This is a genomic window from Paenibacillus sp. OK076, from assembly GCF_900110055.1.
GTDB lineage: Bacteria > Bacillota > Bacilli > Paenibacillales > Paenibacillaceae > Paenibacillus.
The window spans coordinates 1,153,429-1,211,099 of the sequence record NZ_FOCH01000001.1 but is presented as its reverse complement, the minus strand read 5'-3'; the positions used below and the strand labels follow the sequence as shown (position 1 = coordinate 1,211,099).

The window sequence follows — 57,671 nt, the reverse complement described above, 5'->3', positions numbered from 1 at the left end:
TCCCTCCTTGTACACCGTGTCGATTCTCCGCTTTTGCAATACTACACTCTATGTCTAGGACAGGTTTTGTGCACCGCCCATTAATGAAGTCAAAACACCATGCATCATTTTGGTTTAGGTCGTAATCATTAACCGAGTCATAACGGTTTTTAATTATTTATTTATTGATTGATTGATTAATTACAAAGCTACAAGATATTTATTTCTTTTGCAGCTCACCTATCGTCTGTGTAATCCCCTCTTCAAAAGAAGTCATCTTCACTGGCCCAATGCTGGCCTCATATTTCTTTTTACTCAACACCAGCGGTTCTTCTGTCAAATATAACATTTCAACAATTTCTTTCAAGACCGGCACGCCCAATCCAAGCAGCGAAAGTCCTGTTTTGCCGAGGGCTATCACCGGTTTCGCTTCACCCGCGGCCTGTTGTGCAATACATACGATTTCCTTACCCGATATTACGCCAGCACCAGGGATATTCCAATTCTGCAGATAGGCATCATCTCTGCTCGCCAACTCCACTACCATGACCGCTGCATCTGGCAAATAGATATACTCTCGTGGCATTTTCATAGTTCCGATAAAAAAAGCCATTTTCCCTTCCGCTATTGCTTCAAGCGTGGACCCCAGGTAAGAAGCCTGATTGGCGGTAGGACCATAATAATCAGGCAAGCGAACAATCATCACTTGCGCTTTGCGCCATTTGCTGCTAAATAACATTTGCTCAAAGGCAAGCCGAGTCTTTCCTTTTCGTGTATGCGGCTGCTTTGGATGTTCTTCGGTCACTTCTTTCATTTGTCTTCTGCCATAAGGATAAATCCCGTCAATGACAACTACCTTCAGTCCCAATTGTTCTGCCGCCTCCATAACCGATTCACCCAGAGGGATCAGCTTGCTTTCCATTTCGTTGTAAGGCACATTCGCACAATGAAACATTACATCAGCCTCTAGTGAAGCAGCTATAATATCATCAGGTCGGAACGCATCTCCCACAGCGATCTGTAGGTGATCAGGAGAACCCAGTTTTACCGCAAGTTGCTCCAGCTTTTGAGGTGAGCGGCCAAAAATAATGGTAGAAATGCCACGTTTGATCAATTCCTCTGTAATTGCTGCGCCCGTTCCACCTGTTGCCCCAACTACGATTGCTCTTTTCATTTCATCTCAACCTCTTTCTCTCGTTTTATTATTGATCAATTACTTACTTAAACATAATTTAACGCATATTTAGTAATTGATCAATAACTGAATTGCAAAAAGGGACTTATCCCTTTCTATCTATCCATAAGCTCTGGCATATCCAATGATTTTGATATATTACATAACATGCCAATTGCCAGGAATATCAACGTTTTTTGCTTGGGATTGGCAATGCCTGCCGCTGTAAAAGCTTCCAATACCATATCTCGCACCTCAGTGAATCCTTTTTGCATTGCTTGACGGATGTCTTCTTCCTTAATGGTCTGCGCCTGCATCTGCAGCAGGATTTCATTTTTGTGAGATTCTAGAATTTCTTCATAGGCTTCAATTAATTCGTTCTCCAATTGATCTGCAGTAGCAGTTTCTACCACAATCCGGAAAGAATCAATCAATCGTGTCCAGGAAACTTCCAGTGCACATAACAATAAAGCTTCCTTCGTTTTGAAAAAACGAAAAATATACGGTTGGGAAATCTGCGCTCTTTCAGCGACTTGAGCTGTCGTTGCACGGTAATAGCCTATTTCCGCAAATACATCAATAGCTGCGGAGATAATATCGTTACGACGATTGACGGAAGCGGATGTATCTTTAGCCATCATAGTACCCTCCATACGATAGTAATTAATTAATCAATAGCTTGAAGTATATCGGAAAGCCCGAACGATTGCAAAAACATATGTCACCTCTTATTTCTTGAGCTTGCTTGGGTCGTAACCGAATGTTTGCCTGAATCGGCAGATGAAATAACTTCAATTGGCGTCCCCCACCTGATGCGCAGCTTCCGTTACACTGCATTGCCCATTTTTTAGCATCTCGCGTGATTTCTCCATTCGTTTGTGAATGACAATACCTATTACGTTGCATTGTAGTTTTCATATATCCAGAGAGAGCCTTAAAGCATATCAGGAGTACCTTCGCACACATGTTATTCCGACATACGAAAGTACCATGAGTCAGACCATCGCTGACTATCGCATAAACATCCATAAATTCACGACTGAAAAACAGGGGTATTTCCCGCTGTGGAACAGTTTACACGTAATTCAACTCCAGAATCAGCAATAGGCAAAAGCTTTTATGGCTGAACTGAAGCGACTTCCCCCCCTCAGTCACAACAAACCCGCAAGCGGTGGCTCAAGCCGCTGCAGGTTGTTGAACATGTCAATGTTCATGAGGGTCAGTTGAATGAGTTCCGTAATATCATGATGCACCGAAATGGACCGGCAATGAACTTTGTTTTGAGTGAAAGAAAATGGTGCCACAGTTTTTACGCCCTGGAGACTGAAGAGGTCTGGCTCCATAGCATCCTATTCTTTGGCTTCGACCATGATATTCACAATCGTGTCCAACTGCAATTCCAATGAGAATGGGTCTTCCATTACGAACTCATCCCCTTTGTCTCCAAAGGAACCGTATGGATAGACCTGTCCTTTTTGCACGGCGGGCAAGAGTTTCCATACCTCACTGTTCAACACTTCATTGGCTCCCTCATCCCATGAACCGTACACAAAGATATGATCGCCCATGTACTCAGGCAACACTTCAAGCGAAATATTGACAAATCCCTCTTCCATATTGAGCGCTTGCTCAGTCGGCGGCAGCTTCAGCATCTCATAGATGGTTGAGCTCCCATAGTTCCCCCCTTCAGCAGCCAGTACATACAGAGATTTGTTTGCCACTTGAACAATAGACACAGTCTCTCCTTCTTTTACCACGCCAGCAATCTGTTTCTTGGCTTCTTCTACTTTCTGTTCATAGCTGGAAATCCATTCCTCAGCTTCTTTCTCTTTTCCAAAAACCTCACTGATCCGACGCAGTTTTGCCAAAGGCCCCGAGGTAGATTCCCCTTCCCAATACGGTAAAAATACCGTTGTCGCAATTTTCTCATAATCCTCAATATTTTTATCAATAGAACCAATAATCAGATCCGGCTCAAGCGCAACCAATTTCTCAAGATTCATCGGAAATTCTCCACCTAGGTCTTCGATTCCGGATATGACGTCAGCGGGTATCCCTGACTTCTCGATCCAGGCCTCGTTCAGCATGAAACTTCTCACCCCTACCGGGATAACCCCCAGCTTCAACAGATAGCCCATATACTGATCTGAAGCAACCCGTTGCGGATTGGCTGAAATAACAACGTCTCCTCTTATTGTGGATACCGTTCGAGTCTCTGCTTGTACAGAGGATTTTCCTTCTTCGGTTGTACTGTTACTTGTCTGCACTGCCGCGGGTTTCGTCTCTGATTGTGAACCACTTGTGGATTGTGATGGACTTGAACAAGCCCCTAACAATAGTGATAGACACAGCATCATGGTCAGTGCTGTCATGTTGAATTTTCCTTGCATAAATAATTCCCCTCCATCAACCTTATGATATTGATAATCAATATCATTATATAATTGAGGATATAGTGGTTGAAGGGCAATTTCGCGCGTGAAACCGGGCAAATCTTGATCATGGTTTACACCGGAGGCATATTTTTGTTCTTTCTGGCCTCGGTTCTGGTTTTTTTTGTACCGAATAGGTGAGCATCCCTTTATTTTTTTGAAGCTGCGACTGAGTGAATGTGCATCCGGATAGCCTACCTGTTCCGCGATTTGTTGTAACGTAGCACCCGTGTATATCAGGAGATGTGCAGCCCTCTCAACTCGCCTCTGTCCAAGATATTGGATGGGACTGATGTTCATTTTTTGTTTGAACAATCTGGATATGTGCCCTGCACTACATTCCAATTCCTTTGCCATAACGTCTAGCGCAACGGGCTCATGCAAATGCTTACTCATATACTCGATTGCCCTAGTAACCACATCCGGCTTATACGGCTGAATGGATTGACCGTACAGATCGGATAATAAAGCATACACCCACTGATGGAATAAAGTTTTTGCGTGTAACTTTGCCAGTTTCGTGGACTGCTCCCACTCTCCCTCCAGTGTCCTGATATATTGATACATAACCAATGGGTTGGTCGGTATAAGCGAATATTGATCTTGGAATGGACGTTCATTTTCCATCAAATGCTGAATATCCATCCGACAGGGAAGCGCCAGAATGGCTTTGTACAGAATCATATAATAAACCAAACCCGAATCCGTCTTGATGTTTACGTTAGCCAACTTTCCCCCATGAACAATATGAAACCCTTCTACGATATACCTTTGTTGATCCATACCTACTACAGCAGTTCCATCAACCATATATAGATAGGCACTAGCTGGAAGCAGATAGTTCCTAATCCTTTCACCAGGAGCCAAAGAGTTTTTGCGAACATCCAGTATTTTGATAAAAACATGATTCCATAACAAGATATGATCATTCAAATTCATGATATTTGCACTCATCCTCCAATCTAATCACCGTTTAAAAGCTCTTTTAAAAATCTCTGTTACTACAATTTCGTCCATATGTACATTACCTTTCATTATAGTGATAACCATTCTCAATTACAATATAAATTGATATAACATTACTTGAATGGATAACCTACACCTACGGTCCCAAGAAGACAATCGCTTTGGAATAGTTGGATTTATCTTCTCATGACTATCTTGTTGCAAAATCAAAAAAGGCATGATATATTAATTGAGCCATCAATGATTGATGCATCAAATATTGATACGTCAAATATTAACTTAGCAGATATTACTGACTAAGCAATGGCACTGTATAATGGCAACTTTATGTATTTTGTTCACATAAGCCGTTGTTCATGTCCAGATTCACCCGGGAGGTCTAGTCATGACACGTATTGTTTCCAAAGAAGAACAGATTATCAATCTGCTGAACGTACTGGGGAATAAAATCAGTCCCAAATTCGAACGCTGTACGGGGATCAGTTCCTCTCGCTTTGAGATTTTGCATGAGTTGGATCAGGTGGACGAGATTAATCAGTCCATGCTCCAGAAAATCATCAACATCGATAGTGCTGCAATTACACGCCACTTGAAACAGCTTGAGGCGGACCTGATGGTCACAAGACGTAAAAATCCCGAAGATAACCGGGTAACATTTGTTCGTCTGACGGACCATGGTCGGAAGCAGATTGAAGGCTACAAGGTAGAGAAAACCAATTATATTAACCAGATTTTACAGGGGTTCAACGAAGATGAAGTCTACGCTCTCGCTGATTTCCTGGAACGAATGCAAAACAATTTCTAAACCCATATACAGAGGAGAGAATCCACACATGAGTACATTCCAAAGCACTTTTCAAAAGACAAATGATTTCAACGAGATTACTTACGGCCGCCGGTCTGTAAAACTATACGATCCTGAAGTCAAAATCAGCCGTGAAGAAATGACAGAGATTTTGGCTGAAGCTTCTCGTGCCCCATCGTCCATCAACTTACAACCTTGGCGTTTTCTCGTTGTAGATACGGCTGAAGGTAAAGAAAAGCTTGCTCCTCTCGCCAGATTCAATCAAAATCAGGTCTTGACTTCGGCAGCAGTAATTGGCGTATTTATTGATATGAACAATGTCGAGTACATGGACGAAATTTTTGGTAAAGCTGTCGAACTTGGTTATATGCCACAGGAAGTCAAAGATATGCAGCTCAAAACTGTAATGCCTTATTACGAAAATATGCCCGCTTCCGCTCTTCGTGATGTCAATCTGATTGACGCAGGTCTGGCTTCCATGCAATTGATGCTCGCTGCACGTGCTCATGGGTATGATACCAATCCAATCGGCGGTTATGAGAAAGATCAAATTGCTGAAACATTCGGTATGGATAAAGATCGTTACCAACCCGTTATGCTGATCTCGATCGGTAAATCGGCCAAAGAAGGTCACCCTTCCTACCGCCTTCCTGTTGAGAAAATTACGACTTGGGCATAATATCAGGCAATGTTTTACATGTAAAGCACCGTTAACATTCAGAAACAATAACAACATTCTAACTACACTAATGGAGGTTGAATATTATGATTATCATTCACGCTCACTTGCAAGTTAAACCAGACCAGGAACAAGCTTTCTTGGAAGCAACAAAAGTACTGATCGCTGCAACACGCAATGAAGAAGGCAACATCAGCTATGATCTCGCCAAAAGTACTGAACGCGAACATCATTACACGATGATTGAACTGTGGAAAGACGAAGCCGCTACAGCTTCCCACAACACTAGCGCCCATTTCCAGGCTTTCGTTCAGCAAGCAGCAGCATTCATGGCCGCTCCAATGAAAGTTGAAGTATTCGCTGGAGAAGCAGTTAAACACTAAAATATGAGCCCTACATTTATATTCATTAAGCAGACCAACGAAATCGTCGGCTTGTGAACAAGAAGCCGCTCCTCGTCATGCTGACGGGTGAGCGGCTTTTTTGATATACCTTCCAAGTGAAGCTAATTGATCTATATCTGACAGGGTGATTCCACATGCTCTCTTCTAGAATCGTTTTAAACTGTGCCTTTTTATCTTACACACGAATCAAGTCATACTGGCTAACCTAAGCTTTATCTTCTGCCCGTCAAAATTATAAACAGAGGCTATCCCTCGTCTTAACGACAAAAGATAGCCTGTTTAGCTAAGTGTTCAATTCGTCTAAAACTTTTTGGATTATTTCTTCAATAATAAATAGACAAAATAAGGCACACCGATAAGGGATACCATAATTCCTGCGGCAATTCCATCAGGATCAACCAGGTTGCGCCCAACCGTATCGGCAATTAATAGAAGCCAACCTCCAAGCAGAACGGCAACAGGAATAAATAACGAGTTACGTGGACCGACCAGCGCTTTGGCGATGTGTGGAGCCATCAAACCGATAAACGCGATCCCTCCCGTAACCGATACAGCAGATGCGGCTGCTGCAACAGCAATCACCATGAGTACCAAGCGTTCCCGTTCCAGCTTCAACCCCACTCCGATCGCTGTTTCTTCGTTCAGCCCCATCAGATCAAACTGTCTGGTTCTGAACAACGTAAGCGGGATTAACACAATCAGCCAAGGCAGCAAAGCCCATATGAATGGCCAGTCTGCCCCCCAGATGTTTCCGGATATCCACTTGGCAATAAAGTCGACCTTGGAACGTTCCGCCGAAGATATGATGACGATCATGATGCCTGACAGCGCCATCGAGAATCCAACCCCGACCAGTACCATTTTTATGGGATCAAGTCCCTTGGTCCGGCTATAGGAGAACAGATAGATGAGCGCCGCAGTCAGCAATGCACCGATAAAAGCAGCTAATGGCAACATATAAACGAACGTGCCCGCTTCAATCGGGAAATACAGAAAGAAGATCGCAACGGCAACACCTGCACCGGAATTGATTCCGATGATGCCTGGATCGGCCAAGTCATTACGCGTAATACTCTGCAAAATGGAGCCTGACAGCGCAAGCGCCATACCAGCGAGTAATGTAATAAAAATCCGAGGTAATCGGACCGAAAACAGAACAAAGTCCTCTTTAAATGTGCCTTGGCCAAATAACACCGGGATTACCCTTTTGAAAGACAACGAGGAATACCCCCAGCTCATACCTACCACAGCCGTAATGAGGATCAGCAGCAAACACACGAGCAGAATCACTCGTTGCTTGCGAATGCGCGAAGACATTGTCATGAGAACGCTTTGCCCCCTCTACGCACAACGAACAGGAAAAAAGGTAAACCAAGCATGGAAGCAATGGCGACAACAGGTGTTTCGTAAGGTGCATTTATCGTTCGACCCAGTGTTTCGGCAAGAAGCATAAACGATGCTCCGGCAAAAATGGATACGGGTATAATATACCGATAGTCCGTGCCTACCAATTTACGGACAATATGGGGGATCATTAAGCCGACAAAAGCCATATTCCCAATTAATGCAACCGACGCTCCGGTAAGCACTATGACCAGCAGGAACAGAACAGTTTTGACGAGTACCAGCTTCTGCCCCAGTCCAGTCGCCACCTCGTCGCTCAGGCTAAGAATGTTGATCTGGTTGGAAAGGAACGGAACTACAGCAAGACCAACCAGTATGACAGGCGCAATCGCTTGAATCTGGCCCCATGTCGTTCCGATGAGTCCTCCCGAAGTCCACATGGATACATCCTTGGAAATTTTAAAAAAGATACTGATGCCATCCGAGATGGCATACATAAAAGCGGATACCGCTGCCCCGGCCAGCACTACCCGGATAGGGGATAAGCTCCCTCTCCGTATCGAGCCAAGCACAATAACCAATGCGGCTCCAAGTGCAGCACCAACAAAACAAGCAACCATAATCCCAAAATATCCGAGTGATGGCATGAAGACAAAAGCCAGGGCCAGTGCCATATTGGCACCTGAAGTCAGACCGAGCAGTCCAGGATCAGCCAGCGGATTGCGAGTAATTCCCTGCATGATGCCACCGGAGACGGCAAGAGCCGCTCCGATCAGCATGGCAGCGAGTTCCCGTGGAAGCCTGATCTCACGCAGAATAAGAATATTATCGTTCTTTGTCGCAGAGGTCAGGGTCAGCCACAGATTCCGGAATGTCGTTTCTTCTGCGCCAAACATCATGGCGATGATGAAGCACACGATAAGTACGAGTACACTACCCAGCAGCTTGGTTGCAAACCGAAAAGGAAGTCGTTTATTTTTCATCGCGCTCAAGGTTTACTTGCCAAGAAAATGTTCGATAAAGAATTCCAGCTGGTATTCCATGCTGAGTGGATCATTGAAGTAAAATGCCTTGGCATCCGCTTCGAATACTCGATTATTTTTCACCGCATCAATATTTTTGTAGGTTTCGGTATTTTGGAACGAATTGTCCTCGTCGGCATTTTTACTGAATATTACATAGTCACCCATGTAGTCTTTCAGTACTTCGTTCGATACAGCAAAGAATCCGTCTTTCTTGGTCGCTTCCTTGACCTTGTCTGGCATACCTAAACCGAATTGATCATACAGTATTTCCGTTCCACGTCCGAATTTCTCGCCATATACATAAAGCTGTTTATTGAACGTTTCAATAACGGATACAGTCGCATTCGCGCCAATTTTGGCTTTGATTTCTTCCCCAACTTTTTTGCTTCGAGCGTCAAAATCGTCAACCCAGGCTTGTGCTTCTTTTTCTTTGTTCACAAGCTTTCCGATCTCCAGTTGCTGCTTGAGAAAGTCTACCTTACCATATGTATAGGTGACTGTTGGCGCAATTTGCTTCAACTTATCGACGTTCTTGATATCAGACAGGCCGATAATCAGATCCGGGTTCAATTCAATAATTTTCTCCAGACTTTCATCGGTAACCGCCTCTGTATTCGCCAGTTTTTCTTTGAAATTCGGGTTCTCTTTGGACATTTCATCCACGCCAACCAGCGGCACATCCAGTGCCATCACGTTTCCTGTCAGGAATCGGGTCAGTACAACCACACGTTGCGGGTGGGAAGGAACTTCCACAGGGCCTGACTCCGATTGATAAGTGAACGTGCCCGATTCTGACTCGGATGAAGCACCTGCTGAATCCGTGTTCGAAGAAGTGGATTCGTTGGATGCCGTTGCATCCCCCGTTGTATCTTTGGTTGAATTGGTTCCACAAGCGCTGAGCAATAAAACCAGAACGAATATAAATGGAACAAAAAGCTTTCTCATGTGATGACTCTCTCCCTTTTCTCTTTGAATATGAAAATCATTCTCATTACAATAGCTAATTATAGGCATGCAGGAAGAACCTAACCATGCCTTTTTGTTTGAGAAAACCTTTGGATTATTGGATGCCAGTCCATAAGGATACCGCCCGTCCAAGCTGCAAACGAATGGAAACCGGATTGTAGGGTATCCACTCTTCCTGCTCTAGATGATAGATCCGATTTCGCTTCACTGCCTCGAGCTCTTTCCAGTATTCCGAGTGAAATATAATTTCTGAATGGCCCTTTGACCCTTTTTCATCTGGAAAAACAATAACGAGCATACGAGTGCCCTCGTAATCCTGAAGTTCCGACAGTTGGATAGATACCGAATGAAATTGATCGCCAAACCTCTGTATTTCCTGGGCAATCTTGGCCGGAGGACGTAACCCGAGCGATTGATACATCACATATCCGACATTTCTGATTCCATATATTTGTAAGGTGTCCGGTTTGATGACGAGAATAGTTAGCGTCTCATTCACAATCTGGCTCGTTTGAATGGCTTCCCGTGCCTGCTGTTCTTCCCTTTCAAAGTCTGCCAGCCATTGTTCTGCCTGCTCCACCCTATGAGTCGCCTGTGCGATAAACCGCAGATGTTCTTTCCACCCAAGCTCCATCCATGCAATTTCGACAATAGGGGCGATGGATCTCAGACGTTCAGAACTTAATCCGTTCATGTGCAGGTGCTGATTTGCTGCAATGATGAGCTCAATATTGGCATCCAGCAATGCGGACTTTATTTGTTCAGGTGAACTGTCGGAATGGATAAAACGTATCGTTTGAGGTGGGCTTACTCCCTCTGTGCTTACATATTCGCTGCTTTCCGAGATGACAACCGCTGGTTCCAGACCAAGTAACATCAGATGGCTCGCATAAGGTGCACACCACACAGCCACTCGTTGAGAAAGCCTTCGATGTGCGAAGCCGGATGGACTCTCTCCTGTCTGCTGCTTAAAGCGGCGGCTAAGATAGAATTCATCCTTATATCCAACTTTCAGCGCGATCTCACGAAGTGAAGCGGACCCGCCAATTAATAACTCTTTGGCTCGGTGAACACGCAAGCGTGAAAGATACTCATTGGGTGCAAATCCAGTAAGCTGCTTAAAAAGGATGGAGTAATGAGAGCGACTGACCCCCGCAATTTCGGAAAGTCCTTCGGTTGTTATTTTCTCACTAAAATGGTTCTCCATAAATGCGATGCTACGTTCCATGGACGGCTGCTCACTCGCAGTATATTTTGCTTCCATTCGCTCCAACAGACTCATCAGTACTTGATGAAACAGAATCTGGTTACGCATATGCCTGACTTCATTGCCAGGTAAACGATTCATATAGAGCTCTTCAAGGTGAGCTGCAATCGTTGGTTCATAGAACTCAATATATGTTCCTGCTTCAAGCACACTGGACCGTCCCATGGCTTCCATTGGCAGTGATCGCTTCTGTTCTTGTGTGCTGATGGAGAGAGTGTATATATGAAGAGGGTGCATCTGATTCCCTTGTATTACAACATCACTCTTCGCCGGAATAAGGATTACCATCCCATCGGTGAGTTCGTAGATGTGACCGTCGAGATGAAGTGTACCCTGACCACTTGAAACGGCCAACAGAACGGTCAGGTTCTCATGGATTCTATGTATCGGCATCGTTGACGTGCTATACAATGATTGAATGCTATCTGCTGTATATATTGGAAAATAGGACTCTGCCCATTCCGAGTTGTTCATGTTCTTGTCCTCCGTGACTGTTATGCCTGTTAGCGGATAATAACTCAAATTTCAGCTCACTCTATGCGGTTTAATTGGCTATACCTATTTTAGCATTGCTGATTCATCCGGAGTACATTCTTCCCAAAGTAACTATTTATGAAATGGAATAAAAATAAACGACCGTTCCCCGGTAGAAATGGGGAAACGGTCGCAGCTTCAATGTTATCGTGCATGATACACCACTTACTCACGATTCGGATCAATTTTGATGAGCTTGCGCGGTTCCTGTTCTTTTTCACCATACCAGACCAACACATCGGCAAACAAATCCATAATGCGTATAAAGCTTTCCTTGTCAGCCTCTGAAATCGTGCCAGCCAATCGAAAAATATCATCAAAACACAGCTCACGAACAAATTCAGTATATTGGTCGTACACCACACGTCCATTCGCCGAAGGTTTGACATAAATGTCTTTGCGATTACCACTCAAATGGTATTTTTCGAGCAATCCTTTTTCCGTAAGATTCTTCACATTTTTAGAAAACGTACTGCGGCTCACGCCAAGTCGTGCTGCCATTTCCGACATCTTTTCTTCCTTGTCCTCCGCCTCCAGAATGTACTCCAATGTCTGAATCTGTGAAGCAGAGAACATCATATCCGTACCATAACTTCGCTGCAGCTTATAGGTGTTGGAGTACGCATTACCGTACTTGATGATCTTTTCAATCAGTTCCCGATGGTCGCCCATCCATTCTAATTTCATGAATAATCCCTTTCACCTTCAAATTCTCTCTCTATTCCAGAGTACAGAATTTAAATATGTTTTTCAATCCATGTGATGGCTTCCTCGATGACTTCATCTCGATTAGGTTCATTAAATATCTCATGCATGAGATGGGCATATATTTTCAGCGTTTTATCGGTTGAGGCAATATCTCCGTAAAAGTCGCGCGAATCATGTTCACTCACCAGTCCATCGTTTGCCCCATGCAGAACAAGTACAGGATCGACAAACTGCTTCGCATGTGCTTTTAACCAAGTCACTCCGTAACCCAAGCTATTGAACAAATCAACGGATATCTCTTTTTCTACAAGCGGATCATTCACGTATGCAGATACCACTTCCGGATCACTGCATACGCCGCCACCAAGCTCATTCGGAAAATACGTACCCGGGGCAAGATCAAGCGGCAGTTCTCCGGCAACCTTTGTATGGTAACGAGTAAGCGCACCGGATAGAACAATCCCTTTTACTTTGCCTGGGTATTTCGTTCCAAATGAAGAGGATGCAAAGCCACCCATACTATGCCCAATGACAAAAAGAGGAATGTCGCCGCTCTCTTCCAAGGCCGCTTCAACAACCACATTCACATCATCAATAATCTGATGAAAATCACTGTAGAACGTACGCTTCCCTTCTGATCTTGCATGACCACGATGGTCAAAACGGTATACGTCAAAACCACGTTTGTTCAGTTTGTCCGTTAGGTAATCATAGCGGCCAGCATGCTCACACAAACCATGAACGATGACCACGGCTGCCTTGGAATCGCTTACAATATTTTTACTGAAATAAAGCTGGGTTCCGTCAAAAGATTGAATGGTTGTCTCGATATGGTTCATTCTTCATTACATCCCTTCATTGTGCTCAAGCCTCAACTGGCAGATCCGTCTTGAGCCATTTTGTTGATACATTATCCGTAAAGTAATCATAAGAGTTTATCGTTAATAATTTCTTTTACGAATAATATTGTTTCTTATAGAAACAATATAACATCCGTTTTACGCGCTGTCCAGATTAATCTGAGTGAATCGGAATAAAAACAGGACTGCCTCGTAGTCATGAATATGACGGGGACAGCCCTTGGTTCAAGTTATTCTAATCTGTTTTGGTGTTCTAATGAACCTGACACATTTGGGTGCGGTAGGTTTGTTAGCATCTTACAGCGAAATAATTGACCCATTGAGTCAGCTCTGCTCAAGCGGGTTTTCCATGAATCTTATCTATCGATTGAACCCAGCGTCCGTAGCATCCTGATGAACACTACCGCCGCTTGCGCGCGTGTCGTCTCCCCCTTTGGATCGAACGTGTTTGCGCCCGTGCCTGTCATGATATGAAGCTTGACCATCAGATGAACGTCCTCAATATAGGCTGTATCCGCGTTTCCGATATCCTTGAAGCCATTAAGGCTCACCGGCTCCTTGGATATCGGCAACAGTTCAAGTCTCCCCACTGCCGCCAGCATACTAGCCATTTCCTCTCGTGTAAGCGGCTGATTAGGGGTAAAGCTGTTCCCTTTCACAAAGGTGAGCAGTCCGAGCTCCTTCGCTGTGGATACCTCGCCGGAATACCACGTACCTGGTTTGACATCGTTATAGGGCGCTATGTCCTTATCAGATGCGCCGCGTCCAAGCGCCCGGACTAACATAGCCGTAAACTCTGCTCTGGTTACCGCTTTGTTAGGATCATACAGTCCACCGCCTACGCCTTCAACCAGACCTTTCGCAGCAGCAAGATCGACATCAGATTTGCTCCAATGCTGCTGTACATCAGCAAAACTTACCGTGTTTTGTGCCACAACGTAGACACTGTTTGAATAGGATTTGATCTTCACAACCCATTTGCCGTCAATCTGTTTTTTCTCAGCTGCCACAAACTCCAATTTCTTTGTCGTTACGTTATAGCGGAATGCCCCCCATTGAGCTGGCATGCCGGTCATGCTCTTGGGCATCAGAATCTCTCTTGTAAGTGCCTTGCTGAACTTATCTGCCGTTCCGATTGCTTGTCCCGTCTTGGTGTTGATGATATCGATATGAAAATCTACAATCGCACCCATTGCATGGCCATTCGGCAGGCTGTTTGCAAATGCTGCTCGGAAGTCCTTATCGCCGGACTTGTCGGTTAGCGTGATTTTAAAGCTAATGTCATCGTTATTCACATTATTCTTAGCTAACAAGTCCTTTAGCCCTGGAATGAGCGATGCCAGATTGACCGGCACTTGATAGCTGCCGTAAGGAGTCTTAATCTCGATGAAGAAAGTAGCGTTCTTGCCCTCAATGCTCGTTAAAATGCTTGCCGGTATTCTGACATAGGCAACGCCGTCTTTTGGTGTAATTTCAAGAGTGACGGACGGCTTACTACTGTCGATTTTAGCCCAGTCAATCATAATGCCGTTTTGGTCAATATCCGAATGGGTTGATTTAACAGGAGTAGTTCCACCACTGCTACTGCTACTATTGCCACTACTATTGTTACTGCTACTATTAACAACCTGCGTTACAGTAAAGGTAACCGGCGTCATGCCCCCGGCCGACACTGTTACTGTAGCCTTATACGTCCCTGCGGCCAGTCCGTCATTCGCTTTTACCGTAAAGGTCGTCGACGGCGTCCCACTATTGAGCGTTGTCACCGTCGGCTGCGTAATCGTAAAGCTGCCGGCGTTCGTTCCGCCGAGCGCTGTCGCCAAGCTCGTCAAGTCGCCGGTTCCCGTTCGTGTCAAGGTGACCGTTTTCGTTTCCTGCGTCCCCGATGCATACCCTGCGGTCAGGGCATTCAGCGTCTCATCCGACAATGGGCTGATCGCGTGCGTAACAACAAACCACGTAAATTGATTCGCCGCCGATGTCGTTGATGTACCGCCCGGCGTAGTTACTGTTACGTCTACTGTTCCTGCACTACCCGCCGGGGCGATGGCTGTAATTTGTGTCGCCGAGTTCACTGTATAGGACGTCGCCGCCGTTGCACCAAACTTCACCGCCGTTGCATCGGTCAGATTCGTACCGCTCAACGTGACAGTCGTGCCTCCGGTCGTCGGACCCGATACCGGCGACATGCTCGTAATCGTTGGCGCGGCATGGTATGTATATTGATTCGCCGCCGATGTCGTTGATGTACCGCCCGGTGTCGTTACCGTTACGTCTACCGTTCCTGCACTACCCGCCGGGGCGATGGCTGTGATTTGTGTCGCCGAGTTCACTGTATAGGACGTCGCCGCCGTTGCACCAAACTTCACCGCCGTTGCATCGGTCAGATTCGTACCGCTCAACGTGACAGTCGTGCCTCCGGTCGTCGGACCCGATACCGGCGACATGCTCGTAATCGTTGGCGCGGCATGGTATGTATATTGATTCGCCGCCGATGTCGTTGATGTACCGCCCGGTGTCGTTACCGTTACGTCTACCGTTCCTGCACTACCCGCCGGGGCGATGGCTGTGATTTGTGTCGCCGAGTTCACTGTATAGGACGTCGCCTCCGTTGCACCAAACATCACTTCCGTTGCATCGGTCAGATTCGTACCGGTCAACGTAACGGCCGTGCCTCCGGTCGTCGGACCCGATGTGGGCGATACGCTCGTAATCGTCGGTTCGGCATGGTATGTATATTGGTCCGCCGCCGATGTCGTTGATGTACCGCCCGGTGTCGTTACCGTTACGTCTACCGTTCCTGCACTACCCGCTGGGGCGATGGCTGTAATTTGTGTCGCCGAGTTTACTGTATAGGACGTCGCCTCCGTTGCACCGAACTTCACCGCCGTTGCATCGGTCAGGTTCGTACCGGTCAACGTGACAGTCGTGCCTCCGGATGTGGAACCCAATGTCGGCGATACGCTTGTGATCGTTGGGGAAATTGCATCTACTAGCACGCCCGCCGTACTACCCACGCTATTAAGCGTTAATACTGCATCGTTACCTGCTTCATCCCTAATTGATCCGCCATTCAGTGACAAGGCTCCTATGGTAATCCCGTTAGTATCAGATTGTCCGGTTTGGATGGTATATCTAAATTGCAACGCGTTTGTCCCCGAACCGCTTACATAGTTAGCATACACAGTCGTTGTTCCTACAATTAACGGGATCGTTGGAATGCCGGTTACGACAACAATCTCGTTCATGTTCACTGTAAAACTCAAGTCTTCTCCTGCACCATAAGTGCCATTGGCAGGAACAGATACACTTGTAACGATAGGCATAACTGTGTCGACATAGTAATGGTTAGATACGGTGGTTCCGCTCCCCACATTGCCTCCAGCAATTATACCTGAATGATTGAGCGAAATATTGAAGGGGCCGCTGTGATTGCTTAGAGGCGGCGTGAGTGTTGCGCTATAAGTGATATTGTCAGAAGTTGTTAATCCACTAAGAATGCCGCTACCTGTTTCCAAATCAGCAAGATCAAATCCAGTCACCGCTTCTGAAAATGTAATCGTTACCATTGACGTTTCTCCGGAAGTCAGAAGTTCGTCAGCTACAACAATGGTGGCTGTTGGAGTGGCAGCAAACGCCTTGTCAAATAAGTACAATGGCAGCAAACTTAAAATAATTACACCCATAAATAACTTTCTTATTATTCTTGTTTTATACATATCCTGTTACCCACTCTCTCTAAGTTAGGATTCACCGCGAATTTCAAGAAAATGCTTGTCCAGTCATGTGCTATTATATAACATTGTGAGTCCTCGTTCAGTAAATTATTGAATAGTATTGCATACGGCACTTTCTTCGTCCTATCAGCGAATGTCCATACAAAAACAAAAAAACGCAGTTCCGAAGAACTGCGCGCATTTACTATTTTGGTGGAGCCTAGGGGGATCGAACCCCTGACCTCATCGCTGCCAGCGATGCGCTCTCCCAGCTGAGCTAAGGCCCCAGAATTATGAGTGAAACAAGTTGTCCAACTCTGCAATGCTCCGCAGGCGACTCCTATATCATATAAAATACAGCTTTTGCTGTCAACCATTTTTTTACCAACCAAAATGATTGGAGAAGAACAACCTTTTACCTGGAACACATGACCGTAACCCAGAATGCTCTTCTCCTTTTCCGCTCCATTACTCCTCGATGTCTTCTTTGGACAAAAGAGATTTCAGTTCTTTCATGAACATATTGATGTCTTTGAATTGACGGTACACTGAAGCGAAGCGAACATAGGCTACTTCATCCACTGGAAACAGCTGTTCCATCAGCAGTTCACCAATCTGACGGCTCTCGACTTCAGCATCGGCTGTATTCCGCAGAGCTTTTTCTGTCTCGGATACCATCATCTCCAGCGTTTCTACCGACACCGGCCGTTTTTCGCAAGCTCGAATCAGACCACGGAGAATCTTGTCTCTGCTGAACTCTTCCCGGCTGCCATCTTTCTTAATAACGATCAACGGTGTTTCTTCAATCATCTCAAAGGTTGTAAATCTTCGGGCACACTGCTCACACTCACGGCGACGACGAATCGATTTCGCTTCGTTGGCCGGACGTGAATCAAGCACTTTGGTACCCATATAACCGCAATAAGGACACTTCAAATCAGATCACTTCCCACGTTTGACTTTTTACCACAAATTCCCTTAAGCATTTAGTTATGAAAATCGTATTGCCGACACATAATACTTTTACCAACCGCGAGGAGGTGAACAGCAATGGCACAAAGCAATGGTAACTCCAACAACCTGGTGGTAACTAAAGCTTCCGCAGCTCTCGAGCAAATGAAATATGAAGTTGCTCAAGAACTCGGAATCAGCATCCCACAAGACGGATACCAAGGTAACATGACTTCTTACGAGAACGGTTCGATCGGTGGATACATCACGAAGCGTCTGGTAACAATTGCAGAACAGCAATTGGCAGGTCAATACCAATAATATCTGCATCGTAATACGGTACACAGAGGAGCATGGAGCGGCCGGTGAATAACCGGTCTGCTCGGTGCTTCTACTTATTTTAGACCACGAATCCAGAGCGTCTTAACTTAGAACGTATTATAGATCTTTACATATTGATTATAATAATAAATGACGCGTTGTACATAGTGCCGGGTTTCACCAAACGGAATATCTTTGACCGTCTCGAAAGAGCCGTCCCATACGCCATCCCTTAGCCATGAGTTCACTTTACCTGGACCTGCATTGTAAGCAGCAATCATAGCCGCTTCATTCCCGTCAAATTGATCGGACAGATTACGTAGATACCAGGTACCCAACTGGATATTTCTTTCAGGCTCGTGCTTCAATTCTTCCAGTGAGGTGCCCGGAATTTTCGCTTGCTCCATAATCCAGTTTGCGGTGTCTGGCATCAGCTGCATTAACCCGATGGCACCTCTTTTGGATTCCTTGCTTGTCTTAAAATTGGTCTCCACCTTGATGATGGAAGCTATGAGAAACGGATCAACCTCATAACTCTGAGACTGGGCCCTAATCTCTTCCTTATAATGAATCGGATAGAACCATGACATCCAATTGGTATTTAGGAACAGCACCAATACAAAAGACACAAACATCAACAACAATATTCGTTTCTTACGCAGCAATCTCATAATAAGCCCTTACGATGCAAAAATGAAATGATTTGCTGCTCCGTCTCTGACCACAAGCCGCTGTTATCAATAATCACGTCAGCTCGCTGCTTCTTCTCTTCAATATCCATCTGCACGTCTATCCGGCCATCTGCCTGGTCTGCCGTCATTCCATCCCGGCTCATCAGTCGTTCCCGTTGCACAGACCTCGGGACATAGACAACCATCACTTCTTCGAAGCCATCCTCCAGCCCTGACTCGTACAACAATGGAATATCCGATACGACCAGCTTGTCCGGATGTTCAAGCTCATACAGAGCAGCTCGCTCACGCATTTCCTTGCGGATCGCAGGATGTGTAATAGCCTCCAGTGCCTTACGTTCCTCTGGATTCTGAAACACAATACTGCCCAGCTTTTTCCGATCCAGTGTTCCGTCCTCATTCAATATGGCTTGTCCGAACCGCTGAACAGCCGCAGCCAAAACGGGATGCCCGGGCAGCATTACTTCCCGGGCAATAACATCTGCATCAATGAGCAACGCTCCCTTACTGGCGAGAAAGGCGGACACACTGCTTTTGCCTGTCGCGATCCCGCCGGTTAAGCCAATATTCATTTATTTCACCTCACAACAACTTCATTATTCCCATAAACATTAATAAAAGCGCAGGTAATACAGATAATCTTCGCATCCAACGCAGAGCAGCAAAGCGTAATCCAACCTTCATACCTAGTGACAGAAAAGCCCCGCTAAACAATGCAATAACTAATGCTGTCCACAAAGTCGGGAATCCCAATAATGCTGCCCCTAATCCTGCACCAAAAGCATCCAGAGAAAGAGCTATACCAAGCCACATCGCTTCTTGGACGGATATACTGCCCGAGTTATCCATATCCGCCTTCGAGGGGCTACGCAGGATTTGAATAACCACACCGAGCTTCCGCAGTTCAAGTGTAAAGACCATTCGTTCCAGCGATCCTCCAGGAGCAGATGGCTCAAGCTCCAGCGCGAGCACCTGATTTCTGCCCTTCGACTGAACTTCTTGTGAGGCTTGCGTACTACTGCGGATTGTTCCTGCTCCTGTTCCCTCACCCACTCCATTGTCCGTTTCCAGCTGTTCCTTGCCCCGTTTTCGAATAAGTTGCAGCAACGACCATGCGCCAATACCGATCAAAATAACCGCTCCGACAATCGAAGCCACGTCCGGAGATACGACATGTGACAGAAGCACACCTACTTGCATGGATAATGCAATAACCAGACCCGAACAGATGGAAATGACGACAATGGATAACAGCGGAATTTTAGTTCTCCGCAGCCCATATGTAATCCCGACTCCAAAACCATCTAAACTAAGCGCCAAAGCAAGCGCCAGTAATGAAATAAAATGATGCAGCACCCCGGATTCCTCCCCTGTGCGGAACTCGCTCCAACTGGCGACTGCCAGTATGGGTATACGCCCGCTTATTTCTGCCATATCAGTATATGGAGGGAGGAATCCAAGGGTGCTACAATTTGACGATTTCGTTCATGCTGCCAGAGCCATCACCGATTTAGAGCAGCGGTTGACACTTCGGACAGTAATGCGTGCCTCTACCGCCCACTACAATCTTCTCGATTAATGTGCCACAAGTCGCACAGGGTTCAGCTTTGCGTCCATATATTTTCAATTGATGCTGGAACATGCCCATCTCACCCTGTCCATTGACATAGGACTTAATGGACGAACCACCTGCATCCACCGCATCCTGCAGCGTAATCACGATCGCTTCATGTAGCACGGTTAACTGGGTTTCGGTCAATGTCTTGGCAATGGTCTCTGGATGAATGCCAGCGCGGAACAAGGCCTCGTCCACATAAATATTCCCGATGCCGACCACATATGCCTGATTTAACAACACGGCTTTAATTTTGGTTGTCCGTTTGCCAACAGCCTCACGGAATGCAGCTACGGTAAACACTGGATCAAGTGGTTCCAGCCCCAGCTTTAACAAAGGTTTGGATACCAGTTCCTCACCTGCATTAAAGAGATGCATTGTACCGAATTGACGGACATCCTTGTAACGTAATTCTGTACCATCGGTAAAGTGAAAAATGACATGGGTATGCTTCTCCACTTCCTCATGTTGTTGGTACACCCCGTATCTTCCTTCCATCCGCAGATGGGAGACAAGCACCAGCCCGTCCAGCAAAATACGCAAAAACTTGCCCCTGCGCTCTACACCAATCACGGTATGTCCCTTAAGTTCCATTGCAAATGCATCTATGTCGTCCGGCCGCTGAATGATCCGCGGCAAGCTAACGGTAACTGAGTCAATGGTCTTGCCAACAATAAGTTGATTCAATGTTCTTCTGACTGTTTCGACTTCCGGTAATTCCGGCATGATGTTCTCACCTCCCCTATATTATAACGGAAGATGGCGCTCAGCGGGACCCCTTCTTATGTCGAAAACAGTTGAAAAATATTTTGTAAAATAACGGAAAACCCGCTTGGGATCTACTATTTAGCCTCGTACCAGTTTTCTCCGTAGCTGACTTCCGCTTTCAGTGGCACTGACAGCTCCAATGCTTTTTCCATCACCGAAGGAACCAGCTCTTTCATCAGTTCCAGCTCATCCGCAGGCACTTCGAATACAAGTTCATCGTGCACCTGTAGCAGCATGCGGCTCTTCAGCTTGCGTTCACGCAGCGCTTCATCCATTTGTACCATGGCAAGCTTGATGATATCTGCCGCAGTTCCCTGGATCGGTGTATTCATCGCTGTCCGTTCCGCAAAGGAACGCAGGTTAAAGTTGCTGGCATTGATTTCTGGCAGATAACGACGACGTTCCAGCAGCGTTTTGACATAACCATCCTGACGGGCTTCCTTCACAATATCATCCATATATCGGCGCACACCCTGGAACACTTCAAAATATTGATCGATAAACTGTGCTGCCTCTTTCCGCGTGATGTGCAGGTTCTGCGAAAGACCGTAATCACTGATGCCGTATACAATCCCGAAGTTAACCGCCTTGGCAGAACGACGCATGTCTCCATCCACCTCTTCTGGCTTCACACCAAACACATCGGAGGCCGTCTTTGTATGGATATCCATGTCCTGGACAAAAGCTTCCTTCAGCCGCTCATCATCTGAAATATGGGCAAGGACGCGCAGTTCAATCTGCGAATAGTCTGCTGCCAAAATGGACCATCCCGGTTCAGAAGGAACAAATACCTTCCGGATTTTACGACCTTCCTCCATCCGAATCGGAATGTTCTGCAAGTTCGGGAACTGGCTGCTCAGACGTCCGGTTGCTGCGATCGTCTGACGGTAATACGTATGCACTTTGCCATCCTTATCCGAAATCTCTTTGAGCAATCCTTCTACATACGTGGACTGCAGCTTGGCAAGTTGACGATATTGCAGAATGTGCTTGACCACATCATTATAAGGAGCCAGCTTCTCCAATACTTCGGCATCCGTAGAGTATCCTGTTTTTGTTTTCTTCACTACAGGCAGACCGAGTTTATCGAATAAAATCTCGCCCAGTTGCTTCGGTGAATTCAGATTGAATTCCGTACCGGAAAGCTTGTAGATTTCCGCCATCAACCTGCTTATATTTTCTTCGAACTCACTACCCAAAGCCTGCAAATCTGCCGTATTAGCCTTAATGCCCTGTTTCTCCATATCAGCAAGAATACGTGATAACGGCATCTCCAGTTCATGGAAAAGAGCGTTCATCTCATTGCTCTCCAGCGCCTGCTCCTGGAGTGGAATAATGGCTGCTACTGCCGCGGCTTTGCGACACAGAAAATCGCCCAGTACATCCGTCTCTGGCACCCTGTATTTTGCACCTTTGCCCATAACCGTATCATCCTCCACGAGGGAAGGCAGACCATACTTCGTGGTCAGGCCGCTGATCGTCTGATTGGATTCGGTTGGATCAAGCAAATAGGCAGCCAATTGCACATCAAAGGACGCTCCAGCAAACTCAATGCCATGCGCATGCAGTGCGAGATCAACACGGTGCAGATCATAACCACGCTTGGGTTGTTCTGCATTGCCCAGCCACTCTCTTACCGGGGCAGCTGCATCAGACTGAAGCAATTCGGGAGATAAGAATGTATAGGTTCCGCCTGAACCAACAGCAAGTCCAATTAGTTTCGCCTGATGCGGATTATCCCCATGTGTCTCCACATGTAGCACATCAATGGATTCGAGTGAACCAAACAGTTCACTAATCGTTTCTTCTGTTGCTATGGAGGATTCTACCACGGCAGCTGGAACGGCTTCCTGTTCAGAAACTACACTTGCGCGGAATGAAAGGCGCTCCAGCAAAGACTTGAATTCGAGCTTGGCCAAAGCCGGACCTGCCAGTTCCTCTTTTAAGCCAGCAAACTGCATATCTTCCCACGTTTGTTCCAATGGAACTTCACGGTGGATCGTGGCAAGCTGCTTACTCATACGTGCATCTTCGGCGTGAGCCTCAATCTTTTCTTTCATTTTTCCCTTTAGCTCACCTGTGCCATTAAGCACTTCCTCAACCGAACCGAACTGGTGCAGCAGTTTCAAAGCCGTTTTCTCTCCGACGCCAGGAATGCCCGGAATATTGTCGGACGTATCACCCATCAGACCTTTGAGGTCAATGATTTGCAACGGGGTCAGACCATAGCGCTCCTTAATCTGAGCAGGATCGTACAGCTCAATCTCGGTTACCCCTTTGCGCGTAAGCCCGATATGCACATGTTCAGATGCAAGCTGCAGCATATCTTTGTCACCCGACACAACGAGAACCTGTCTTCCGGCTTCATCCGCACGTTTCGTTAATGTTCCGATAATGTCATCCGCTTCAAACCCTGCAAGCTCAAACTGGGCTATCCCGAAGCCCTGAAGCAGTTCTTTCAGCAGCGGAAATTGCTCGGACAACTCCGGTGGTGTTTTCTCCCGACCACCTTTATATTCCTGGTAACCTTCGTGCCGGAACGTAACTTTGCCTGCATCAAATGCTACCATCACATGTGTCGGTTTATGCTCTTCCAGCAAGCGCAGCAGCATCGTGGTGAAGCCGTACACCGCATTGGTATGCAAGCCTTTCGAGTTAGTTAGAGGCGGCATTGCAAAAAACGCCCTGTAAATAATGCTATTTCCATCTATAAGAATAAACTTGTCCATTCCAGCACCTCACGTATCGTATGGTCAATCCTTCAATTACATCTACTCTCATGATACCATACACACCTGTTACAACAAAAAAATTAGTCATCTTTATAGATCATAATCTTCCTGCAAAAAAAGAACTCCCTCCGCGGATGGCCTGTTCACAGGCCGCCCGAGAGAAAGTCCCTTCAATTCGTTACGAATAATACCCCAATCCCACTAAAAGCAGTTACCTATTGATTCAAATCAGGGCGTTTTCCTGTTACCAGATACACCGTGCTCTCACCAATGTTTGTTGCGTGGTCACCAATCCGTTCGATGTAACGTCCTACCAACATCAAGAGCATCGCTTGAGAAGCCTTATTTGGATGGTCTGTCATGAACGAGTAGAGGTCACTGATCATATGACTGTACAATTGGTCAACCTGATCATCGGTCTGAGCCATTTTGTAGGCCAGATCGGTATTTTCTTTCAGGAAGGATTCAATGGACTCTTCAATCATGGCTTTCACGATTTCCGCCATTCTTGGTATATCCACAAGCGGTTTAATGAGCTGCTGTCCATCCATGCGAAGGGTCACTTTGGCCACATCCAGCGCAAGGTCACCCATACGCTCCAGGTCACTTGAGATTTTGAAAGCAACGATAATGCGTCGCAGATCCTTCGCTACCGGCTGTTGTGTAATGATGAGCTTGGAACCCAATTCCATAATCTTGTCTTCCAAGGCATTCAGATTCGCATCATTCTTGATGATGACCTGAGCTTTCTCGGCATCCATCGTCTGTAAACTTTCAATAGCACCATCCAACGCTGTGCCTACATGCTCACCCATTTGCCGAAGCAGTGTGCGCAGTTCCTCAAGCTCCTGATCAAATTCTTTTCTGCGAATCATAGATTCCATGTCCTCCTTATCCATCATCTCCGGACACGCCGGGATCGTTCGAACTCAGCTTGCTTATCCGAACCGTCCGGATATATAATCCTCGGTTCTGGAATCCTGCGGTGTGGAGAACAATGTTTCTGTATCCGCCGCCTCCACCACTTCCCCGTTCAGGAAAAATACCGTACGACCCGATACACGTGCAGCTTGGTGCATGTTATGGGTCACCATTACAATCGTGTATTTGTGGTGCAATTCCTTGACCAGTTCCTCAATTTTGAGCGTTGAGATCGGATCAAGTGCAGACGTTGCTTCATCCATCAGCAGTACGTCAGGCTGCACGGCCAAGGCACGTGCAATACAAAGACGCTGCTGTTGTCCGCCAGAGAGACTGAGTGCCGATTTTTTGAGCACATCCTTTACTTCATCCCACAGTGCAGCATGAACAAGACTCTGCTCAACCAAACGATCCAGTTCGGCTTTTTGCGTTACCCCGTGAAGTCGAGGTCCATAGGCCACGTTATCGTAGATGGATTTTGGAAAAGGGTTAGGCTGCTGAAACACCATTCCGACCCGCTTACGCAGCGTTTCCACTTCGATCTCATTGCTATAAATGTCTGAACCGTCCAACATAACTTGTCCTTCCACACGTACGCCTGGAATCATATCATTCATCCGATTCAATGTACGTAGCAAGGTCGATTTACCACAGCCCGACGGACCGATAAATGCGGTAACTGTCTTCTCCGGCAGGTCCATCGATATATTTTTAAGCGCGTGATGCGTATCATAGTATAAATTAAGTCCTTCAATGTGAATGAGGTCCTTCATGGATGTTCACTTCTCCTTCGCGGCAGGGACAACCAGATTCCCTTACGTAGACCGATGCCAATGATTGAACTTGACTCTCGGTCATCTATAATATCCTACCCTCTCATTGTAAAAACAGTATCACTTTCATGTTAACGGAATGTAAAAAGAGACATCTTTCACACCCATGACCCTTCTATCCGATCATTGCGTATGAATGATGCCTATCCTGCCGTCATTTAGTCATCCGCCTGGACCATATCTTCCAGTCTCTCCCGAATGTGCTCTGCCAATTCTCCGGCCGTTTTGCCTTCTACGGCAATATCCTCCGCAATATGGGACATACCCGCTACAGCCGTGTTCAGCTGTTTGAAAGCAGTCCCTCCTTCGTTTACATGAACGGAGCTGTTGTTAATCTCTGCCGCGCTTGCTCTCACCAGTTCCACAGTCTGTCTGGTCAATCCTCCGATATCATCCAGCAAAGAGGACATATTTCCCGCAACCTCACGGGTCTGCTTGGCTAGTGCGCGAATCTCACCAGCGACGACCTGGAAACCTCGTCCGTACTCCCCCGCATGTGCCGCTTCGATGGAAGCATTCATAGCGAGCAGCCCGCTTTGGTCAGCCAATGAACGAATGGAACGTGCCATCCCGGAGCCCATGTCGATAGAGCTCAGCATGTCATCAGCATGCTTCTGCTGACCCTCCATATGCTGATATACACGGTTATAAGAAGCATCAACCTGACTGAGGCTGCTCGCTCCTCGTTCGGACAACTGCATAATTTGAGACGCTTCTTCCCCCGCCTTTCGAGCGGCTTGAACCAGTTTGGTGACGGAGTCGTTGATTCTTGTTATTTCCTGTCTGCTCTGTGTAATAATATGTACACGTTCTTCCGAAGCCACATGCTGCAGCTTACGGGAAAGGGACATCACATCCCTCATCGTCAGCACACCCAGCAATCGGTCTTCTTCCGTAACGATCAAACAATCGTAGAAATATTGCTCACTGCGAGACAAAGCGATGTCAATAATCGCGGTCGCTTCTGCATGCACATCAACAATGACAGGAGAAGAGTCCACTGCGTGTACAACCGGCTTTCGATAGAAAAGATCTGCTGCAAAGCGTCCGTTCAACATCCGGTATAACGTCTCTCGCATCAACAAACCTAATGGCTGCATATGGTCATCACATAATACAATACACGGGTAGTCCTGATCCTGATTGAGCAGGCTTGCCGCTTCCCCACAGGTAGTATGCACGTCAACTACAGGTATTTGACGGCAATAGTTCCGTAAAGAGATTACATTCTCTTTGGTGACCCCAATCTCATCTTCATCTTTTTGTTCTCCCATGGGAGTTACAACTTGTTCCTGTTGCGTATTTATCATTTCTTCGGGCTGGTCGGGCTTCACTTCGAGCAACATGGGCATAAATGCGCAATCTCCTTTACGTATGAGCTCCGTCCTGAGGTGGAATATGTAGGTACAAAGTATCACTCAGACAGCTTCATCCTACTCCCTATACGTAAAGGAAAATATTTGTTTGTGTTAACGGAATGTAAAATAAAACTCCCCGATCATTGTTAACTTGAATGATGGGGAGTTTTTCTTTTTACAACCAATTTATAACCTACACCGCGAATCGAATCAATATGAACTGATTCCGGATCAAGCTCCAACTTTTTCCGCAAGGAACTGACATGAACGTCCACCGTGCGCTGTCCTCCGATATAATCGAAGCCCCAGACCGCATTCATCAGATCATCCCGGGTAAGCACAACACCCGGCTTCTTGGCCAGATAAAGCAGTACTTCAAATTCCTTGGGACGAAGACTGATGGATTGTCCACCCAGTGTCACTTCATATTTCAAAGGATATATCTCAAGCTCTCCCAGAATAATACGGGAACCGTCCTTATCCTCTGGTTGCGGCAAATCTTCACCATTTGAATAACGTCTTAACACCGCATCTACGCGGGCAAGCAATTCGGATACACCAAATGGCTTGGTAATATAATCATCGGCACCTGATTTTAAGCCTTGCACAACTTCGGCTTCACCGTTTTTGGCTGTGAGAATGATGACCGGTGTACTAACACCCTGAATTCGTAACTTGTTCAGAATATCCAGACCATTCATTCCAGGAAGCATCAGATCCAGCAGAATCAGATCAAACTCCTGGGACAACGCCCGATCATAACCTGAAGATCCGTGATCCTCAGCAATAACATCATAGCCCTCTTGTGTCAGGTTGTACGTAAGCAATCTTGATAATGTTGGTTCATCTTCAATAACGAGCAAACGCTGCGCCATGGTACCCCTTCTCTCCTATAGGTTGTCTGTTGCCACAACACTTTCTTTATCATAGCACCTAATTGTTAACTCTGTGTAAAACAGCATATTCCTTTTACATTTCACTTCCATCGCACTAGATTTCTTCATCCTGAATTAATGGAAGGATAACACGAAACGTCGTTCCCATGCCAAGTTCACTCTCTACAGACAGTTTGCCATGATGTAATTCAACCAGATGTTTCACAATTGAAAGCCCAAGTCCAGTGCCTCCCGAATTACGGGATCTGCCCTTGTCCACCCGATAGAAGCGTTCAAAAATCCGTGGCAAATCTTTCTTCGGAATACCAATTCCTGTGTCGGATACCGCAAATACAACTTCTTCTTCGTCCTCATCATGTTCAACCGATACTTGTAATTTTACCCGTCCGCCTTCTGGCGTATAGTTAATGCCGTTGGATAACAGATTAATAAAGATCTGCTTCATTTTATCCTCATCAGCTTCAATATACAATTCTTCAGGAACGTTCATCTCCAGCCGAATTTCTTTCTTCTCCGCCACCTTGGACAAGGTGCCCAGGACCATCTCGAAGAACGAATGCACATGCACTGGTGAACATTGCAGGGGAGCCCGTTTAGACTCAATTTTGGACAACTCCAGAATATCTCCGATCAGTCGGTTCAGTCTGTCGCCTTCATCATATATAATCTGCAAGAATGAACGCTCCGTTTCTTTGTCCTGTACCCCGCCGCTGAGAAGCGTTTCGGCAAAACCTTTGACCGCAGCCACCGGTGTCTTGAGTTCATGAGATACGTTCGCTACGAACTCACTGCGCATCGATTCCAGCCTGCGGATCGCCGTTACATCCTGCAAAAGGAAGAGCATTCCCCGGTAAGCACCATCATCTTCGGACATCGGTACTCCATCAATGCGAATCAATTTTTCCACCGGATTGAACACACTCACTTCTTCATGCATCGGTTCTCGCAAAGCAACGCTCTCTTCAATCGTGCGCGTCAGCTCATAATGCCGCTTCAATTCAGTGTATGGCTTGCCAGTAACCCGCTCTGCCTGAATGCCAAGCATACGCTCTGCTTCCCGATTGACCAGCGCAATAGATTGACCTGCATCAATCATAATAATACCGCCTGTCATGTTGGCAAGCACACTTTGCAGCAGCGCTTCATTATCCCTGATCGTCTTCAATTGCATCTGAAGGCTGTCTGCCATTCCGTTAATGGCAAGTCCCAGTTGACCGATCTCATCATTACGAGTTACATCCACTCTCGCATCATAATCCAGCTTGGTGATCCGGTGAGCCACCTTCGTAATATGCTCAATAGGTGATGTCAGTCCCCGCGCAACCCGATAACTAACCAGAGCCACAATCAGGAACAGTAGGCCCAAGGTGAAAAACATCAGAATCCAGCCCTGCTGAAGACCCTGATCTACAGCTTCAAGACTCATGGATAGTCGAATGTAACCATCAAATTTTCCACTGGGCAACTCAATCATGTCACTTTGATCCGAATTCACAGGCAGCGCCACATACAGCATGTCCTGCCCCAATGTTGCACTATAACGTATCGACTGACCATAGTTTTGCCCAACCGCTTCTTTAATCTCCTGACGGTTCAAGTGGTTGTCCATTGAATTGGGATCGCTCTCCGAGTCGCCAATGACCGTTCCGTCTTTATTGATAAAGGTTACCCGTGAATCTGTCAGTCGATCCAGCTCAACAGCGCGATCTGAATAATATTTCTGTGTCTCTGCATTGGTTGGATCGGATGCATCATGGAACGGGAACGTTGCTTTCAGCAAGTTGATCTCACGCACCATCGTTTGCTCCAGTGCGTTAATGTGAGTAGTCTTAAAAACTCTGCCCATCGTATAACCCGCCACAATGACGGAAATACCGATCAGCACCATCATGATGATGGCAAGGCGAATTCGGAACGGTCTCATCTATCTCTTCCTTTGTTATAAAATTAATAATTTAACTACATGTCCATTTCTATTCGATCACCACGAGTGGTGGGCTGTGAAATGACAAGAAACTCTACGTCTGCTTCGCTCCGATTCTGCATCTGATGTGGAATCTCAGGCCCAATCTCTATTCCTTCATGGGGTTTGAGCATGAACTCTTCCCCGTTAAGTTCCATACACGCCTCCCCGCTGAGGATGAAAAAAAACTGACGACTTATTGAATGGTAATGCCGAGTTTCAGATGTTCCTGCAGGCATACGTTCATGAATAACGCTCAGTTCTTCATTTTGAACGAGATGCCAGCCATCGCACTGTCCACCCCATATATAGTGTGCCGCATTTTGTTTGCTAATCTTCATGTGACCGCCTCCGAAGCTTACTTGTTCGGTCTATATCATATCACAGATAGCATGTAGATCCTGCCATTTTTGATTAGCAGCACGTCGCGGAAGTGCTATAACTATCTCCAGGGAAGCCTATTGATAAAGTATCATGGTTGTATCAACGCCAATCCCGACTTTTGTAAAACCGGATCAAAATCATATTTATTCCGCGATATGCTCACAAAAAAAGACGTACCGACCAGTCATGCTGGAATCGATACGCCTTCATTTGCAACACATCATCAATGGATTATCCGTTTACCACTTCGCCGCCATTAACGTGCATCACCTGACCGCTCACGTAGGAAGAATCATCCGAAGCGAGATATACGTAAGCTGGAGCCAGTTCATCCGGTTGCCCTGGACGTTTCATTGGCTGAGTAGCACCAAATTCGCTCACCTTTTTCTCATCAAATGTGGATGGAATGAGCGGGGTCCAAATTGGCCCTGGAGCGACGGCATTCACACGAATTCCCTTCTCCACAACGTTCATCGACAAGGAGCGTGTAAATGAAGTGATGGCTCCTTTCGTCGATGAATAATCAATTAACGTCGGATTTCCGCGATACGCGGTAATAGAGGTTGTATTAATGATTGTGCTGCCTTTCTTGAGATGTGGCAGAGCAGCCTGTGTAATATAAAACATGCCAAAAATATTTGTGCGGAACGTACGCTCCAACTGTTCTGGAGTAATATCCTCCAGCTGCTGCTGGGGATGCTGTTCCGCTGCATTATTCACGACAATATCCAGCTTACCCAGTTGATCCACCGTCTGTTGCACAGATTTCTTGGCAAAGGCATCATCCCCAATATCACCGGGAATCAATATGCATTTGCGTCCTTCCTGTTCGACCTGACGCTTGGTCTCTTCGGCATCCTCATGCTCACTCAGGTATACAATCGCTACATCCGCACCTTCCTTCGCGTATGTAACGGCAACAGCACGTCCAATTCCGCTGTCTCCACCCGTGATCAATGCAACCTTATTCAACAACTTGCCGGCTGCTTTATATTCAGGTTTCTCAAACTCTGGTTTGGGGTGCATCTCCGATTCAATACCCGGACGCTGATCCTGATGTTGGGGAGGCATCGTCTTTTTGTTCTGTGTGTCAGTTGACATCTGGCATTTCTCCTCTCAAAATGGAATGTCTAAATCAAGTCTCATTCTGTAGGATGGCATGAACAATACAAATTATTCCCTTTTTCAACCGTCATGCTCCAAAGTCCCCGTCTGTGGCCTCGATACTTACTTACCACTCCCTTTTAGCGGTCAAACAGAAAAATTTTCAATACTAAAATGGTTATTCTTAATCATTTCTCGCAGACATGTTGTCAATTTAGATATATCCGCATCGAATTCGACCTATTTTGTCAAACATTCGAAATTTTTTTCGAAATTGAACTGTTTCACCGCCCAAATTGTATTCCTATGCTGTATGGGCTGATGTACAATGTACAGTATACATATATGTTTTAAACTACATTAATCTATTTCAATGATGCGGTCATACTGCCAAACTAAACAACTATTCTAATCTAATATGGAGACCAAACCCATGGAATCGCACATTAATTCTTATATAACACTTGTAGCAACTTCAGCCGTGCTGAATGTTTTTCTGTGTTTATATACTTATGTTAGAAGAGCAGAGATCCCCAGTTCGAAAATATTCATTCTCTATACAGCAGCTTTGTCTGTTTACACCTTCGGCTACGCGATTGAACTTGCCAGCAGTACACTGGAGCAGATGAAATTCTGGACGGTTGTAGAATACATTGGTATGCCTTTCTCCGCCTCTCTCGGGCTGATGCTCATGATGCAATACACGGGTAAAAAGTTATCCAAAAAGGCTTCTGCGGCACTCTTTGTAATCCCTTCCATTACCTTGTTCATGGTAGCAACAAATGATTTTCATCATCTTTTCTATAAAAGAGTATGGCTAAGAGAAGACAGTCCCGTCCCGCTGATGGATATTGCTATAGGGCAGTGGTACGTTGTTCATGGTGCATTCACCTTTTCCTGTCTGTTATGTGCCTGCCTTATTCTCATCGGACAATGGCGACATACCAAAAAGATGTATCGTCGTCAGCTGCTCACCCTAATCACTTCACAGATTATTCCCATGGTAGCGGCCTTTCTGTATTTGCTTGGTCTCACCCCAGGTGGAATGGACCCCGTTCCGGTTCTCATGTGCGTTACATCCGCTATGTATATATGGGCTATTCTATCCTCCCGTCTGCTAACCATCGTACCTATTGCCAAGGATAGTATCTTTGAGAGTATGCGTGAAGGCGTTATCGTGCTGGATAGTTCCAATCGTCTCGTCGACTATAACCAATCTCTGCGTGATATGCTGCCAGAGCTTAATTTCAACATGGTGGGTCAACATCTGAACGATATATGGCTGTCGCTTGCTGGCGAGACCTTTCCAGTGGAATACGGCCGAGAAGGTCTGCAAACCGATCTGTACTGGCAATTGAACGGAGAGACCGTCTGTTATCAGGTCAGAACCTCTTATGTCTATAACAAAGAAGGACAAGCCGTTGGCACTCTAATTATGCTGATTGATATTACAGAGCAACGTTTCCTCCAAGAACAGTTAAAGCAACTGGCTTACTTCGATGGTCTCACTAAAATATATAACCGTACGCAGTTCCTGCTCAGAGGTCGAGAGATACTGAGTGAAGCCCAGCTTAATCTGCAACCTGCGGCCTTTATATTATTTGATATTGATCATTTCAAACGAATTAATGACACCTATGGACATGACGTTGGGGATCAGGCTATCATTCATGTGGTCTCCGTATGTAATCGTTATTTGAACTCAGAGATGTTGTTTGCACGGTATGGAGGAGAGGAGTTTGTGATCGCGGTTCCCAATGCCTCCCTCCAAGATGGTGAGCAGCTCGCCGAGAAGTTACGTGTGGCTTTGTTGAATGACCCGCTGGAGGTACAGGGTACTCGTATTCCTCTCACTTCAAGCTTCGGAGTGGCACAATATAATGGAGGATCCGATTCTCTGGAATCCTTGCTGCGCGATGCCGATACGGCACTATATGAGTCCAAGCGTAATGGTCGTAACACCGTATTTACCCACGCTGTCAGCCTAAGTTAACAGAATGTAATGTATAACGAAGTGCGCCCATATATGCCGTTAGTTCAACACCACACACCTTGCTTCTTGTCAGACATTATGCCAAAACCGTGCGAACAAAAATAGACAGCCTCTGGGCTGTCTATTTCACTACCGTTCAAGACCTTACTTACTTATCCAGCTTGTCCCATACGTTTGAAGTGCAAACGCTTTAAGTTAAGCTGGCCATAAAACTTGTTCGCAGCTGTTATTAGATTACCTGGTTGTTCACCATCAGATATACCATAATGAGCAGGAATACAGCCAGCAATGTGCTGAACGTACGAATCTTGCTCTGCTCTGCACTGACGTCACGATTGCTTTTCACAGCCTCTGATGCCAAACGTAACGGTTTACCCATAATGCCACCAATTGCTGCGATAGCCAGCAACAGTACCACTACTACGCCCATCCACAGGTAGGAATACTCACCCTTGGTCATCAAATAACCACCCGTAAGAAGCTGAATCACAAGTCCGTACTGTGCGATACGGTTCAACGAACGGAGCGATGCAAATGCTCCCTCTTGAGCGGCAGCACTCAAGGTGCGGATTTTGCCAACTACGAATGGCAAGATCAGATAGAAGCCCATCGCCAGTGCTCCAATAATATGGAGCAAATACATAATCATTGTCAAAATGTCCATCCTCCTCAGAAATTTCAATCAGTGTGCTATACATCACATCTCATTATACTGGGGAACTTATCCAAAGAAAAGAAAACCTCCGGATGATCCGAAGGTTTTCTGTCTGTTCCTGTCAAAAAGTTTTCAAACTTTTACAGGTTCACTACTGAAATGACGTTACGAACCGAATCCGCAGATTTGTCGAGTCCTGCTTTTTCCTCAGCAGTCAGTTCCAGTTCAAATATTTTTTCAATTCCGTTACCACCCAAAATGGTTGGCACACCAAGGAACAAGTCATTGTAGCCATATTCCCCTTCAAGGTAAGCAATAACCGGAATGATTCGTTTTTTGTCTTTCAAAATGGCTTCGGTCATTTGCACCAATGAAGCTGCTGGTGCATAATATGCGCTGCCGTTACCGAGCAGGTTCACGATCTCACCGCCGCCAACACGTGTGCGTTGTACGATGGCTTCAATGCGCTCTGCCGGGATGAGGGTATCGATTGGAATACCGCCAACGCTGGAATAACGAACGAGTGGTACCATATCGTCTCCGTGACCGCCAAGAACGAATCCACGGACGTCTTCAACCGATACATTCAGCTCTTGTGCAATGAATGTACAATAACGTGCAGTATCCAGTACACCGGACTGACCGATTACGCGGTTTTTAGGAAAACCAAGCGTCTGATAAGCTGCATATGTCATTGCATCTACCGGGTTGCTTAGAATAATGACGATGGAATCAGGGCAATATTTTTTCACATTTTCACAAACAGACTTTACGATCCCTGCATTCGTGTTGACCAGATCATCACGGCTCATACCCGGTTTACGGGCAATACCTGCCGTAATAATAACAATCTCCGAACCTGCAGTATCCTCGTAGTTGGAAGTACCAACGATATTGCTATCGAAGCCCTGAACAGGACTAGCTTCCCACATGTCGAGCGCTTTACCTTTAGTCGGGTTTTCCAATTGTGGAATATCAACCAGAATAACATCCCCGAGTTCTTTTTGGGCAAGCATCAAAGCCGTTGTAGCTCCGGTAAATCCGGCGCCGACTACTGTGATTTTTTTGCGCTGAATAGTCACGATTCACATCTCCCCTTACAGGTTTTTAATGATTTGATCAGCAAATTCAGAACATTTCACTTCAGTAGCGCCGTCCATTAGACGTGCAAAGTCATAAGTTACTGTTTTATTGTTGATGGATGTTTCCATCCCTTTGTAGATCAGGTTAGCCGCTTCTTGCCAGCCCAAGTGCTCAAGCAACATAACGCCAGACAGAATAACGGAACCAGGGTTCACGACATCTTTGTCAGCATATTTAGGCGCAGTACCGTGAGTAGCTTCAAAGATAGCATGTCCTGTTACATAGTTGATGTTCGCTCCTGGAGCGATACCAATTCCACCAACTTGTGCAGCCAGTGCATCGGACAGATAGTCACCGTTCAGGTTCAACGTTGCGATTACATCGAATTCGCCTGGACGAGTCAGTACTTGTTGCAGAGCGATATCGGCAATAGCATCTTTCACAATGATTTTGCCAGCATCTTCAGCTGCTTTTTGAGCTGCATTAGCTGCATCCGTACCGTCTTTTTCTTTAATAATATCGTATTGTGCCCAAGTGAACACTTTATCAGCGAACTCTTCTTCAGCAACTTCATAACCCCAGTTTTTGAAGGCACCTTCAGTAAATTTCATGATATTGCCTTTGTGTACCAAAGTAACGCTCTTACGGTTGTGATCGATGGCATATTGTACTGCTGCACGTACCAAACGTTTGGAACCTTCAGAGGAAACTGGCTTGATACCGATACCGGAAGTTTCAGGGAAACGGATTTTGTTTACGCCCATTTCCTGTTGCAGGAACTGGATTACTTTTTTCACTTCTTCGGAACCTTCTGCATACTCGATACCCGCATAGATATCTTCCGTATTCTCACGGAAAATGACCATGTCTACCAGCTCAGGACGTTTAACCGGAGAAGGTACACCATCGAAGTAGCGAACAGGACGCAAGCAAGTGTACAGATCCAGTTCTTGACGCAGGGCTACGTTCAGGGAACGAATACCGCCGCCGATTGGCGTAGTCAATGGTCCTTTGATCGCTACGATATACTCACGGATGGCTTCCAGTGTATCATTCGGCAACCACTCACCGTATGTATCGAATGCTTTTTGTCCAGCAAACACTTCATACCATGCGATTTTTTTGTTGCCGTCATATGCTTTTTCAACAGCTGCATCCAATACACGTTTGGAAGCTTTCCAGATGTCACGGCCTGTACCGTCACCTTCAATAAATGGAATGATCGGGTTATTAGGTACTTGCAGTGTACCGTTATCAATTTGAATTTTTTCGCCTTCAGTTGGGTGAGCAAATTTTTCTAATTTCATTCGTATAATTCCTCCTTGGGTTTCGTAGATGCAGTATGATAACACACCGCTTGTCTTATTGGAGGAAGGGTTATGAACGTGCTGCTAGTATTAGCCAACAGGTTACACCCCTTCACCCCGTCCTTGTTATTATACTGGTTTTGATGCCATTAGCGAAGTTCAATTGAAACGTACTTCTGATCTGTTGGGCCTGTGTACTCGGCACGCGGACGAATAATACGGTTATCCGCAAGCTGTTCCAGAATATGAGCAGTCCAACCTGATACCCGGCTAATCGCAAAGATCGGTGTAAACAGTACCTCTTCAATACCCAATTGGGTATATACAGAAGCGGAATAGAAATCTACATTTGGCTTCAGACCTTTTTGTCCTGTCACCAGTTCCTCAATCTTCACTGACATTTCATACAGGCGTGTATCGTTGTTCATTTCGCCCAGTTCCTTGGACATCTTTTGCAGATGTTTCGCACGTGGATCTCCATTTTTGTAGACACGGTGTCCAAAGCCCATAATCTTCTCACGGTTGTTCAATTTCTCTTGAATAGCCGCTTCCAGACGATCAGGTGTACCAATCTCATTCAGCATTTTCATAACGGCTTCGTTCGCACCGCCATGCAGTGGTCCCTTCAATGCGCCAATCGCAGAAGTTACTCCCGAATAGATGTCAGACAACGTAGCTACGGTTACACGTGCTGCAAATGTAGAAGCGTTCAACTCATGATCCGCATGCAGGACAAGCGCCTGATCAAGAGCTTTAACAGCGGTCTCGGCTGGTTGTTCTCCAGTCATCATATATAAAAAGTTTTCTGCGATGGAAGCGCCTTCTTTTGGAGCCACAGGTTCCTTGCCCTGACGGATACGGGCTATGGCTGCCACAATGGTTGGCAACTGCGCTTGCAGCTTAACCGCTTTGTTCTCATTCGCTTCCGCTGTCATCTCGTCAGCCTGCTCATCGTACAGAGCCAGTGCGGATACCGCGGAACGCAGTGCTGCCATGGTACTCATGTTTTTCGGATACAATTGGATTTGTGCAATCAACTCGCTCGGAATCGGCGCGTAATCGCTCAGGCTTTTGCGAAGGGATTTCAGTTCATCCGTAGTTGGCAATTTACCAAACCACAGCAAATACGCAACTTCTTCAAAGCTTGCATGTTCTGCCAGATCGTCAATATCGTATCCACGGTATGTAAGCACACCGTCTACAATGGAGCTGATCGAAGAGGTTGTTGCAACGATGCCTTCCAGACCTTTGGTAGCTGTCATATTACATCTCTCCTTTAATAAACGAAATCAAGAACCCATCCAGAGTGTCATCTACGTGCTTAAAACGCACTCGTCCTTCTTTTGTAACCATTTACATTTTAAAATTAATAAATACCTCAATATCCGGTTTTCATATCTGTCAATCGGTATTTCCTTCTCTCATCATACTGGATTTTGTCGTTTATGTGAACATGATGCGAGGTCATCCGCACATCAAACTTCTTTATCAGACTGATAAAGCATTTTTGAAAACCTTTACAAAAACAAGGTTGACATTTTATTCTTTTTATATAAATCCATGCTATTAATCAAGTTTTTATTGCTATATTTTGTGAATATGAGGCATACTCTAGGCAAAAGAAAAGATATCATTCGACGACATCCTAGCGTTTCAAATCAGTGTATTTGCTCTATATTAACTAGATAGCTTCCTGTGTTTCCTTCATGGTTTATAGGTAGCTTGAAATGGAATAAGGAGAGTTGATGCTTGGATAGAATCATAATAAAACGTCTGCTGCGCGGCTTATGGGTGATTATCGCGACCATACTCATTGCTGTTGCCATATACCTGCTGTTCCCGCTGTTATATCCTTTTGCCATTGCCTGGGTTATCGCCTATACGATGAATCCTCTGGTAAAGTTGCTTCAATACAAGGCACGCTTTCCTCGCTGGCTGGCTGTAACCTTATCACTAATCATTTATTTCGGGGCCATTGTTGTCGTATTGTCCGCTGCGGTAACCCGTATGGTAAAGGAAGTCATTTCACTAACGACGAGCTTCGACCTTCATGTCGATGAGATTAAGGCTACGTTCGTCCGCTGGACCCAGAATGACACGATTCAGAGTTTAATTGGACAGATTAATGAATTTTACAAGGAAAATCCCAACTATCAGGAGACGATTAACAGCAATATTAGCAAAACAACCGAAACGGTAGGTACAGCAGTAACGGATCTGGTCACCGGATTTTTCAACATGATCCTGAATCTGCTCACTTCTCTACCCAACATGGGAGCCGTATTAATCGTGGTTTTGCTCTCCGCTTTTTTTATCAGCAAAAGCTGGAACAGACACAGCATTACTGTATCAGGCTGGGTACCTTCATCCATTCGCAAACCGATTACCGACATATGGAATGATCTCAAAAAAGCACTGTTCGGTTATGCACGAGCCCAGTTGATTATGATCTCCATCACCGCATTATTTGTCATGATTGGATTGCTTGTGCTCCAGGTTAAATCTGCCTTCACGATTGCTTTGCTCATCGGTCTAGTAGATCTGCTCCCTTATCTCGGCGTTGGCCTCGTGATGGTTCCTTGGGCAGCGTACCTGCTTATGAACGGAGAACTGTACCTGGGGATCGGCATCAGTATTGTATATCTGATTGTGCTGATTGCTCGCCAAATCATTGAACCCAAAGTGCTTGCCAGCAGTGTCGGCTTGGACCCTCTCGCCACACTGGTTGGCATGTTTGTGGGATTGAAATTGTTTGGTGTACTCGGTTTGATCATTGGCCCTGTCAGCCTCGTTATCCTTGATGCATTCAATCGAGCGAACGTGTTCCGTGATCTCCGGACATATATTATTAACGGACGCGTCCGATAAAATCATGACTTCTGTTCTCTGTCATGCGCATATAAACAAGTTAAAAAGGCACCGCTCATCAGACTGAATCTGGTGGAGGTGCCTTTCTTTAACTGATGCTGGTATATCCTATTGTTTCGGGCCACGATAAAACTTAATACTTCCATTTCTCATTTTCTTCTCCAGCCAGCCCAGGAAGAATAGACGGTACACTGAACGTGTTACTGGAAACAACAGTGTAAATCCGATCAGATCTGTAATAAATCCCGGAATCAGCAGGAGGAAACCACCGACAAAAATAAAAAGTCCATCTACCATTTTCCTTCCGGGCACTTTACCGCGCTCCATCTCGGATTTGGCATCGATAAGTACTTTTCGTCCTTCAAACTGCAACATGGCTATACCGATCAAGGACGTGAGAATCATGAGAAGCAAAGTCTTTCCGGCTCCAATCCAGTCACTCATAAGAATGAAACCAAACAGTTCAATCACCGGAATGATTAATAGCAGGGCCCACATCCATCTTCGCATTACGTATTACCCCTTTCCTGAAAGCCACACTTTCTCAAGCGCGCTGTAGAGCTCAGAAGCTGCCTTATCCAGCCTGACTGGCTTCCAGTCCCCATTGACCCATACATGCTGGGTAGAGCCTGTAACCAATCGTTCACCAGGAAGGGACTCCTCAGATAACCATACTCGTTGCCCGTCGCCTATCTGCTCATTAAGGTCTGGAGTCATGCGCCTTATGTCATACTCATAGTTCAGTCGCAGACCACTAAACGCAGCAATACGGGTGAAAATGATGATGTCATCATCATACCGGGCAGGTTTATGATATTTCACATCCAGTCCGGTTACCGGAAGCAGTAACCCCTGTTCCTCCATTTTACGATATGTATACCCCATTTGGCGAATCATCTCGGTTCGACCGATTTCAAACCAATTTAAATAGTTGGCGTGATAGACCACACCCATCTGATCACTTTCCTGATAACGCACGCGAAGGCGTGCCGTGTACCAACTGCCATTGCTTTGTTGCTGCATGTTACCGGCCTCCTTCGATATACCCATTCTTACGTATCCAGCGGCGCTAAAGTGCCATAAAGATGGAAAAAAAGCAACGGGACACAAACGCCCCATTGCTTCATTCCTGTTGCTTCTCGTCCAAACACAATTATGCGTTGTTTGGAATTTGGCTTACTTTGATCAGGTTCGTGGAACCGGAACGACCCAGAGGTACACCCGCTGTAATAACAACAAGGTCTCCTTCTTTTACAAGTCCGGATTTCACGCCGCCTTCAATTGCATTTTCAAACAAAGCGTCAGTGGAATCAACAAGTCTTCCTTTGACTGGTGTTACACCCCAAGCCAGCGCAAGACGACGGGAAGTTCTGTCTTCCGTTGTCACCGCGATGATTGGAGATTCTGGACGATATTTAGAAATCATACGTGCTGTATGACCGGATTCAGTCGAAGTAATGATCGCTTTAGCGTTCAGATCTTGAGCTGACAGGGCAACAGATTGGCTGATTGCTTCAGTAACTGTTGTTTGTTGAGCAACACGTTGTTTCAGATACAGCTCTTGGTAAGGCAGAGCGGATTCTGCTTTTTCGGCAATACGGGACATTGTCAGAACGGATTCAACTGGGTATTTACCCGCAGCTGTCTCACCAGACAACATGATTGCATCTGTACCGTCGAAGATCGCATTAGCCACGTCACTTGCTTCCGCACGTGTTGGACGCGGGTTGCGCTGCATGGAATCCAGCATTTGTGTAGCTGTGATAACCGGTTTGCCTGCAACGTTACATTTTTCGATCATGCGTTTTTGTACCAATGGTACTTCTTCCGCAGGAATCTCTACACCCAGGTCTCCACGAGCAACCATCAGGCCGTCGGACACTTCAAGGATTTCATCGAGGTTGTCCACACCTTGTTGGTTCTCAATTTTGGAGATGATTTGGATATGTCCAGCATTGTGTTTTTCAAGCAATTCACGAATCTCAAGCACGTCGCTTGCTTTACGAACAAAAGAAGCCGCGATGAAATCGACACCTTGTTCGATACCAAATACGATATCGTTGGCATCTTTTTCAGTGATACCCGGCAGAGAAATGGCAACGCCCGGAACGTTAACACCTTTTTTGCTTTTGATCGTACCGCCGTTAACGATACGGCATTTGATCTCGGTGCCTTGCACTTCCACCACAGTCAGTCCGATCAGACCGTCGTCGATCAGAATTGTAGATCCCGGTTCAACATCACTCGGAAGATCTGCATACGTAATGGAGAGACGTTCTTTGGTGCCCAGAATTTCTTCTGTTGTCAAAGTGATGTACTCGTCTTGAACCAATTCGATTGGCTCCACTTCGAGTTTACCTGTCCGAATTTCCGGTCCTTTGGTGTCCAGCAAGATCGCTACTGTCTTGTTCAGCTCTTCGCATGCTTGGCGAATTGCTGTGATCCGTCCGCCGTGCTCATCGAAATCACCGTGGGAGAAGTTCAAACGGGCCACATTCATACCGGCCATAATCAATTTTTTGGTATTCTCCAATGATTCACTGGATGGACCAATCGTACATACAATCTTTGTTTTGCGCATTTTGGGTTTCCTCCGATTTTAAAGGTCTATCTTTTTATCTCTTTTTCTTTTTCCAACTATTAAATTTACTATACTTTGGGTCATTTGTATAGGAAATTCGTCACATCATTCAGCATTTCCCGACAAATTACCCGCTGTATCGACTCCAACAGGCACCTGAGGGACTTGTATCTGCACTTCAGGTTCAAACGTGACTGATCCAATTTTACGGAATTTCTCATATCGATCCTGTTTCAATTGGTCACCAGTCCAGCCTTTCATCTCGTCCAGATGACGAACCAAGGCCTCGCTGATCGCAGCCGCAGATTCTTCATAATCCCGATGAGCGCCGCCGCGTGGCTCAGGGATTATTTCTTCAATGACCTCCATCTCCAGAAGGTCTTTGGCCGTTATTTTCATCGCTTCGGCCGCCTGATCTGCCTTGGATGCATCTTTCCAGAGAATCGATGCAGCTCCGTTCGGAGAGATCGCAGAGTAAATCGCATGCTCCAGCATCAACACACGATTACCCACTGCCATAGCGAGGGCCCCGCCGCTTCCGCCCTCGCCGATGACCACTACAATAACAGGCACCGAGAGCTTCGCCATTTCCAGCAGGTTACGGGCAATAGCTTCCGATTGACCTCTCTCTTCAGCAGTATTACCCGGATACGCCCCTTTAGTATCAACGAATGTAATAATTGGACGACCAAATTTGTTCGCTTGTTTCATCAAACGCAGCCCTTTTCGAAATCCTTCCGGATGTGCGCTCCCAAAAAAGCGGGCGATATTATCCTTCGTATCTTTCCCCCGCTGTTGGCCGATGACCGTTACTGTTTTTCCGTTCAGCTTCGCTAGTCCGCCAACAACCGCCAGATCGTCTCCGAACATGCGGTCGCCGTGCAACTCCATGAAATCGGTAAATATCAATTGAATCAGATCCAGCGCTGTCGGACGCTGCTGATGCCGCGCCAGATGCATTTTCTGTGCAGCCGTTATGCCGGAATAAATCTCTTCTTCAAGTCTATGATAACGTTCTTCCAGGCGGGCAATTTCGTCAGTGAAGTCGATGCCTTTTTCCTGTCCAAACTGTACGAGCTCTTCGATCTTTTTGCGCATCTCAACCAGAGGCGCTTCATATGGCAACTCACCCGCCATTTAGACCCCTCCTTTTTCACTATGCATGTCTAGAAGCTTGCCAAGGGTGGCTCGAAGTTCTTTGCGATGGACCACCATGTCCAGCTGGCCGTGCTGCAAATTAAATTCTGCCGTTTGGAAATCATCAGGCAGTTTCTGACGGATCGTCTGCTCAATAACGATTCGGCCGGCAAAGCCAAATACAGCTCCGGGCTCGGCAATAATGATATCACCAAGACTCGCAAAACTGGCTGAAACTCCACCTGTCGTCGGATCCGTGATGACCGAAATATACAACCCGCCCTGTTCATCTAAACGGGACAAAGCCGCGCTTGTTTTCGCCATTTGCATAAGGCTAAGAATACTCTCTTGCATCCGGGCACCCCCAGATGTCGAGAAAATAATCAAAGGCAAACGTTTCTCTGTGGCATGTTCAATCGCACGGGTAATTTTCTCTCCGACAACCGAACCCATACTGCCTGTAAAGAAGTCGAAGCTCATGACAGCAACAACCACAGGCAAACCTTCTATGGTTCCCTCACCTGTAATAACAGCTTCCTTCAGTCCTGACTTCAGGCGCTGCTGCTCCAGTTTGTTGCTATATCCAGGGAAGTCAAGCGGATTAACCGATACCATATCAGCGTCATACTCCACAAACCCTTGCTCATCTAGAACCATGGCAATACGTTCCATTGCGTTCAAACGCATATGGTAGCCGCAAGCCGGACATACTTTCAGGTTTTTTTCCAATTCCTTGCTATATTGAATCGTGCCGCATTTGCTGCACTTGTTCATAAGCCCTTCAGGTATTTCCCGTTTTGGACGTTCTCCAGCTTCCTGACCTTCGCCACGAAGCGCACGCTCGGAAGGTATGGTGGCGTACTTCCGTTTTTTCTGGAATATATCTTTGAACACAACTACACCTCTCCAGCCGTTGATTTGATGGCCGCAACCTGCAGTCCGTTGCATATAGCAACTTCATCCGCGCGCTGCGGTAAACCGCTTACGACCCATACGCTGCCATGGGCCTTGTCCAGCATTCACAACAAAAAAATCCGCCGGTATAAGGCAAGGATCAGCGGCTTATGTCAGCACGATTGATGTTACCTGCAATAACCGAAAGATTGTTGCGCCGATGTTTGAATCTGTCTTGGTAGGGTCTCTGGGAGCAATCTGGTCAGTCCTTGTCCTAACAAAAAAAGAAGGAAGGACAGCAGCATACAATACATGCAAGTCGATTCCTCTTTCCGCTTACGCGGTCAGTCCCTTATGTACCATTGGTACTTCTTCATCTGCCAAGGCACGTCTGATATCGAATGAATCAGGAATGCAGAATCGAATTCAGCACTTCCTGAACCTCTTCCAATTCCCCTGAAGGGACGCGAATCTCAAATTGCTGCTTGGATAAACTGATGGGACGGGTCTGTACCAGAAATCCTTCTTCCGAAAGCTTGGTCTTGATCTTGTCCGCAACCTTTGCTGTCGGTGCAATGTAAATCACCGTCCACATGCCATGTCCGCCCCCTAAGCTAATGTTCAGAGCCCGTATATTGGACTAATGATAACATACCTCACTTTTTTTCTGCAAGGAAGGGTTCGGGACCTTTGGGGAGAAAACGAGATCTAGAGGGACATTTGTCCCGCGAGGATAACCGATATGGTTGATGCAATGATCCTAGGACTTTCCTTCTCGAAAAAGGAATTCCAGGCCCCTCAGGGCAGCAATAGCCGCCCTGGATGACCTTCCAGTCAACAAACAAAAGATAACAAATGAAGGAAATCAGATATCCGATGGATATTTCTTGGCTTTAATATTTTTGTGAGCAATTCGGGCAGAAGCAGCGGCGGCGAGCCCGGCAACCAGGTCGTCCAGAAAAACATGTATAGCTGGTCCTGCTTCGTTCAGATCATGAATGACGCCAATCTTTTCTTTATCCAGATAACCAAAACTGGTTAAACCGATCATACCATACACATGGGTAATGCCAAGAGCAAGAGTCTCGTCCACTCCATACAGGGATTCATCCGCCTCCATAATCGCCTGCAAAGGTTGCGGCAAAAGGCGTTTCTCAGCAAGCTCGTCAAGGGCTATACCTGTGTACAGCGTATATTGCACCTCACGTTTCTGCAGTACTGATTTTACACTCGTGACACAGTCATCCATAGTCAGTTCCGGGTGGTACCCTTTTTGCAGACGATATACAATTTCCGCGATTGCATCAATCTGTACACCCCGCCGGGCCAGCATGGCTTCTACGATTTCATATGACATATCTCGACCTCCCGCATCGCTCCCCCGAGGACCCCCAGGTCCTTCGGTGTTCTCAAGTGTATGCGGCAAACTCGCAAAATGTTCATAAAAAATGCGGAATGCACATTCGCTTTGGCAGTCTGCTTATCCCATAAATTATGTAAAAGATTCACATATTACATGGTTGCGTGCGTTGAATATCTCCTCCGCCAGCATACCTGATGGAATCGGTAATATAAATACAAAAACCTGCTCGGCCGTTGGCCGAACAGGTTTCATCATTGGGAATACGAGGGGTGTCCCAAAGTCATGAGCATGGCCTGAGACACCTTTTTAGCATTATTCGATTTGGACCTACGAATCCAGCGCACGTTATTAGCTCCAATTCCCACAGGTCTGTAGTTTAATGAATCACAGAGATGTTATTTCGTCATTCTACAGGTCGTGACGCAGTTTTATACCGCAATAACGCCACTGACGTTCGCTAAACTTTGCATTTCACAATCATCCGCCTTTTAAGACACGGTAGATTCGTTAGCGCTTTGAATCAAGAATTAATCACTTTAGGAACAGCTTATTTTATTTTGACCGTGCCCTCACCCAGCATCTTCTCCATCTCGGAGAATAAAGAGGGCGAAGGTTTAATCCGGTAGGCATCACTCAATGCGAGCAGCTTCTGCTGCTGTTCATAGAAGAGCACCGTCGCCACCGGACCCGAATGCTGCTGGAGCAACTGCTTGAGTCGGGCCAGAAGCTCCGGTTTCTCCGCCTGCGGGGTGATCTTCACGAACACCCGTTGCTCCACCACTCGCGGCCCACGGCTCTGCTCCGTGCCGCCAGCGGCCTTAGTGGCCCGGCGAGCCACCGAAGCGGCCCCATTTGCATCGGCCGCCCCAGGCCTACCCGCAGCGCTGTGCGACGCTACCGGACCCTGACTTCCGCTGCTGCGCGCAGCTCCAGCATTCACGCCTGCGCTGCTGCGCTGCGCTCCGGCTCCCGCGCCGCCCGCCTGCCGTGGCGGAGCCGCCGGGCGCGAAGCACTACCGCTGCCGGGCTTGCCGCGCCGTTCGCGGCTGCGCAGCTGCTGTTCCAGTGCCGCCGGTGACAACGGCGCCACTTCCTCAGCCAGCAGCTTGAACCCTTCGTCCTGCTGCTGCACCTTGGCACGCACGACGAGCAGTTCACCTTTCCCGACATACTGCTGGCTGCGCCGCCATACTTCGGGAAAGAGAACCACTTCACAGCGTTCGATCTGGTCTTCCAGCTCCATGAACGCCATAGCCTTGCCCTGTTTCGTCGTAATCGACTTCACAGACACGACCATCCCGGCTGCGACGGCCATCGTATCGTCAGCCGCTTCCGTCAGCTCCATAATGCGATCTGCGCCGCTGGATTCAAGCACATCTTCGTAGTCATCCAATGGATGACCAGAGAGATACAAACCTAACAGCTCACGTTCCAGCTCCAACTGCTGACTTCCGGAATAAGGCGGAATTTCGGGGTATTCAATCTCCCAGTTTGGCGTCTCGACAAAATCAAACAATTGAATTTGCAGATCCTCGCGTTCCTTGCGCCATTTCAGAGCCGCTTCCACCGTCTCATCCAGCATCGCCAGCAATTGGGCGCGGTGTCCAGGCAATGTGTCAAAAGCGCCCGCCTGAATAAGCGATTCAATCACACGTTTGTTGCATACCCGCAAATCGACGCGACGACAAAAATCGAGCAAACTGTCGAACGGTCTTTCCTGCCGTACAATCATGATACTCTCCATCGCCTGGGTACCTACATTTTTCACCGCAGCCAGACCAAATCGTATCGCCCCGGTTGCTGTATCTGCATCTGAGTTCTGATCCGACAATCCATCTTTCTCCTGTACAGCGGACATTTCATGCTGTTCGGAATGCGAGGACTCCTCTTCCCCAGTTCCATGCAGACGTTCTGCTGTAGAAACAGTCACTACGCCAGAATTATTTCGATCCTCAGACTGCCCTGGCACTGTCGTCGCTGCCTGCCACTCGTATGCACTACCGTCTTCTTCTGGAGCGGGGCCCGGGTCATCCGGCAGAGGGGCTTCGCCGTATTCCGCTTGTCCGGAATAATGATCATCATGTACCGCATGTCCCACCGTAGAACCTGCTGTACCATCCTCACCCTGCTCTCCCCCTAAACGTTGGGTTTGCGCCTCATGTCCAGCCCTGGTGCTGCGGGATGATGCAAGCACAGGTGTAAACAGAATACCGCTCTCATTCACATCCGGTGGAAGTACTTCAATATCCATGCGACGGCATTCCACAACGTACTCCGCTACTTTGCGGTGACTGCCCATAACGGCGGTTAACATCGAGGCCATAAAATGAATGGGATAATGTGCCTTCAGATACGCCGTCTGGAAAGCCAGCACACCATACGCAGCAGCGTGGGCACGCGGGAAACCATAGTTGGCAAACTTGACGATCATGTCATAGACCAGATCTGCCTCCGCTTCGCTGTATCCTTGCTTCAGACTGCCCTGAACGAAATGCCCACGTTCGAGATCCAGTACTTCCCGTTTCTTCTTGGAAACCGCTCTGCGGAGCAAATCCGCTTCACCGAGAGAGAAGCCCGCCATTCGGGAAGCAATCTGCATAATTTGTTCCTGATATACAATGATGCCGTACGTATCCTTAAGGATGGACTCCAGATCCGCATGGGGGTAGTCCACTTCGATCTGTCCATGTTTGCCCTGAATGTATTTGGAGATGAACTCCATCGGGCCTGGACGATACAAGGCCAGCACGGAAATAATATCTTCAAATACACTTGGCTTTAGCTCCTTCAGAACACGACGTACCCCTGCGGATTCGAGCTGGAATATCCCCATCGTATCGCCTCGACCAAGCATCTCATAGGTGAGTGCATCGTCGTCCGGAATATGACGAAAATCCGGAATTTCGCCATTTTCCCCAATCCAGCGCAGACAGCGTTCAATAATTGAAAGGGTACGCAGACCGAGGAAGTCCATTTTGAGCAGTCCAATGGACTCCAGGTTTTCCATGGAATATTGCGTTAAGGCCGTTCCCTCACTGCCCTCCTGAAGCGGAACAGCATCCGTTAGCGGATCGCGGGAAATGACCACCCCCGCAGCATGTGTGGACGCATGACGAGGCATGCCTTCCACCTTCATGGCCATATCAAGCAATTCACGCGTTTTTGGCTTGGTCTCATACAGAGCCTTCAGTTCAGGGGTAGCTTCCATTGCCCGCTGAATGTTAATGCCAAGCTGTGCAGGAATCAGCTTCGCTGCCTTGTCCACCTCGCCGTAGGGCACGTTCAGTGCACGCCCGACGTCCCGAACGGCTGCACGGGCAGCCATCGTACCAAAGGTAATGATTTGGGCGACATGGGCTTTGCCGTATTTTTTCGCTACATATTCAATGACTTCGTCCCGCCGTTCGTCGCTGAAGTCGATATCAATATCCGGCATGGAGATCCGTTCCGGATTCAAAAACCGCTCGAAGAGCAGGTTATACTTCATGGGATCAACGTCTGTAATACGCAAGGTATAGGCAACCAGACTACCTGCCGAGGAGCCACGACCCGGTCCGGTGACAATTCCCTGCTGGTGAGAATAGGCGATAAAATCCCATACGATCAGGAAATAATCCGAGAATCCCATACTGTCTATAACCCGGAGCTCATAATCCAGCCGCTGTTCAAGTTCGGCCCTAAGTTCCGAGTCCGTCCAACGTGATGATTCACTATAACGCTCTTCCATTCCCTCTTCGCACAACTGACGCAGATAGGCAGAAGGACTTTTCCCTTCAGGAAGCGGCCTGTACTCCGGCAATATGGATTTGCCGAATTCGAGCTGCAACTCACATGACTCCGCAATGCGAACCGTATTCTCCAAAGCCTCGGGCACATGGGGGAACAAACGCGCCATTTCTTGTTCACTCTTGAGATAAAGCTGGTTGGTTCCGATGCACAGCCGATTCTCATCATCTACCGTTTTCCCTGTTCCGATGCAGATCAACACATCCTGAAGCTCGGCGTCCTCTTCGGACAGATAGTGCGCATCATTGGTCGCCACCAGTGGAATCTCAAGCTCTGCTGCCAAACGGATCAGCTGGGGGTTCACTCTTTTTTGCTCAGATAACCCGTGATCCTGCAGCTCCAGATAGAAATCGGCACCAAAAATATGTTTGTAACGCAGCGCCGCACGCTTCGCCTCTTCCTCGCGTCCATGCAGCAGATGCTGGGGAACCTCGCCTCCCAGACAAGCACTTAGACAGATGATGCCCTCGTGATGGGCAGCCAGGCTCTCCATATCAATACGTGGTTTGTAATGGAAGCCTTCCAAATGACCGATGGAGCATAGTTTCATCAGATTTTGATAACCCGTCATATTTTTAGCCAGTAAAATCAGATGATGGATCGGCTGATCCTTGCGGCTTCCCCGCTCTTTGCGAGACCCGGCAGTCATATAAGCCTCACAACCAATGATCGGCTTAATTCCCCGCTCGACGCATGCTTTATAGAAAGGAATAGCACCATACATTACACCGTGGTCGGTCAATGCCAGCGTAGTCATTCCGAGATCCGCGGCCTTATTCACGAGATCCGGTATACGCGCAGCGCCGTCCAGCAAACTATATTCACTGTGAACGTGCAAATGCACAAAAGAACTCATGTTTTTTTCTTCCTTTCGCAAGGACAGTCGCAGCTCCCGTCTTGAGACAGTTGCTGCACTATCTTCTTCTATCCGTATTTTTCATCCTTCGGTTCAACCGAAAGTCGCTTTCTGTATTCATGTAAAATGCTCTATTAATGAAATGAATGAAATATAAGGATTCATCCGAAAGAAGCGTGTTTTATTATTCTATTTTATCATATCGTTCGGGGGCACGCCCATACAATAGAAGTACAAGCCGCTCCCCCTGTTACGGACCGAAGACAGGAGGTGTGCTGCTGGGTCTGAAAGGGGTGTTGCCGGATGAGCACATTTTTGTCCAAAGCCATTCTTGATTTCTTCATTGCGTTTGGGATCGTGCTGGGCGGCGCGATGATTGGAGGTATAGGAGCGGTGGTCTCTCTCCAGCCTCCAACACAGACGATGCTTGATGTCGCTGGGAAAATTAAAATTTGGGCGCTCGCGGCGGCCGTTGGCGGTACAATCGATCCGATGCGGGTAATCGAAAGCAACGTGCTGGACGGAAACCTGTCTCCGGCAGTCAAACAAATTTTGTATCTGATATCCGCATTCATGGGCGCCCACATGGGTACCGAACTGGTAAAATGGGTTTGCGGTGGAGGACGGGGTTAGCATGACTCCAGGACAGCGCCCATGAGAATTCCGCCATTTTCACGTTACCGCCCGCTTATGCGCATGACTGCTGTCTTTGTTCTGGGAATGATCGCCGGTTGTGTCGTGTACAACGGTGTATTTCACTTGAGTTACAACGAGTTGTGGCTCAACAATCAGGAGTTGCAGCTTCAGCTGCATCAGAATGAGGAGGATATTAAAACGCTGAAAAAATACAGTAAACGCCAAACCGTCATCAAGGAAATCAAGGTCCGTGCAGAAGATTCTGACAAAGGTCCGGACGAGGCCTCCCTGAAAGTGATGTTACAGAAACTGGGGGATGAACTTGAGGTTCTCCGGGGTCGTGACGTCTTCAATATCGACGAGTACAGCAAAATGACGCGAATCATGCTGAATCAAAAAGTATACACGGTCAGAGAAAAGGAATATACCGTCCAGGTGAAAACGATGCTGGTGATGGAAGGTGTGCTGCAAGTTTGGGTACAGATTCGGATGCACGTTCCAGCTTAAAAAAGGATGACAGCTCCGGAAAAAAACTGCCCTTGCCCTCTGACTGCATGGTACAATAAGGGCAGTAAATGCTTTCCAGAAAAGGAGCTGCGTCTTTGTGTTCATCGATGTACTCAAATATGCCCTGATCGCTATCTTTGCCCTGGCCATGGTCTGTTCAGCTCTGAACAGCATTCGTTCGCGCAGGTCCACTGATCCCATCGCCACAGGTCTTTATCGCTCATGGACCAACGTCTGGATGGGAAGCATGCTGATTATTCTTGCCCTCATCCTGATGTTTGTGTTTACCGGTTCTACGCTATCCGTCGTTGTGGAAGCGCTATTTCTGATTATGGGAGCGTACAATCTGTTCGCCGGTTTACGTAACCGCAGTTACTATGCCCGCCTTCAGCAGCATGCAGAGGGTGGAACTGGCAAGACATCCGGACAATCTGCCTGAAGCATAATAGCAGGATGCCGTTGCAATCTGCCAAAAAGAGAGTACCCTCATCTATCGAACAAGCCTGAACCCCGTTGATTTCGGGGTTCAGGCTTGTTCTCTTTTTTGTAAACTCATGATATTTTCCGAACTCAGAATCTCTCGCCCTTTTAGGCATGGTCAATGGATTGCAGAGTCATCACCGCTTTGCATACCACATTCCCATCACGGGTAATGACAATATCCATTTTGCAGGTCCGACGACTTGTCTCCAAAATAATTGGACGAACCAGAATCTGATCTTCAATCTGTACTGGACGAACAAAATACGTTGTTATATTATCCACCATATGGTCGTTTCCTGTAATGTCCCAGGCAGCACGCCGTCCCGCCTGTGTCATCACATTCAGCAGAACGCCTTCCGAGATCGTACCAAGGTCTGTCGCCATCTGCGGAATGATAAATCCGTGGAAAAACAGTTCGTTCTGCTCTCCGCGCTCTTCCGCAAACCCGTTCCAGATCAGATGATCAAACGTCTCTCCAAGCTGTGGCTGCTTCTGTGCATCACGCATCGCCTGGAGCACTTCCTTACGTGTGACGGAGGCAATCAGTTTACGGTTCCGATCCACAATGGGCAGGAAGTCAATGCCCTCCCACGTCATAATTTGTGCAGCGGAAGCCAGTGAGGTTTGCAGCGAAGCTGTGATTGGACGGCGTACAACACACTTCTCAATACTCTGATCCTCTTTTAACTCACTCACATCTTTGAGACTTACAATACCGATAACCCGGTTCCATTCATCTACTACAGGGAAGCGATGCTCTCCCGTTTCAGAAACCAGCAAGTGAAAATCCGCGGCTGAACTGGTCACCTTAAGCACCTGAAGGCGGGGTTTCTGACCGATGATATCCTCTACCAACATAATTTTTTTCTTAATCAGTCGATCAAAGATCGCACGGTTAATCATTGAAGCCACCGTAAACGTGTCATGTCTGGAGGAAATGATCGGCAGACCCAACTCATCAGCCATCACTCGCACTTCACGGCTTGTACCGAAGCCACCTGTAATTAATACACCTGCGCCCTGTTCGAGGGCGAGGGAATGAGCATTGTCCCGGTTACCGACAATCAGCAGGCTTCCCGCGTCAATGTAACGGGCCATGGCCTGTTCTTTCATCGCACCGATCACGTACTTGTGAAGTGGTTTGGCCAGACCGTCACTTCCACCCAGCACATGACCTTCGACGATGGTCACTACATCGGCAAAAGTCAGCTGCTCGGTCATGCCGCGAGGTCTTTTCTCGATCCGCACCGTTCCAATTCGTTCCTTGGTCACAACCAAGCCGAAGTTCTCTGCCTCTTTTACCGCACGATACGCTGTTCCTTCGCTTACGCCCAGCTCCCGCGCCAGTCCACGCACCGATATTTTGCTGCCTACCTTCAGTTGTTCAATATGTTGAAGCAATTGTTCATGCTTCGTCACGTTTTCTTCCTGCCCGTCCATCTGTACCACCCCCGAAGATGCATCTGTACTATTCTGTATCTATTATAACACGACCTTAGGAAAATAACCCCATTCGACGCACCTTTCTCCTAAAGAACTGCGATACATGGATCTGAATAATCGGAACAGCAAATTACGGGCATAAAAAAAGACCGGGCCCTTTCATACCAAAGGGAATCCGGCCTTACTTAGATAGGTAGAATCATCTCTACCACCATGTTGGATGTGATCCAAACCTTATACTGATTTGCTCTGCTCCTGCTTGTCCACCAGTTTCATCTCCCACTGCCGCAGCTTTGCTCGCCGGACAGCTTCCAGAGCACGCTTCTTCTCTTCATCCACACCAAGAATAAAATGCAGATGTGCACCAATGATTAATAATGAGAACAGCACCCATACGATGCCAAAAATATTAACCCAGTCCATTCCGCCAGCAAAAGAAATCCGCGGCAGCGCAATAACCAGCATCGACAACGCGATAACCAGATAGATCACATGTTTTGCTTTCTTCAACCTTTTCACCATTCACAGCTCCTTCGTTCTTGATCGACTCTATATGTCTAGTCTATGAACGATAAGGAGCTAATATGAGAGGTTCAGGGAAAAAAACGTTACAAGGTTTAGGCTTCAGCGCCACCATACAGATGACCCAGACTGTCTGCAATAATTTTGTTCACGTCTTCAATAATGACACTGAGACGACGTTCAGCGTCAAACAGACGACGGATATTCAGGTTCAAGCTCAATACTTCAAACAGTTTCTCCATTTTCTCCATCTCGTCCGGTGCAGGCATATCCCCACTCATCATACGTTGTTGCAATTCCATCTGTTGATCACGGAAATTATCCAGCATAGCCTTTGCTTCCGGATCTGCTTCGATCAGCTTCATCGCAGAAGTAATTTCTTCCACCTCGCTGCTTTCTCTCAGTGCTTTGGCCAAATCATTCGCTTTGTCATAAATGTTCACTATAATTCCTCCTCTAATTGGGTTGTTCTTCGTTATTCATTTGTACTCATTCATATTCTCATCGCAACGTTCACCCGTTTTAATACACGTATTTCACTTCCGTCAAACAAAGGTTGCGGAAACATACCCAACCATTATCTGCTGAGCATCAAATGCATTTAATCCAAATAGGTCAATCACCAAGGGTTATATGTCCTCATATGATGAAGCACATGCCATGTTCAGATGCCGTTCAACTTCGAGATCAGACATCAAGTTGCCGCCAGGAAGGAGATCCGTGATGTCCACTAAAAAAGTAACGATTCAGGTTACCGGCTCGGGCATCCTACAGGACGACGTCATCATGCTGGGCGAAGGGGTGCTCAAGGCGCTTAAAATCCCTTCTGGCCGACCGCTTCAGCTGCAATTCGGCTCTTTTCGCCGTGAGGTCACCGTCATCCCTGTTCCCAGGTATGACGGTCTGCGCATCAATCAGACGGTAGCCAGTAAAACCGGTCTTGTTCCCCGTTCAGTGCTGCGCATATCTTATCGTTCAGCCAGCCGTACACTGCGCCTTGGACCCTACATCAGTGTTTTAGTTAGCCAGGATTACCCCGATCAGCCAGATCGGCCCTTTGGCTCCATCACGATGTTCTGTCAAGAACTGGTAAACGCCTGCCGGAAGCAGGGCGCCTATGTATCCTTTTTCACACCGGAGGATATTGGAGCGGTAACGGGTTATATGAAAGGCTGGGTGTATGATGACGGCTGGAAAAAGACCGTTCTGCCTATAGCAGACGTCGTCAATAACCGGCTGACGTCCCGTAAGCTTGAGAACAAACCTAGCGTACAGCATTTTATGAAAGAAGTAAAATCGCTCTACGGTACACAAACCTTCAACGAAAAGTTTCTGGACAAAAATGAAGTATTCGATGCCTTGAAGTCCATTTCAACACTGAAGAAAGTGCTACCCGAATCCCATTTGCTCAAAGCTTCAGCCACACTCAAAACGATGTGCAATCGATACCCGGTTGTTTTTCTGAAGCCGGTTCGTGGGTCGCTTGGCAAAGGTATCATCCGGGTCTCCCGTCAAAGCGACGGCAGCTTCCTCACCCTCGCAACAAGCGTTGGGGGGACCCGAAAACAAACGTATACTTCCCTAGATAAACTGTATGCCAGTCTATCTGGGAAAATGAAAACGACGCGATACCAGATCCAACAGGGTCTTTCCCTGATTGATAACAGCGGCAGACCCGTTGATTTCCGTGCGCTGGTGCAAAAAAACCGTACGGGCAAATGGAGTGTCACTTCCATCGTCGCACGTATTGCAGGCGGCAGTCACTATGTATCCAACTTGGCACGAGGTGGAAGTCTCAGCACCGTCAAGGAAGCTGTAGCCAAAACCCAATTGTCCTCATCAGCCAAAGCTTCTGCGTATGCCGGTTTGCATACAGCGGCGCTGGATATCGCCAAAGGCATTGAAGGTGCCATCCCCGCCCATTTCGGTGAACTTGGCATCGACCTTGCCTTGGACACCAGCGGAAAGGTCTGGCTGCTTGAAGTAAACTCCAAACCATCCAAGAACGATAATACGCCACTTAGCGAGAGCAAAATCCGGCCTTCGGTCAAAGCGATGCTGGAATACTCCACCTATCTGGCCGGATTCTGAAGAGTCATCCATTAGAGGAGGTGCAGCGGAATGTTCCTGGAACATCAGACCAACACAGTAGCCATCCTGGTTCGGGCAACAGAAGGCTCGCCTCCTTTCGTGGATGAACTCTTCTGTCGTCGTCTCAGTTTGGAAAGCCACCGTTACGGCCTAAATATCATCGTGCTGGCCGTAGCGAATAAACCCAGTGCATCCCGGCTAACACAGGGTTATGCATTCGATAGAGGAGAATGGAACATCGTTCCTCTTCCTGCTGTGGACCTGATCATGGACCGCTGTCTGCTCCCGCTTCCCAGAACATTCAAGCAGCAGCTTCAGCAGCTGGTTTCAACAGGCAGCGGACACCAGTCCCGTTACTGGTCTGCTTCCTTGCCCGGTAAATGGAAGGTATACCGCGCCTTGTCTGCTGATACAAGATTGCGTAATCTTCTTGCCCCTACTACGCTGCTTCAGTCGAATACCTTATGGGAGCAGTGGCTGGCGCGCTGGCCGAAAGGCATTTTTTTCAAACCTGTATCGGGCACTCATGGTAAAGATACATTTCGCCTTTACCGCGAAGATCAGCAAGCCTCCTGGATCATGGAGGGCAGAAATACTCGCAATGAATTCGTTCACCGTACATTTGAGCGTCGCCAGGATGTCTCTGCCTGGCTGGATTCACAGAAGGCCGGTAAAAAGATGATCTTACAGCCATATCTGGAACTGAGTCATCATGGACGACCGTTCGACGTTAGGGCCTTGGTGCAAAAAAACGGGCAAGGACGCTGGTCTCTAACCGGATGTATGGTACGGGAAGGACCCGCTGGCACACTGACTTCCAATTTGCATGGAGGGGGTAAGGCGTACCCTGTACATCCGTATCTGCTGGACCGATATGGGAGCGAGCAATCCAACGCTCTGCTGGAGACGATCAGGCAGGCTGCTGCCCGCATCCCCTCCCTGTTGGAAAGCCGATTTGGCAGACTGGCCGAACTGGGTCTTGATTTCGGAGCAGATGTTCACGGTCGCCTCTGGCTGATCGAAGTGAATTCGAGACCGGGACGTTCCTCATTCGCAGAGGCGGGTGATCCTCGTATGCACAGACTGACCTACACCCGGCCGCTTGCCTATGCCCGTTATTTGCTGCAACAACATGTTCTCACGGACGTGAAGCGTCCAATGAAAATGCCGAATACATCCAGCACAGCTGGCCTGAAACCCATCCCGATTCACGGCAGTTGAGGCACGCAGCGCGCCGCTTGCCATGGAGCCGAAGGATCTTTTCAGGATAGGAGGATAAATCATGAGTTTGACCTTTTGCAATCTGCATTTCACACAGCAGCCGGATAAAGTGGTTTACGTATCCAACGCGTTAATGAAGAGCCTGAATCTATCCGGCAAAAAAACGATTCATCTGCGGTTTGGCCGTGACCGGGTGCCCGCAACCATCAAACCGATCAAAAAGGCTGGCAAACATCTCTATCTCGCTTCGGGCATACGCAATCTGATGAACGTTCCGAAACGGGGCAGCATCTACCTTCGCAATCTGCAGAATGATGAAGTTCAATTGGGTCCACTGATTGGCGTATTATCTGACGGACCTGCTACGGGTACCACCCCTTTTGGTTCCCGTACGGGTTTCATTAAACAGCTGCTCCGTGAAGGCAGCCGCAAATCCTATATTTATGCGTTTACCCCAAGGGATATTAATTGGCAGAATGAAACAGTTTCTGGTCTTTTCCTTAATGACAACGGAAGCTTCAGTCGCAAAACGGTACCTCTGCCAGATGTCGTGTATAACCGGTTACCCAGCCGCCGCTCTGACTTCTCACCAGCGATCAACCAGCTGCGGGAGCGATTCATTCGGCGCAAAATCCCTTTCTTCAATTGGAGTTTCTTTAACAAATCAGATATCTACAATTTGCTCGAGAATGACCCGGCAGCAGGGAGATATATACCTGAGTCCATCACCAATCCGACTGTCGAACAGATGAGAGAGATGCTTGAGCGCCATCAGTTTGTCTACTATAAGCCTACAGCGGGCAGTCTCGGCAATGGCATCTACCGATTGACCTACTCTCCCAAACGTG

The 57,671-nt window shown here is 47.1% G+C and carries 50 protein-coding genes and 1 tRNA gene (1 of these 51 running past the window's edge); 12 read left to right on the top strand and 39 right to left on the bottom strand.

Going from position 1 to position 57,671, the window contains the following annotated elements; genetic code table 11:
• Positions 1-199: 199 nt before the first annotated feature.
• The 3 genes from BMY78_RS05585 to BMY78_RS05570 all read right to left on the bottom strand — a co-directional run bounded on the left by BMY78_RS05585 (position 200) and on the right by BMY78_RS05570 (position 4,524).
• Complete coding sequence (locus tag BMY78_RS05585) at positions 200-1,153, bottom strand: SDR family NAD(P)-dependent oxidoreductase (protein ID WP_090895454.1); 954 nt, start codon at positions 1,151-1,153, stop codon at positions 200-202.
• 116 nt (positions 1,154-1,269) lie between these two features.
• Entirely contained in the window at positions 1,270-1,791 is a 522-nt protein-coding gene (locus BMY78_RS05580; protein ID WP_090895451.1) for a TetR/AcrR family transcriptional regulator, read from the bottom strand.
• Between the two features lie 711 nt (positions 1,792-2,502).
• Positions 2,503-4,524, bottom strand: coding sequence for an AraC family transcriptional regulator (locus tag BMY78_RS05570; RefSeq protein ID WP_090902069.1), 2,022 nt, complete (start codon positions 4,522-4,524; stop codon positions 2,503-2,505).
• A gap of 412 nt (positions 4,525-4,936) precedes the next feature.
• On the opposite strand from BMY78_RS05570, the gene BMY78_RS05565 reads away from it, so the two are divergent.
• The 3 genes from BMY78_RS05565 (at position 4,937) to BMY78_RS05555 (ending at position 6,418) form a co-directional block, all read left to right on the top strand.
• A complete protein-coding gene (locus tag BMY78_RS05565; protein WP_090895446.1) occupies positions 4,937-5,356 on the top strand; it encodes a MarR family winged helix-turn-helix transcriptional regulator in 420 nt (139 codons plus the stop codon).
• A 28-nt stretch (positions 5,357-5,384) separates the two neighbouring features.
• On the top strand, positions 5,385-6,035 hold the full coding sequence (locus tag BMY78_RS05560; protein ID WP_090895443.1) for a nitroreductase family protein: 651 nt from the start codon (positions 5,385-5,387) through the stop codon (positions 6,033-6,035).
• An 86-nt stretch (positions 6,036-6,121) separates the two neighbouring features.
• A complete protein-coding gene (locus BMY78_RS05555) occupies positions 6,122-6,418 on the top strand; it encodes a putative quinol monooxygenase (RefSeq protein ID WP_090895440.1) in 297 nt (98 codons plus the stop codon).
• A gap of 336 nt (positions 6,419-6,754) precedes the next feature.
• On the opposite strand, the gene BMY78_RS05550 is transcribed toward BMY78_RS05555, so the two are convergent.
• The 9 genes from BMY78_RS05550 to nrdR all read right to left on the bottom strand — a co-directional run bounded on the left by BMY78_RS05550 (position 6,755) and on the right by nrdR (position 17,795).
• Positions 6,755-7,762 (bottom strand): FecCD family ABC transporter permease, encoded by a 1,008-nt coding sequence (locus tag BMY78_RS05550; protein ID WP_090895438.1) that lies wholly within the window; start codon positions 7,760-7,762, stop codon positions 6,755-6,757.
• A complete protein-coding gene (locus tag BMY78_RS05545; RefSeq protein WP_090902066.1) occupies positions 7,759-8,766 on the bottom strand; it encodes a FecCD family ABC transporter permease in 1,008 nt (335 codons plus the stop codon). The genes BMY78_RS05550 and BMY78_RS05545 overlap by 4 nt, the downstream gene beginning before the upstream one ends.
• A 12-nt stretch (positions 8,767-8,778) precedes the next feature.
• Positions 8,779-9,753, bottom strand: coding sequence for an iron-hydroxamate ABC transporter substrate-binding protein (locus BMY78_RS05540; RefSeq protein WP_090895435.1), 975 nt, complete (start codon positions 9,751-9,753; stop codon positions 8,779-8,781).
• Between the two features lie 115 nt (positions 9,754-9,868).
• Complete coding sequence (locus BMY78_RS05535) at positions 9,869-11,515, bottom strand: helix-turn-helix domain-containing protein (protein ID WP_090895433.1); 1,647 nt, start codon at positions 11,513-11,515, stop codon at positions 9,869-9,871.
• A 225-nt stretch (positions 11,516-11,740) separates the two neighbouring features.
• Positions 11,741-12,262 (bottom strand): MarR family winged helix-turn-helix transcriptional regulator, encoded by a 522-nt coding sequence (locus BMY78_RS05530; RefSeq protein ID WP_090895430.1) that lies wholly within the window; start codon positions 12,260-12,262, stop codon positions 11,741-11,743.
• Between the two features lie 50 nt (positions 12,263-12,312).
• On the bottom strand, positions 12,313-13,122 hold the full coding sequence (locus BMY78_RS05525) for an alpha/beta hydrolase (RefSeq protein ID WP_090895428.1): 810 nt from the start codon (positions 13,120-13,122) through the stop codon (positions 12,313-12,315).
• Between the two features lie 377 nt (positions 13,123-13,499).
• Positions 13,500-16,829: an IPT/TIG domain-containing protein gene (locus BMY78_RS05520; RefSeq protein WP_218152269.1), complete on the bottom strand. Its 3,330-nt coding sequence runs from the start codon at positions 16,827-16,829 to the stop codon at positions 13,500-13,502.
• A 241-nt stretch (positions 16,830-17,070) separates the two neighbouring features.
• Positions 17,071-17,146, bottom strand: a tRNA-Ala gene (locus BMY78_RS05515).
• Positions 17,147-17,327: 181 nt separating this feature from the next.
• Positions 17,328-17,795 carry a transcriptional regulator NrdR gene (gene nrdR, locus BMY78_RS05510; protein WP_090895424.1) on the bottom strand — a complete coding sequence of 156 codons (468 nt, stop codon included), beginning with the start codon at positions 17,793-17,795 and terminating at the stop codon, positions 17,328-17,330.
• A 114-nt stretch (positions 17,796-17,909) separates the two neighbouring features.
• On the opposite strand from nrdR, the gene BMY78_RS05505 reads away from it, so the two are divergent.
• The gene (locus tag BMY78_RS05505; RefSeq protein ID WP_017689472.1) at positions 17,910-18,131 is read left to right on the top strand and encodes an alpha/beta-type small acid-soluble spore protein; all 222 of its coding nucleotides are present in this window, start codon (positions 17,910-17,912) and stop codon (positions 18,129-18,131) included.
• A 107-nt stretch (positions 18,132-18,238) separates the two neighbouring features.
• Here the strand turns inward: BMY78_RS05505 and BMY78_RS05500 are convergent, their stop codons facing one another.
• The 12 genes from BMY78_RS05500 to BMY78_RS05445 all read right to left on the bottom strand — a co-directional run bounded on the left by BMY78_RS05500 (position 18,239) and on the right by BMY78_RS05445 (position 31,394).
• Positions 18,239-18,802 (bottom strand): lytic transglycosylase domain-containing protein, encoded by a 564-nt coding sequence (locus tag BMY78_RS05500; RefSeq protein ID WP_090895420.1) that lies wholly within the window; start codon positions 18,800-18,802, stop codon positions 18,239-18,241.
• The gene (coaE, locus tag BMY78_RS05495) at positions 18,799-19,395 is read right to left on the bottom strand and encodes a dephospho-CoA kinase (protein ID WP_090895418.1); all 597 of its coding nucleotides are present in this window, start codon (positions 19,393-19,395) and stop codon (positions 18,799-18,801) included. The genes BMY78_RS05500 and coaE overlap by 4 nt, the downstream gene beginning before the upstream one ends.
• Positions 19,396-19,405: 10 nt before the next feature.
• Positions 19,406-20,179 (bottom strand): manganese efflux pump, encoded by a 774-nt coding sequence (locus BMY78_RS05490; protein WP_177185663.1) that lies wholly within the window; start codon positions 20,177-20,179, stop codon positions 19,406-19,408.
• Between the two features lie 154 nt (positions 20,180-20,333).
• On the bottom strand, positions 20,334-21,164 hold the full coding sequence (mutM, locus tag BMY78_RS05485; protein WP_090895415.1) for a DNA-formamidopyrimidine glycosylase: 831 nt from the start codon (positions 21,162-21,164) through the stop codon (positions 20,334-20,336).
• Between the two features lie 116 nt (positions 21,165-21,280).
• The gene (polA, locus tag BMY78_RS05480) at positions 21,281-23,935 is read right to left on the bottom strand and encodes a DNA polymerase I (RefSeq protein ID WP_090895413.1); all 2,655 of its coding nucleotides are present in this window, start codon (positions 23,933-23,935) and stop codon (positions 21,281-21,283) included.
• 218 nt (positions 23,936-24,153) lie between these two features.
• The gene (gene phoU / locus BMY78_RS05475; protein WP_090895411.1) at positions 24,154-24,813 is read right to left on the bottom strand and encodes a phosphate signaling complex protein PhoU; all 660 of its coding nucleotides are present in this window, start codon (positions 24,811-24,813) and stop codon (positions 24,154-24,156) included.
• Between the two features lie 63 nt (positions 24,814-24,876).
• Positions 24,877-25,632: a phosphate ABC transporter ATP-binding protein PstB gene (pstB, locus tag BMY78_RS05470; protein ID WP_063568101.1), complete on the bottom strand. Its 756-nt coding sequence runs from the start codon at positions 25,630-25,632 to the stop codon at positions 24,877-24,879.
• Positions 25,633-25,850: 218 nt separating this feature from the next.
• On the bottom strand, positions 25,851-27,044 hold the full coding sequence (locus BMY78_RS05465) for a methyl-accepting chemotaxis protein (RefSeq protein WP_090895410.1): 1,194 nt from the start codon (positions 27,042-27,044) through the stop codon (positions 25,851-25,853).
• A gap of 152 nt (positions 27,045-27,196) precedes the next feature.
• Positions 27,197-27,925, bottom strand: a complete 729-nt coding sequence (locus BMY78_RS05460) for a response regulator transcription factor (protein ID WP_053783546.1) — start codon at positions 27,923-27,925, stop codon at positions 27,197-27,199.
• A 115-nt stretch (positions 27,926-28,040) separates the two neighbouring features.
• Entirely contained in the window at positions 28,041-29,870 is a 1,830-nt protein-coding gene (gene pnpS, locus BMY78_RS05455) for a two-component system histidine kinase PnpS (RefSeq protein ID WP_090895407.1), read from the bottom strand.
• Positions 29,871-29,905: 35 nt separating this feature from the next.
• Positions 29,906-30,250 carry a cupin domain-containing protein gene (locus BMY78_RS05450; protein ID WP_090895404.1) on the bottom strand — a complete coding sequence of 115 codons (345 nt, stop codon included), beginning with the start codon at positions 30,248-30,250 and terminating at the stop codon, positions 29,906-29,908.
• A 274-nt stretch (positions 30,251-30,524) separates the two neighbouring features.
• Entirely contained in the window at positions 30,525-31,394 is an 870-nt protein-coding gene (locus BMY78_RS05445; protein ID WP_090895402.1) for an SDR family oxidoreductase, read from the bottom strand.
• A 436-nt stretch (positions 31,395-31,830) separates the two neighbouring features.
• Here BMY78_RS05445 and BMY78_RS05440 point away from each other — a divergent pair, with 436 nt between their 5' ends.
• Positions 31,831-33,390 (top strand): histidine kinase N-terminal 7TM domain-containing diguanylate cyclase, encoded by a 1,560-nt coding sequence (locus tag BMY78_RS05440; RefSeq protein ID WP_090895400.1) that lies wholly within the window; start codon positions 31,831-31,833, stop codon positions 33,388-33,390.
• A gap of 229 nt (positions 33,391-33,619) precedes the next feature.
• On the opposite strand, the gene BMY78_RS05435 is transcribed toward BMY78_RS05440, so the two are convergent.
• The 4 genes from BMY78_RS05435 to citZ all read right to left on the bottom strand — a co-directional run bounded on the left by BMY78_RS05435 (position 33,620) and on the right by citZ (position 37,697).
• A complete protein-coding gene (locus BMY78_RS05435; RefSeq protein ID WP_090895398.1) occupies positions 33,620-34,045 on the bottom strand; it encodes a hypothetical protein in 426 nt (141 codons plus the stop codon).
• 140 nt (positions 34,046-34,185) lie between these two features.
• Positions 34,186-35,127 (bottom strand): malate dehydrogenase, encoded by a 942-nt coding sequence (gene mdh / locus BMY78_RS05430; RefSeq protein ID WP_090895396.1) that lies wholly within the window; start codon positions 35,125-35,127, stop codon positions 34,186-34,188.
• 15 nt (positions 35,128-35,142) lie between these two features.
• Entirely contained in the window at positions 35,143-36,435 is a 1,293-nt protein-coding gene (gene icd / locus BMY78_RS05425) for an NADP-dependent isocitrate dehydrogenase (protein ID WP_090895394.1), read from the bottom strand.
• Positions 36,436-36,584: 149 nt separating this feature from the next.
• Positions 36,585-37,697 (bottom strand): citrate synthase, encoded by a 1,113-nt coding sequence (gene citZ / locus BMY78_RS05420; RefSeq protein ID WP_076289785.1) that lies wholly within the window; start codon positions 37,695-37,697, stop codon positions 36,585-36,587.
• A gap of 487 nt (positions 37,698-38,184) precedes the next feature.
• On the opposite strand from citZ, the gene ytvI reads away from it, so the two are divergent.
• Complete coding sequence (gene ytvI, locus BMY78_RS05415; protein ID WP_090895393.1) at positions 38,185-39,303, top strand: sporulation integral membrane protein YtvI; 1,119 nt, start codon at positions 38,185-38,187, stop codon at positions 39,301-39,303.
• Positions 39,304-39,411: 108 nt separating this feature from the next.
• Here ytvI and BMY78_RS05410 read toward each other — a convergent pair whose 3' ends face one another.
• The 8 genes from BMY78_RS05410 to BMY78_RS05375 all read right to left on the bottom strand — a co-directional run bounded on the left by BMY78_RS05410 (position 39,412) and on the right by BMY78_RS05375 (position 49,920).
• Positions 39,412-39,813: an FxsA family protein gene (locus BMY78_RS05410; RefSeq protein ID WP_090895391.1), complete on the bottom strand. Its 402-nt coding sequence runs from the start codon at positions 39,811-39,813 to the stop codon at positions 39,412-39,414.
• A 6-nt stretch (positions 39,814-39,819) separates the two neighbouring features.
• Complete coding sequence (locus BMY78_RS05405) at positions 39,820-40,326, bottom strand: acyl-CoA thioesterase (protein WP_090895390.1); 507 nt, start codon at positions 40,324-40,326, stop codon at positions 39,820-39,822.
• 130 nt (positions 40,327-40,456) lie between these two features.
• Complete coding sequence (gene pyk, locus BMY78_RS05400; RefSeq protein WP_063568089.1) at positions 40,457-41,884, bottom strand: pyruvate kinase; 1,428 nt, start codon at positions 41,882-41,884, stop codon at positions 40,457-40,459.
• A gap of 105 nt (positions 41,885-41,989) precedes the next feature.
• The gene (locus tag BMY78_RS05395) at positions 41,990-43,021 is read right to left on the bottom strand and encodes an acetyl-CoA carboxylase carboxyltransferase subunit alpha (RefSeq protein WP_090895388.1); all 1,032 of its coding nucleotides are present in this window, start codon (positions 43,019-43,021) and stop codon (positions 41,990-41,992) included.
• A complete protein-coding gene (gene accD / locus BMY78_RS05390) occupies positions 43,022-43,915 on the bottom strand; it encodes an acetyl-CoA carboxylase, carboxyltransferase subunit beta (protein WP_090895386.1) in 894 nt (297 codons plus the stop codon). It abuts the gene before it with no gap.
• A gap of 406 nt (positions 43,916-44,321) precedes the next feature.
• Positions 44,322-44,510, bottom strand: a complete 189-nt coding sequence (locus BMY78_RS05385) for a hypothetical protein (RefSeq protein WP_017689496.1) — start codon at positions 44,508-44,510, stop codon at positions 44,322-44,324.
• Positions 44,511-44,780: 270 nt separating this feature from the next.
• On the bottom strand, positions 44,781-45,272 hold the full coding sequence (locus BMY78_RS05380) for a phosphatidylglycerophosphatase A family protein (RefSeq protein ID WP_024629130.1): 492 nt from the start codon (positions 45,270-45,272) through the stop codon (positions 44,781-44,783).
• 553 nt (positions 45,273-45,825) lie between these two features.
• The gene (locus tag BMY78_RS05375; protein WP_090895384.1) at positions 45,826-49,920 is read right to left on the bottom strand and encodes a DNA polymerase III subunit alpha; all 4,095 of its coding nucleotides are present in this window, start codon (positions 49,918-49,920) and stop codon (positions 45,826-45,828) included.
• Positions 49,921-50,223: 303 nt separating this feature from the next.
• Here BMY78_RS05375 and BMY78_RS05370 point away from each other — a divergent pair, with 303 nt between their 5' ends.
• From BMY78_RS05370 to BMY78_RS05360, 3 genes are all read left to right on the top strand, one after another.
• Positions 50,224-50,553, top strand: a complete 330-nt coding sequence (locus BMY78_RS05370) for a YtrH family sporulation protein (protein WP_024629128.1) — start codon at positions 50,224-50,226, stop codon at positions 50,551-50,553.
• 21 nt (positions 50,554-50,574) lie between these two features.
• Positions 50,575-51,063, top strand: a complete 489-nt coding sequence (locus tag BMY78_RS05365) for a sporulation membrane protein YtrI (protein ID WP_063564310.1) — start codon at positions 50,575-50,577, stop codon at positions 51,061-51,063.
• 97 nt (positions 51,064-51,160) lie between these two features.
• Positions 51,161-51,502 (top strand): YtpI family protein, encoded by a 342-nt coding sequence (locus tag BMY78_RS05360; protein WP_177185662.1) that lies wholly within the window; start codon positions 51,161-51,163, stop codon positions 51,500-51,502.
• 149 nt (positions 51,503-51,651) lie between these two features.
• Here BMY78_RS05360 and BMY78_RS05355 read toward each other — a convergent pair whose 3' ends face one another.
• The 3 genes from BMY78_RS05355 to BMY78_RS05345 form a co-directional block, all read right to left on the bottom strand.
• The gene (locus BMY78_RS05355; protein WP_090895382.1) at positions 51,652-52,986 is read right to left on the bottom strand and encodes a DRTGG domain-containing protein; all 1,335 of its coding nucleotides are present in this window, start codon (positions 52,984-52,986) and stop codon (positions 51,652-51,654) included.
• Positions 52,987-53,223: 237 nt separating this feature from the next.
• Positions 53,224-53,511, bottom strand: a complete 288-nt coding sequence (locus BMY78_RS05350; RefSeq protein ID WP_063564309.1) for a hypothetical protein — start codon at positions 53,509-53,511, stop codon at positions 53,224-53,226.
• Positions 53,512-53,606: 95 nt separating this feature from the next.
• Positions 53,607-53,954, bottom strand: a complete 348-nt coding sequence (locus BMY78_RS05345; protein ID WP_076289793.1) for a YlbF/YmcA family competence regulator — start codon at positions 53,952-53,954, stop codon at positions 53,607-53,609.
• A 280-nt stretch (positions 53,955-54,234) separates the two neighbouring features.
• On the opposite strand from BMY78_RS05345, the gene BMY78_RS05340 reads away from it, so the two are divergent.
• From BMY78_RS05340 to BMY78_RS05330, 3 genes are all read left to right on the top strand, one after another.
• A complete protein-coding gene (locus BMY78_RS05340) occupies positions 54,235-55,602 on the top strand; it encodes a YheC/YheD family endospore coat-associated protein (protein WP_090895379.1) in 1,368 nt (455 codons plus the stop codon).
• A gap of 30 nt (positions 55,603-55,632) precedes the next feature.
• Positions 55,633-56,823, top strand: coding sequence for a YheC/YheD family endospore coat-associated protein (locus tag BMY78_RS05335; RefSeq protein ID WP_090895376.1), 1,191 nt, complete (start codon positions 55,633-55,635; stop codon positions 56,821-56,823).
• A 61-nt stretch (positions 56,824-56,884) separates the two neighbouring features.
• On the top strand, positions 56,885-57,671 hold the 5' portion of the coding sequence (locus BMY78_RS05330; RefSeq protein ID WP_090895374.1) for a YheC/YheD family endospore coat-associated protein. Its footprint extends 587 nt past the window's final position; only the first 787 of its 1,374 coding nucleotides appear in the window; it begins with the start codon at positions 56,885-56,887; the stop codon falls past the right edge of the window.

Excerpts from the sequence above, each read along its gene's own strand:
- BMY78_RS05585 (WP_090895454.1), bottom strand. The coding sequence starts at position 1,153 with ATGAAAAGAGCAATCGTAGTTGGGGCAACAGGTGGAACGGGCGCAGCA.
- BMY78_RS05580 (WP_090895451.1), bottom strand. The coding sequence starts at position 1,791 with ATGGCTAAAGATACATCCGCTTCCGTCAATCGTCGTAACGATATTATC.
- BMY78_RS05570 (WP_090902069.1), bottom strand. The coding sequence starts at position 4,524 with ATGAATTTGAATGATCATATCTTGTTATGGAATCATGTTTTTATCAAA.
- BMY78_RS05565 (WP_090895446.1), top strand. The coding sequence starts at position 4,937 with ATGACACGTATTGTTTCCAAAGAAGAACAGATTATCAATCTGCTGAAC.
- BMY78_RS05560 (WP_090895443.1), top strand. The coding sequence starts at position 5,385 with ATGAGTACATTCCAAAGCACTTTTCAAAAGACAAATGATTTCAACGAG.
- BMY78_RS05555 (WP_090895440.1), top strand. The coding sequence starts at position 6,122 with ATGATTATCATTCACGCTCACTTGCAAGTTAAACCAGACCAGGAACAA.
- BMY78_RS05550 (WP_090895438.1), bottom strand. The coding sequence starts at position 7,762 with ATGACAATGTCTTCGCGCATTCGCAAGCAACGAGTGATTCTGCTCGTG.
- BMY78_RS05545 (WP_090902066.1), bottom strand. The coding sequence starts at position 8,766 with ATGAAAAATAAACGACTTCCTTTTCGGTTTGCAACCAAGCTGCTGGGT.
- BMY78_RS05540 (WP_090895435.1), bottom strand. The coding sequence starts at position 9,753 with ATGAGAAAGCTTTTTGTTCCATTTATATTCGTTCTGGTTTTATTGCTC.
- BMY78_RS05535 (WP_090895433.1), bottom strand. The coding sequence starts at position 11,515 with ATGAACAACTCGGAATGGGCAGAGTCCTATTTTCCAATATATACAGCA.
- BMY78_RS05530 (WP_090895430.1), bottom strand. The coding sequence starts at position 12,262 with ATGAAATTAGAATGGATGGGCGACCATCGGGAACTGATTGAAAAGATC.
- BMY78_RS05525 (WP_090895428.1), bottom strand. The coding sequence starts at position 13,122 with ATGAACCATATCGAGACAACCATTCAATCTTTTGACGGAACCCAGCTT.
- BMY78_RS05520 (WP_218152269.1), bottom strand. The coding sequence starts at position 16,829 with ATGGGTGTAATTATTTTAAGTTTGCTGCCATTGTACTTATTTGACAAG.
- BMY78_RS05505 (WP_017689472.1), top strand. The coding sequence starts at position 17,910 with ATGGCACAAAGCAATGGTAACTCCAACAACCTGGTGGTAACTAAAGCT.
- BMY78_RS05500 (WP_090895420.1), bottom strand. The coding sequence starts at position 18,802 with ATGAGATTGCTGCGTAAGAAACGAATATTGTTGTTGATGTTTGTGTCT.
- coaE (WP_090895418.1), bottom strand. The coding sequence starts at position 19,395 with ATGAATATTGGCTTAACCGGCGGGATCGCGACAGGCAAAAGCAGTGTG.
- mutM (WP_090895415.1), bottom strand. The coding sequence starts at position 21,164 with ATGCCGGAATTACCGGAAGTCGAAACAGTCAGAAGAACATTGAATCAA.
- polA (WP_090895413.1), bottom strand. The coding sequence starts at position 23,935 with ATGGACAAGTTTATTCTTATAGATGGAAATAGCATTATTTACAGGGCG.
- phoU (WP_090895411.1), bottom strand. The coding sequence starts at position 24,813 with ATGATTCGCAGAAAAGAATTTGATCAGGAGCTTGAGGAACTGCGCACA.
- pstB (WP_063568101.1), bottom strand. The coding sequence starts at position 25,632 with ATGAAGGACCTCATTCACATTGAAGGACTTAATTTATACTATGATACG.
- BMY78_RS05465 (WP_090895410.1), bottom strand. The coding sequence starts at position 27,044 with ATGCCCATGTTGCTCGAAGTGAAGCCCGACCAGCCCGAAGAAATGATA.
- BMY78_RS05460 (WP_053783546.1), bottom strand. The coding sequence starts at position 27,925 with ATGGCGCAGCGTTTGCTCGTTATTGAAGATGAACCAACATTATCAAGA.
- pnpS (WP_090895407.1), bottom strand. The coding sequence starts at position 29,870 with ATGAGACCGTTCCGAATTCGCCTTGCCATCATCATGATGGTGCTGATC.
- BMY78_RS05450 (WP_090895404.1), bottom strand. The coding sequence starts at position 30,250 with ATGAAGATTAGCAAACAAAATGCGGCACACTATATATGGGGTGGACAG.
- BMY78_RS05445 (WP_090895402.1), bottom strand. The coding sequence starts at position 31,394 with ATGTCAACTGACACACAGAACAAAAAGACGATGCCTCCCCAACATCAG.
- BMY78_RS05440 (WP_090895400.1), top strand. The coding sequence starts at position 31,831 with ATGGAATCGCACATTAATTCTTATATAACACTTGTAGCAACTTCAGCC.
- icd (WP_090895394.1), bottom strand. The coding sequence starts at position 36,435 with ATGAAATTAGAAAAATTTGCTCACCCAACTGAAGGCGAAAAAATTCAA.
- citZ (WP_076289785.1), bottom strand. The coding sequence starts at position 37,697 with ATGACAGCTACCAAAGGTCTGGAAGGCATCGTTGCAACAACCTCTTCG.
- BMY78_RS05410 (WP_090895391.1), bottom strand. The coding sequence starts at position 39,813 with ATGCGAAGATGGATGTGGGCCCTGCTATTAATCATTCCGGTGATTGAA.
- BMY78_RS05405 (WP_090895390.1), bottom strand. The coding sequence starts at position 40,326 with ATGCAGCAACAAAGCAATGGCAGTTGGTACACGGCACGCCTTCGCGTG.
- pyk (WP_063568089.1), bottom strand. The coding sequence starts at position 41,884 with ATGCGCAAAACAAAGATTGTATGTACGATTGGTCCATCCAGTGAATCA.
- BMY78_RS05395 (WP_090895388.1), bottom strand. The coding sequence starts at position 43,021 with ATGGCGGGTGAGTTGCCATATGAAGCGCCTCTGGTTGAGATGCGCAAA.
- BMY78_RS05385 (WP_017689496.1), bottom strand. The coding sequence starts at position 44,510 with ATGTGGACGGTGATTTACATTGCACCGACAGCAAAGGTTGCGGACAAG.
- BMY78_RS05380 (WP_024629130.1), bottom strand. The coding sequence starts at position 45,272 with ATGTCATATGAAATCGTAGAAGCCATGCTGGCCCGGCGGGGTGTACAG.
- BMY78_RS05375 (WP_090895384.1), bottom strand. The coding sequence starts at position 49,920 with ATGAGTTCTTTTGTGCATTTGCACGTTCACAGTGAATATAGTTTGCTG.
- BMY78_RS05370 (WP_024629128.1), top strand. The coding sequence starts at position 50,224 with ATGAGCACATTTTTGTCCAAAGCCATTCTTGATTTCTTCATTGCGTTT.
- BMY78_RS05365 (WP_063564310.1), top strand. The coding sequence starts at position 50,575 with ATGAGAATTCCGCCATTTTCACGTTACCGCCCGCTTATGCGCATGACT.
- BMY78_RS05355 (WP_090895382.1), bottom strand. The coding sequence starts at position 52,986 with ATGGACGGGCAGGAAGAAAACGTGACGAAGCATGAACAATTGCTTCAA.
- BMY78_RS05350 (WP_063564309.1), bottom strand. The coding sequence starts at position 53,511 with ATGGTGAAAAGGTTGAAGAAAGCAAAACATGTGATCTATCTGGTTATC.
- BMY78_RS05340 (WP_090895379.1), top strand. The coding sequence starts at position 54,235 with ATGTCCACTAAAAAAGTAACGATTCAGGTTACCGGCTCGGGCATCCTA.
- BMY78_RS05335 (WP_090895376.1), top strand. The coding sequence starts at position 55,633 with ATGTTCCTGGAACATCAGACCAACACAGTAGCCATCCTGGTTCGGGCA.